Source organism: Geobacter sp. (assembly GCA_009684525.1).
GTDB lineage: Bacteria > Desulfobacterota > Desulfuromonadia > Geobacterales > DSM-12255 > Geoanaerobacter.
In genome coordinates this window covers 575,805-633,475 of record WKKR01000002.1, presented here as the reverse complement: position 1 = coordinate 633,475, position 57,671 = coordinate 575,805, and the positions used below count along the sequence as shown (strand labels likewise).

The following is a 57,671-nucleotide window of genomic DNA, read 5'->3' as shown; positions in this document are numbered from 1 at the left end:
TAAGCCAACGGCAAAAAAGGTGAAATCCCAACAAGCCCCATGGACGCCGACCGCCCGAAAACCTGGGCGGGCGGGTCATGGCCGGCCCCGTTGGTACAACCCAGATGAACTAGAAGGATTCAGAAAGCCTATTTAAGCCACCGCACTGCACAAAACCTGACTTGAGGTGTAAGTTGACCAATGAAATTATCAAGCAAACATTTCTAGACGCAGCGGAAGCGTGGGTCTGCGATGGCTACTCACTAGATATCCGATATCTTGCCGAAGTGGATGGCGAAAGCATTCGTCTATGGGACGCGTCGATTGCCTTGAACCCCTTGCCGGCAAAGCAGGACTTGAGCTTTCGAATCGAGTCCACTAACTTTGTTGTTGGTCAGATCCAGCACCCACATGAGAAAAAGAAGTTGCTGCTCACCATGTTGGATAGAGCAACAAAAGGTGTACTTCAACTTTCCGATAAGAAGCTGATTCTACCAGGAGATCAACCATACAATTTCTACACTGAGATGAGCCAGCGTGAGCGCTGGTTCTCGGAGTTGCATCTACAGGTTAGTGGTGACCGTAGACAACTGCCTTCTCCGAATCTGTTTGCGACTATCGACAACACATTGAGGGCATCGCAACCGCCGTTCGATGGCCTTGCCGACGTAACTTCGTGGCTGGGGCTTTCCGCGCCGGATGCAAGCGTAACCCCACCATCCATAGGCATTCGGGTGGGGCCGCCTGTCGACTTGATTTTCGACAGGTGCGCGTTGGTCGACGATCGTCTCCACCTGACCCTGCATGCTCACCCAAAATTCGATGTCGCCAACGTCGGACTTGCTTTACGCTCGGTACCAGGGAATGGGCTGGACGCACGAAAACAGGTCTCGAGTGAGATCAGGTGGAGCCGTGTTCGGAATGGACGCAGGGAAGGTACGGCTCAAATCGACCTTGTACATGCAGACAACGTTCTTAGCATTTTGATGATTGGAAGTTCGACGGTTCGGAGGCAGTGGTTTCTTGATCCGACAAAGGCACGCAACAACCGACTTCTTGCAATTCAGCACTTTGACAAAGATCTTAGAATGGTCAGAAATGCTGTACTCGAGTCGTCTGATTCTTCGAAGTTTGAGCAAGGTGTGGCTGCGTTACTCTTCCTTCTTGGATTCAACCCCTGCGTTCAGCTAGAGACCGACTCACCGGACTTAATCGTCACGACCCCAGGCGGAAGGCTTGCAATCGTTGAATGCACGACGCGTATTGCAGACTTCGCATCGAAGGTCGGAAAGCTAGTAGATCGGCGTGGTGCACTATCAAAGTCATTGGTTGCTAGCGGACATCCAGCGTTGGTGTCTGCCGTGCTGGTATGCAGGCTCCCACGAGACCAAATCGCTGCATATGCTAACGAAGTTCGTGCACACAATGCAATACTTGTCACTCGCGAAGATCTTGCGGCTGGTTTCGATCGTGTCCGCTTCCCGAGCGACCCAGATCGTATTCTTGAAGAGGTGCATGCTCGCATTACCGCCATTGTGGAAACCTAGAAGGGACTGAAAAGCTAACGAATCGCGCCTGGGGCCGCAAGCCTCCCCTCCTACCAGGTGAGCAGAAAATAAGGACATAGAGAAACAAAATGACATTGCTCGTTTCATGGGTTGGCGTAGACGCTCATGGCACTGCGTCAGCATACATTGCAGCGGATAGTCGAGTGAGTTGGGGCAAAATTGCCAGTTTTGACCATGGGAGGAAGGTGTTTGCTTTTCGCCTCTCACCGGACATTCTTGGTTACTGCGGTGACGTGCTTTTCCCCACGATGGTCCTTTCTCAGATAACAGAAATGGCTGACCAAGGTCTTCTTTTCTCTCCTCAGGCAAACTGCAAAGAACGTTATGAGGCAATCAAGGAAAAACTCGTTCAACAGTTTCAGACCTATCCGAAAATGGTTGAGGAAATCACGGCTCCAGTTCTGCAAGTGCTTCACATTTCAAGAAACCCAATAAAAAACACTGAGTTTTCATGCTGGCTTATTGAATGGACGCGGAAAAAAGGTTGGGCTGGCAAGAAAATCAACATGCCTTCAAGTTCTGGCGTTCTCTTTTCGCTTGGATCAGGAAGCGAGGAATTCAACAAGAATTATGCACGGTACGAGAGCGGGCCAAATCGAGGCACTAGCCGTAATGTGTTTCATTGTTTCTGTGACACATTGTTTAATGTAAAAGATGAAAAATGCGGAGGTTCACCGCAACTTGTTGGAATATATCGAAAACCAAACTCAGCCGCTTTGACATTCGGCATTATCAGAAAGAAAAAAAGATATTTCTTGGGCGCAAGAATTGGCAATGGTGCCGATTTTGAAGGAGTTGAATGGAGAAATGATCTGTTTGAACTTTGTGATGGACTAACGATGAAACTTCGCCCAGATGCTCAACCTCAACCAGACGATTTAAGGAGAAAATAGAAAAGGCAACTCCCTGGACCCCTCACCAGTTATGCTTTACGCCACAGTTTATGAGGGGGGCGAGGTGCTGTCGGAGGTCTCGGTGTTATTCGCCGAGACCTCCTACTCAGGGTTTTGATGTCTGTTGGCCTATGAGAGCAGCCTTACTCCAGGAAATTATAGAAGTTACATGGTTCCAACAAGCCCCATAGACGCCGACCGCCCGAAAAATCTGGGCGGGCGGGTCATGGGGGCACCCCGTTGGTCGCAGAAAGAGAATCAAATATGGAATGTGGTCACTGAAAAAATGGACGAAGAAAGAATTCAGGATATCCGAAGCATAAAGAAGCTGTTGGAAGATCAGAGCAACTTCACAGCGTTAAGAAAAGTAATGCCGTTTATGCGTCCATTTCTTAAGCTTCTGAAAGTTGATGTATCTAAGATGGACGACGCCTTCGAAAAATTGGATGCAATGAAGGATCAATTAAATAGACTCGCTACCGTACCTGATAAGTTCAATGATACCTTTGCGTCCCTTGGATGGATCATGTACGAAATGATGAACCTCGATGTGGCTGAGAAGGCAATATCATTGGCAGAAAATGAAAGTATTGACGCAGGAGAGCAAGAGTTAGCCAATTACTACACGCCAGAGCAAGTTAGGTGGAGGCTCCTGACTATGTACGGAGTTAGTGCTTTCCACTCACGAATGGAGCTTGCTAACAAAGCACTAACTGATTATGAAGCTGACCGCTATCATGCATGTGTGCCAGTTGTATTAGCCTTACTCGACGGAATGATTAATGAAATACACGGCAAACAGAAAGGTTTACGCCGAGGTTTTTCATCAGGAGAAGCAGATCTTGAGGCGTGGGACTCCATAGCGGGACATAGCAAAGGACTCAATGAACTAAAAAAGATATTTAACACCGGAAGATATTCGACCGTGACGGAACCAATAACTGTCCCGTACCGGAACGGTATCATGCATGGGATGGATTTAGGATACGACAATAAGATAGTAGCAGCCAAAGCGTGGGCAGCACTCTTTGCTGCACGCGAGTGGGCAATGAAAGCTGAACAGGGTTTGTTGGAAGAACAGCCAGAGGAACCAAAGAAATCATGGAAGGAAGTTTTTCACGTTATTGATGAGTCGAACAAGGTTAAAAAGTACCAGGATGAGTGGGTTCCACGCGAATGGACACCTGAAGAAGAAACTTTTATTTTGGACAGCAATATATTCGACATCCAGTCGCCTGAGTACAACCTCGCGGAATTTCTTCTTCTTTGGAAACAAAAAAATTATGGAAAGATGGGAAACCATCTTTCTCGATACATGAATGGACATGAGGTAAAGGCATTTCCAGCTCAAATTCGGAGCATTTACAGCAAATTACAATTTACTTCTTTCAAAGTCGAAAGAGTCTTTGAAACTGCACCATCAATCACATTGGTAAATGGCGTTGTGGAGTACATCGATAACGCCTCGTCAGTTTCTAAAAACATAACAGTAAGAATTGTCGCCGAAACCCCTGAAGGTGAAATGGCACTACGCATAACAGATGAAACGATTTGGCGAGTTATGGATATGAACATTCTTGCTGAGCGCTAATTCGGACGTTCGCGGAGCGCCAACAAAGCGCACGACCGGCCTAAAACCATGCCGGCCAGCTCTCAGCCGTTATAGCTAGAGGAAACAGAGGATCAAATAAAGCTCGATGAGGAGTACAATAACCCATTTTCAGAAAAGCTATTCGCGAGAACTCTCAACATGAATCCCCGGAGAAATGCCTGCGCGCTTCAACAGTCTTCCCGCTGAAATCCGACCTGAGCCCGACGTATCCGACAATCCCGAAAAAATCCGCTGACCCAACAGAACCTGTTGACAATTATCCAAATGTTATGGTACACAAACTTGCTTTTCTGCAGCAAACTGGGTTGACATGAGCAATGAAAAACGGGATCTTTTCCGCGCATTGGGCCTGGTCTCCAGCATGGGGATCTCGGTCGTGGTGGCGATCGCCATCGGCGTCTGGGTCGGGCTTTCCCTGGACAAATGGCTCGGCACGGAGCCCTGGTTCTTTTACATCTTTCTCTTTTTCGGGATCGCTGCCGGTTTTCGCAACATTTACATCATAACCAGCAGGGAGATTCACAGAAATGGGAACGGCACGGATAACTGACGATAACCTCCTCACCGTGCTGACGACCGGATGTGCCTGCCTCGTGGCGATCATGTCCATCATTGGGTGGCTGGCGGTCTCGGGGAGATTCGCCGGGGGGATCGCCATAGGCGGCTGCCTGGCTTTGCTGAACTTCTTCTGGCTCAGGGTCGCGCTCGAGAAAATACTGCAGATGCCCGCCGGTCAGGCGACGCGGTCGGCAAACATCCGCTACATCCTTCGCCTTTCGGCACTCGGATTCATCCTCTGGCTGCTGATAACCAAGGCACACATAAGCATCCCCGGCCTGCTGGTCGGACTCTCGGTGCTGGTGATCGGCATCGTGCTCTTGACATTATACAGACTACTCCATCTGGGAGGTTAATGACTCATGGTTCACCCGTTACTCTTTCTCCAGTTCTTCCGCGAGCTTCTTGCCCCGCTCCACATCTCAAGTGCTTCAGCTGATGCCATTGCCTATACCTGGCTGATCATGATCCTGCTGCTGATAGTGTCGAAGCTTGCCACGAGCAGCCTGAAGTCGGTTCCATCTGGCCTGCAGAACTTCATGGAAGTGGTCATCGGCGGCATCGAGAACATGCTGGTCGAGACCATGGGAGAGCACGGCAAGCCGTTCTTTCCGCTGGTTGCAACCCTGGCGATCTTCATCCTGGTCTCGAACCTCATCGGCCTGGTCCCCGGCTTCTTCCCGCCGACCGCAAACATCAACACCACCGCGGCATGTGCGGTCATCGTCTTTCTCATGACCCATATCGTCGGAATCAAGCACCATGGCGTAGGCTATATCAAACATTTCATGGGCCCCATCATCTGGCTGGCGCCGATGATGTTCTTCATCGAGGTGATCGGCCACCTGTCACGCGTGGTCTCCCTGACCCTCCGTCTCTTCGGCAACATGAACGGCCACGAACTGGTCCTGATGATTTTCTTCGGCCTCGCACCGTTCCTGGTACCGATGCCGATGATGCTGATGGGCGTGCTGGTCTCCTTCATCCAGGCGTTCGTCTTCATGCTGCTGGCAATGATCTATATCCAGGGCTCACTTGAGCACGCCCACTAATTTATCAATCCTATACTGTTTAGGATACTAACAACCCCACGAGGAGGTAGTACAATGAGCTTTTTCACCATGTGCGTTCTGGCCGCCGGCATCGGTATGGCACTCGGAACAGTAGGAACCGGCATCGGCCAGGGTATGGCCGTCAGCCGCGCAGTAGAAGGCGTTTCCCGCAACCCCGGCGCTTCCGGCAAGATCCTCACCACCATGATGATCGGTCTCGCCATGATCGAGTCCCTCGCCATCTACGCCCTGGTTGTCTGTCTGATCATCCTCTACGCAAACCCCTACAAGGAAATCGCAACCAAGCTGGCAGAGACCGCAGCCGCTGTTGTGAAGTAATTCATCCCTTCGGGAACAAAAAAGGGTGTGCCGTTGACCGGCACACCCTTTTTTTTGTCCCGCTTATGCGCGTTACCTAGCCAAGCCCCCGCAGGTACTCCACCAGCAGCCGCACACCGACGCCGGTCGCCCCTTTGGGGAGATAGTGCCGTCCCTTCTCCTCCCAGGCCGTGCCGGCAATATCGAGATGCGCCCATCTGGCCTTTCCCACGAACTGCTTGAGAAACCATGCCGCCGTGATGGTACCGGCATGAGGCCCGCCTGCGTTTTTCATGTCAGCAACGTCACTTTTCATGGCCTCGCCATACTCATCCCAGAGTGGCAGTTCCCACAGGCGTTCGCCGGTGCGCTCTCCGGCCTTCTTCAGCGCCCGCTTCAGCCCGTCGTCCGTGCCCAGGAGCCCGGTCGCCACCGTGCCCAGGGCAACCAGACACGCACCGGTAAGCGTTGCCAGGTCGATGATGGCGGCAGGCCTGAACCTGGAGGCATAGTGGAGGGCATCGCACAGGATCATCCTCCCCTCGGCATCGGTATTGTTGATCTCTATGGTCTTACCAGCCATGGTCTTGACGATATCCCCCGGCTTGTAGGCACGGCCATCGGGCATATTTTCCGCAGCCGGTACCAGACCGACGACATTGACCGGCAGCGCCAGGGCGGCAGCTGCCTGCAGGGTGGCAATCACGGCAGCGGCACCGGCCATGTCGTCCTTCATCCGCTCCATCCCTTCGCGCGGCTTCAGAGAGATCCCGCCGGAATCGAAGGTGACCCCTTTCCCGACCAAAGCCACTGGTCTCATGTTTTTCGGACCACCCCGGTACTCAAGGACAATGAACCGGGGCGACTGCGCCGATCCTGCCCCGACAGCCAGCAGCCCCCCCATCCCCTCCCGTTCGATCCCTTCCCGGTCAAGGACCGTACAGCGAATCCCGTAGCGCGCAGCCATGGTCGAGGCCTGCTCAGCAAGAAACGCCGGTGTTGCCACATTGCCCGGATGCCCCACCATGTCCCGCGCATGGCAGGCAGCAGCACAGACCGCCTCCACCTCCCTGCAGACACGTTCAGCCTGCTTCACCTCGCTCTTCTTTGCCACGACAAGGGTGAGCTCTTCCGGGTCGACCTGCTCCTTCGGCGCTGTCCGGTAGTGCAGGAAGGCATACCCCCCCAGCAGGCTCCCTTCCACAACCTCCCGAATGGCCATGTCGGCTGATTCGGCAGCGCAATGCAGCACTGAAACCGACGATGCCACGCCTGCCCCCCGCAAGACTTGGGCAACAGCGCCCGCTGCCTGCCTGAGCCGCTCTCCATCGAGTTCCTTCCGCTTGCCGAGACCGACCAGGACGATGCGTTGCGCAGGAATGCGCTCCAAAGTGTGCAGCAGTTTGACCTTCAGCCGTTTCCCCGTAAACTCCTTCTCCCGGTACAGCGTCGATATGACCCCAGCCAGCGCCTTGTCCAGGCGGGACAAGAGCTGCCCCTCGGGACCATCCTCGAAGCACCCCACGACCAGGGCCGGCGTCGGTATCGTTAACGGATCGGCAGCGACTATCTTCACATGCATGTTCTTCCTCCGGATTGTGGACTATTCAGGATTGTAGCCGGAATCCCCGGATCTGCAAGTGGTGGGCACCTTGACATTCATTAAGCGGTATGGAATAGTGCCCGTATGCAGATCATTGCCGACCTCCATACCCACACCATCGCTTCGGGACACGCCTACTCCACGGTCAACGAGCTGGCCGCAGCAGCCGCAGACAAGGGGTTGCAGGCACTGGCCATTACCGATCACGGCCCAGCACTCCCCGGAGGTCCGCACCTCTACCATTTCGGGGCGATGCGCTTTATCCCCAGCGACATCAAAGGCGTCCGCATACTGCTGGGATGCGAGGCCAATATCCTGAATCTGGACGGCGAGATCGACATCCCCGACCACTACCTCCACCGGCTCGACTTCGTCATGGCGGGCTTCCACGAGGACTGTGGATTCGACAACCAGGGGATGCTTCGCAACACGCAGGCCCTCAAGAACGCCATGGAGAGCAAACGGCTCCACGCTGTTTCCCATCCGGGAAACCCGCTTTTCCCGGTCGACTATGACGAGATCGTGCTGACCGCCGTACGGACCGGAACGGCCCTGGAGATCAATAACTCGTCATTCGGCATGAGCCGGTGCGGCAGCCGGCCCAACTGCGAGAATCTGGCCCGTCTCATTGCCCGCCACGGGGCACTGGTTGCGGTGGGAAGCGACGCACATATCGCCCAGAACGTGGGAATCTTCGACCAGGCATTGGCAGTCATTGCAGAAGCCGGGATCAGCGAAGCGCAGGTCGTCAACAGCTCCCCCGACCGGCTCGAAACATTTCTCAACAGCAGGGGATAAAAACAGAAAGGCCGCCAATCGGCGGCCTTTCACAGTGTATGGTCGAACCAGTGGCCTATTCGACCCTGATCCCCACGTAAAGGACTGTGTCCCCCCGCCGCAGCAGAAGCCGGATCGCACCACCCTTCGTCGTCCCCGCAACCGCCTTTTCATACTCCTGCACGGTCATGACTTTCTGCCCGTTCACCTCAAGGATAACATCTCCGCGAATAACGCCGGCATCATCGGCTGCACCGCCAGGCTTCACATCAACAACGACGACCCCCTTGGTTTCCTTGATCCTGAGGGTCGCTGCCATCTCCTTACTGAGCTCGTGGACGCTCAAACCAAGCTTGTCCGCCGAAATGTCGCCGGATGATGAGGTTTCACCATCATCCGAGCGCTGCTCCAGGGTAACGTCAATCGACTCCTCTTTCCCGTTGCGGAGGATCCTGACCTGCACCTTTTTGCCCGGAGCAGTCACCGCTACAATGCGGGACAATTCACTGGCATCATGTACGGGCTTGCCATCGAAGGTCAGGATGATGTCGCCACTTTTCATGCCGGCCTTCTCCGCAGGGGTATCCTTGACGACCTCGGAGACGAGGGCACCCTTTTCTCCATCAAGACCAAATGATTTTGCCAACTCCGGGGTCACCGACTGCGACTGGACACCGAGCCAGCCGCGGGTGACCCTGCCTTTGTCCCGCAGCTGCGGAATGATCGATTTGGCCATGTTGATGGGAATGGCAAATCCGATCCCCTGTCCGCCGGCAATAATGGCGGTGTTGATGCCGATGACCTTCCCCTCCGCATTAAAAAGAGGCCCCCCGGAATTGCCCGGATTGATCGAGGCATCGGTCTGGATGAAATCGTCATAGGGGCCGCTGCCGATGACACGCCCCTTGGCGCTGACAATCCCGGCAGTTACCGTCTCGGAAAGCCCGAAGGGATTGCCGATGGCCAGGACCCACTCGCCAATCTCGATAGCATCGCTGTTCCCCAACTCGCAGGCGGGCAGCTCATCCTTGGCGGCTATCTTGATCAGGGCCAGGTCGAGCTTCTGGTCCCGCCCCTTGATTTCTGCCTTGAATTCCTTGCCGTTGTTCAGCTTCACCTTGATCTCGTCTGCCCCGTCAACCACATGGTTGTTGGTCAGGATATAACCGTCCTTGCTGATGATGAATCCCGAGCCGAGACTCCGCTGCTTCTGGCTCCGCTGGGGCTGTTCCTCGAAGAAACGGTCGAAGAAATCGTCAAAGGGGCTCTGGTTGGGAGGACGGATAAAGCGTCTCTGGGGGGTAATTACCTTGGATGTGCTGATGTTTACCACAGAAGGGGTCAGTTTCTTTGAAAGCTGGGCGAAATCGGGGCCGATCGCCTTGGCGGTCGCAGGGGTTGCCGGCAGAAAGGCGGACAGGAGAGGGAAGAGAAGGAGACTGACGTAGAAGACGAAACGTCGCGACATACAAACCTCCATGTATTTTAGTATGTGCGTTACTCTAATAATTGGGACGGCAGTTGTCAACTGGTCTTGGAATGGATGGGCTGTGGGACGGGGATTGTGGGGAGTGACACGACAAAAGTGCTCCCGGTTGCAGATGAGCTGGACACTTCAATCCAGCCGCTGTGCGCCTCTGTGAGGGTTTTTACCAGGGAGAGGCCGAGGCCGCTGCCTCCGTCGCTTCTGTTGCGCGCCTTGTCGACACGATAAAACCGTTCGAAAATATGCGGCAGATCGTCCGGTGGGATCCCCGGCCCCTTGTCGATGACAGCCACGCTGACGCTGCCATCCCTCGGGGTCAATTCGACCCTGACGCTGGTATCGGCAGGGGTGAATTTCAAGGCATTGTCCAGAAGATTCATGAAAATCTGGCGAAGCCTGCGCTGATCCCCCTGCACCCAGGCCTGTCCCGCGGGGATAAAGTCGACCACCTTGCCCTGCTCATGGAGCTGTGCCTGCTGGTTGAGTTCATGAACAAGGGTGGCAAGGAACTCACAGAGGTCGAGCTCCTGCATTTCAAGGTGTAACCCCCCTTCCTCGGCCCTGGAGAGTTCGAGAAGCGACTCGACAATGCCGGACATCCACTTGACCTCATCCAGGGTGCTCTGGATGATTTCACGGAACTCCTCCGGCTCCTTTGCCCACTTGAGCCCGACTTCGGCCTCGCCGCGGATGATGGTGAGCGGAGTCCGCAGCTCATGGGAGATGTCGGTGAAAAACCTCCTGGTCCTGTTGAAGGAGGCCTCAAGACGTTCGAGCGTAGAGTTGAAGGTCTCGGCCAGCCGCCCGATCTCATCGTTGGGATTGAGCACGACCAGCCGTTGGCTCAGGTTCTCCGCGGTTATCCGTTGCGCGCTCCTGGTTATGAGATCGACCGGTTTGAGCGCCTGTCCCGCCAGGAACCAGCCTCCGCCGCAGAGAAACAGGATGCCAAGGGGGATGGAAATGCAGAAGACAATCAGCAGCTTGCGCAGGGTTTCGACTTTCTCGTTGAGCGAAGTCCCGACCTGAACGATGGAAACCAGCTTCTGATCGGCAAATACCGGCATGGTAACGATTCGCATCGGCGGCAGACCGTCGATGGTCTGTGTCTCGCGAATGACCTTGCCGTGGGCAACCTTCTGAAAGGTGGGAAGTGAAAGCGGGAGCCGCATCTGGTTGAGGTTCTTCGAAGCAGCCGTTACGGTACCGTGTTGATCGAAAAGCTGGACAAACTTTCCGTCAATCTTCGGGCCGAAGAAATCTTCCAGAACCTGATCGAAAACAGATGGAGCCGCCATACGGAACGGCTCCATGGTGGGACTGGCAAGCGCCTCGGCCAGGGTCTGGATTTCCCGATCAGACTCTTTGTAAATATCAGCCCTGATCGTCAGATAGACGAAACTGCTGAACAGCAGCATCACTACCGCAAGGGTCAACGTATACCAAAGCGTGAGGGAAAAGCGGATCGACGAGGGAAAACGCACCTCAATCTTCCTCTTTCAGGATATAACCTACCCCCCGTACCGTATGGATAAGCTTCTTGTCGGCATCGCGGTCTATCTTCTTGCGCAGGTAATTGACATAGACGTCAATGATGTTGGTGAAGCTGTCAAAGGTGTAATCCCAGACATGATCGGCGATCATGGTTCTGGTAAGAACCTGGTTGGGATTGCGCATGAAATATTCGAGCAGTGCATACTCTTTGGCAGTGAGATCAATCTCCTTCTCGCCACGCCAGACCTTGTGGGTCACCGGGTCGATCCGGAGGTCGGCAAAGCGGAGTTCTGCACCGCGGTCCATTTCGCTGCGACGGAGCAGTGCCCTGACCCTGGCGAGCAGTTCGGCAAAGGCGAACGGCTTGGTCAGGTAGTCGTCGGATCCGGAGTCGAGCCCGGCAACGATATCCTCGACCGTATCTTTCGCCGTGAGCATCAAAACCGGTGTTGTCCGCTTATTGGCGCGAAGCTCCCTGAGGACGCTGAGTCCGTCCTGCTTGGGAAGCATCCAATCGAGGATGAGAGCATCATACTGGCCCGCAAGGGCAAGCTTGAGGCCTTCATCGCCGTCGTATGCCGTGTCCACTTCGTATTTCTCTTCCTCGAGTCCACGCTTGATAAAGCTCGATACCTTTTTTTCGTCTTCGACTACAAGAATTTTCATGTCAGCACCCCTTCCATTAGATACTCAAAATAACTGCATCCTGTCGACGACAGGGAGGTGGATCAGACCGCAAACCCGATGTTCAGTTTGCGCAGTATCTCTGCAGCAGACTCCTCGACCGACTTGTTGGTCACATCGATCACCTGCCACTGAGGATTCCGCCTGAAAATCCTGCGGCACCACTCCAGTTCTTCCTCTATCTCCTCAAAATCTGCATAGCTTGCCCGCGGGTTCTGCCGCAGATTGCGCAGGCGGGCCGAGCGGAGTTCCACCAGCCGTTTGGCGTCGATCAGCAACCCGACGACCCTTTTCTGATCGATCTCGAACAGTTCCGGCGGCGGGTCGATCCCTTTGACCAAGGGAACGTTCGCTATCTTATAACCCTTATGGGCCAGGTAGATCGACAGCGGGGTCTTGGAGGTACGGGAAACACCCACCAGGACCATGTCTGCACGGTAGAGATGCCGAAGTTCCTGGCCATCGTCCTGCTTGACGGTAAAATTCACTGCCTCAACCCGCTTGAAATACTCCGTGTCGACCTGGTGCAGCAGTCCCGGCTCCTCGCGAGGGGCAAGGCCGAGCAGGTCGGAGAGTTTGTAAAGCAGAGGGCTGATCAGGTCAATGGCATCGAGCCCATGATCCTCGACGGCATTCCGCAGGTACTGGGCCAGATGGGGATTGACCAGCGTGTAGATAATCAGGCCCGGCTGATGTATCGGGACGTTCAGGGCCTCATCGATATCTGCACGGGTTCTGAGACCGCTCAAACGGTGGAACTTTACCCCCACGCTCTTGAACTGAGACAGGGCCGCCCGGACCACCCGTTCCACGGTCTCGCCCGTTGCATCCGACAACAGGTACAGGTGGGTGCTGACACCCTCTTTTTCAGGATCACTTATAAGCATGTCTCATTAACAATAGCATTCATTGTGCATGCGGCAACTCATTTGTCAAGATTTGTTGAACGCAGCAACGATCAATGCCCGTAGTTGCGGCTGAAAAACCAGTTCTGCAGCGGTCATGGCCATGGCCTTGGCACCTTCCAGCACCGCCAGTTCGCCCTTGGGCGATACCGTAGCCCGGGCAAAGTCACTACTGTGAATATTGATCCCTTCGCCAATGGGCACATGAGGATGAATGGTCGGCACGATCTGCGAGACATTGCCGATATCCGACGAACCCCGGTTACGGTCGATGGGGACCGTGTCTTCCTCAAGCCCGAGAACCCGGAGCTGTTCGGCGTACAGCTCGGCAAAAGGCTCGATAATACGGAACGGCGCCATGATCCTGGGGTCGGCATGCACCTCCAGGCGACAGCCGGTGGCAATGGCAGCCCCTTCAGCACAGGCAACCACCCGCTCCATGGCATGGTGGACCTCTCCCAGTTCATCAGCACGGACATAAAAGCTGCAGGCGGCACGGGCCGGAATGATATTGGGGGCAACCCCGCCGTCAGTGATGATCCCGTGAATCCGGACATCCTGCCTGCACTGCTGACGCAGGGCGTTGATGCCGTTAAAGGTCTGGATGACGCCGTCAAGAGCGTTGATCCCCTCTTCGGGATAGGCAGCGGCATGGGCTGGTTTGCCGTGGAAGACAAACCTGACCCGGGCCAGCCCCAGATACCCCTTGGTCACGTAACGACGCGACGAGGGATGAACCATCATGGCAAAGTCCACATCGTCAAAGAAACCTGCCTTGATCAGCTCGATCTTGCCGATCCCCTGCTCCTCGGCCGGCGTGCCGAGTACAACGATGCGGGCAACTTCCTCGGGGATGCTGCTGCAGAGGGCAACAGCCGCGCCCATTGCTGCGGCAGCAATGATATTGTGGCCACAGGCATGCCCCAGCTCGGGAAGTGCGTCCATCTCCGCTAGTATCGCTATGGTCGGCCCGGCAGTGCCGCGACGGGCACAAAAGGCGGTCGACAAGCCGGCAACACCGGTCTGTACGCTAAACCCTTCCCGCCCCAACAGGTCGGCGAGCAGTTGCGATGCCCGGTGCTCTTCCAGACCGATCTCCGGATGCGCGAAGAGTTCCGCGGCAATGGCGATGAATTCAGAACGCCGCTGCTCGACAACGGCACAGATGGTATCCTTGACGCTTTCTGCTCTCACCATAACCCCAAGCGCAAAAAGATATTTTAATGAAAAGTACACGGAGCTTCCGGCTTTGTCAAGGTTTTTCATTGTCAATACCGTTTCGTTCTGGTAGGTTAGCCCAGCCGGTGACCCCGGCGCGAGGAGGATACTCATGTCAGCAGCATGGGCCGAAGTGGCCTGCCGGGTTCCCGATGCCCTGATCGACCAAGTGACCGATTTTCTGGTGGAACTCACCGGCACCGGTGTTTGCATCGACAATCAGATACTGGACACCTTCTCGCTCGACACGGTAACGGAATCTTCCGTGAAAACGGTTAAGGCGTATCTGGCAACCGGCATCGACCTGGAGCGTCAGCTTGCCGAAATCACCGTCTACCTCAACTCACTTGCCAGCGCCCAATCCGATTTTGTCCCGTCCCCCCCTGCAGTGACGATCATCAATCAGGAAGACTGGGCAAACAACTGGAAAGAACACTTCCACACCAGCCGCATCGGTCAACACCTTATCATCAAGCCATCGTGGGAGTCCTTCACTGCCGAATCGTCCGACATTGTCATCGAACTCGATCCGGGCATGGCCTTCGGCACGGGCACCCATGCGACCACCCGCCTCTGCCTGGAGGCACTGGAGCGGATATTCAATCGCACTCCCCCCCTTGATGCGCCTCTCCCCCAGACGCCGCCCACAGTCCTCGATGTCGGAACCGGGTCGGGAGTCCTCTCCATTGCTGCACGGAAACTCGGAGCAGGCCGACTGGTGGCCGTCGACATCGACCCAGAAGCGGTCGGGGTGGCACAGGAAAACCTGGCCCAGAATGGAGTGGCAGGGGACCTGGAAATCTCCACGACTCCGTTGTCCCAGATTACGGAAACGTTTGGCATTATTCTGGCCAACATCCTCGCCGAAGACCTGATCCGGCTCTGCCCCGACCTCTGCCCCCGGCTCGTGCCGGGAGGGCTGCTGATTCTGTCGGGAATCCTGACTGAACGTGAAGAAGCGGTAACAGCGGCCTATGCCGATTCCCCCCTGACCCAGGTGGAGGTCACGCGCCAGGACGAGTGGAGTTGCCTCGTTTACCGCCGGGAACAGTGACGTGCGACGTTTCCTGGTGAGCCCCGAGCTTCTCGCCAGCCAGTCATTCGCCATCGAAGGCGAGTTGTACCGCCATATGATCAAGGTTCTCCGCCTCAATGTCGGCGACAGGGTCAGGCTCTTTGATGGAAACGGACAAGAGGGAACCGCCGTCATCCTGGGGATCGGCCCCCGAGACCTGACTGTAACGCTGGAAAGCCCCCCGACGGCACATCTCACGCAGACCCTTGCCATTACCCTGATCCAGGGCCTCCCCAAAGGAGAAAAAGGCGACCTGATCGTCCAGAAAGCAACCGAGCTGGGCGTCAGTTCCATTGTTGCCTTTCCAGCCCAACGTTCCGTGGTGAAGATCGCTGCAGACCAGAGAGCCCAGCGCCAGGCCCGCTGGCAAAGAATTGCCGATGAAGCTGCCCGGCAATCCCGGCGCAGCTCGATTCCCTCGGTAGTGCTGGCGGAAAGCCTCCCTTCGGTGCTTGAGAGGTCAGTCGACACCATGAAACTCCTGCTCTGGGAAGGGGAACAACAGCACCATCTCAAGGAAGCGCTGTCCGCCCCTTTGGCACCGGCATCTATTGCCATCCTGGTCGGACCGGAAGGGGGAATCACCGACAGTGAGGCAGGATTGGCCGTCAGCCATGGTTTCACCGCTGTCTCGCTCGGCCCGCGCATCCTGCGCACCGAAACCGCGGGGTTGGCGATGCTCGCCATTCTTCAGTACCACTGGGGGGATATGGGGTAAAAACCGGCGCTCATCCTGCAATCGCTCTCTCAAATAAAGCTTTGTACTGATCTGCCGAAAAGAGAGATATCTGCCGGCAGGCGCTGGCCAGGATCTGGTTGCAGAGAGCCGTAAGGTTCAGACTAAAGGAGCGCGGTTATGAAATGTCCCAAGTGCGGATACAACAGCTTTGATTATCTCAATACCTGCAGAAAATGCGGTATCGACCTCGCAGGATTCAAAAATACCCTGGGACTGCGCCCCGTTATCCTGCCGCCAGCCGTCTCGGCGCAGCAGGCCACCGAGATCATCCCCGCAGGGGAGACACCGGCTCCGGTCGAAGCGGCTGAGACGGCCAGCTCGGAGATGTTCCACTGGGAGACGCCTGTGGACACGGAAGCGGCAATCCCGCAGCAACCCGAAACCTCTCCGTTTGCATTTGACCTTGACGAGTCGCCGCCCCCCCCTGCTGCCCCGGTAGAACCCTTTGCCTTCATCGACCAGTCATCAACCGACAGCCCCTCTGTACTTACGGAATCCACAGAGAGCCCAGCCGCCGTGACACTCAGTGACTTCTCATTCGATGAACAAGAGCCGACAGAGCCCGAACTACCGGCATCAACGACAGAGATCCCGGCCAGCAGCATTGACAGCTCTTTTGGCGAATTCGTCTTTGGCGAGGAACCGGCAGCACCGGCAGTGGAAACGGCTCCTGCTTCCCCACCGATCAGCGATGAGAGCCCTTTTGGAGAGTTCGCCTTTGGGGAAGAACCGGCCATCCCGGACGCAGAAGCGACTCCTGCCCCCCCGCCGGTCAGCGACGAGAGCCCTTTTGGGGAGTTCACCTTTGGCGAGGAGCCGGCAGTACCGACCGCTGAAACGGCTCCTGCTACCACACCGGTCATCGACGAGAGTCCTTTTGGGGAGTTTGCCTTTGGCGAGGAACCGGCAACGCAGTCTGCCGAGACGGCTCCTTCAGCGCCATCCGCTGCCGAAATGAACCCCTTTGGCGAGTTTGCCTTTGACGAAGAGCCTGCATTAGCGACTGCCCAGACCGCCGCACCGGATTTCAGCCTAGAAACGTTTGGCGACCTGACCGAGGAACAGCTGCAGCAGGATGCGGGGACTGCGCCTGAGGAATTCGAACTGGAGAGTGTTCCGATAAGCGCCGGAGCAACTCCGGCAACAGGGGGACAGGAGAAAAAGACTACTCCCGGTGGGGCACAGTTTACCAAGGACGAGTTCGATGCCCTGTTCGGTGAGCTTGAAGCGTTGGAAAAAAAGAAATAGCGAAGAACCCTGACTCAGTCACCGCTGCCGAGAAGCTCTGCCAATTCTTCCCCAAAGGCAGCGTACTGCCAATTCTTGAGTCCGGATATCCTGGCCGCCCCTGTACCAGGGGTGGCCTTTTCACCCTCCACCAACGACTCCAGCAATGCGTTATTCGCCACCAACCCCGGCGACATGCCCAACTCGGATGCCTTCTTCTCACGCCAGAGCTTGAGACGCTTTAGCTGCGTTTCCTGGGTCTTGGTGCGCCTAATCCGCGCCATATGGGGATAGCCGGGAAGGCGAGAGGAATTCACCGCGACCCCCCGTGCAACCGCTGCCAGCAATCCCTGCCCGTACCGTTCCACCAGCCGCGACGAAAGGCCGCTTATCCCCTGCAGTTCAACCGCACTGGCCGGCTTGCGTTCCGCCAGTTCTCTCAGCGTCTCAGCTCCGAGAACCTTGAACAGCGGCACGTCGCGGCGCTGCGCCTCGACATCGCGGAACCTGAGCAGCTCCTCCAGGACGGCCAGCGTAGCAGGGCTCATCTTTGCCGCCCCCTTGAAGCGGAGAAAGAGCGGCTCGTCGCCGCGTTCGGCCATCCGGACCTGGGTCAGCAGCGCACACTCCTCCCTGACCCACTCCAATCGCCCTTTGTCTGCAAGTTCTGCCGAAAGCTGCCCATACAGCGGGATGAGCAGACTGGTATCCTTTACGGCGTAATCGAGCATCTCCGGAGACAGGGGCCGCCTCGTCCAGTCGGCCTGCTGGTACCGCTTGTCCAGTTCGGCCCCGTACCGCTTCTTCAGTACCGCGGCCAGGCCCACTTCAGGCTCGCCCAGAAACTGGCAGGCGATCATGGTGTCGAAGAGATTGGTCATGGTAATGCCGAAATCCCGGTGCAGCGAGCGCACGTCGTAGTCGGCACCGTGAAAAACCTTGCAGACTCCCGGATCGGCAAAGATCGGCTTGAGCAGCGACAGGTCAGGGCAGGCAAGCGGGTCCACGACATACGTCTGCCCCGGGCAGGCGATCTGCAGAAGGCAGACCTGCTCCCGATAGTGGTGCTGCGAATCCGCTTCCAGATCGCATGCCAGAAAAGGTTCTCCGGTCAGGCGCGTCACCGCCTTCTCCAGGGCGGCAGTGGTCGTTATCATCTCAAAAGTCATTGGTATTCTTTCCCGGCCGATGTGGGCGTATCGAGCGGTTGCCGCACAAACGCCAAGGACACACGGGGCGATACTGCTGCCCGTCCAGTGCGCCTTGGCGGCTCCATGCGGTCAGTCTCAACATTCCCGGATAATGTCATACAGGGTCGTCCGCTGGGCAGCCCTGAAACCTCCTCCATGGATGAGCGCCACCATCTCCGCCATGCTCATCCTGAACCGGCATCCGGCAGCGGCAACCACATTCTCCTCCAGCATGGTACCTCCCAAGTCATTGGCACCGAAAAACAGGGCCACCTGGGCCATCTTCGCCCCCTGGGTCACCCAACTCGCCTGGAGGTTGGGGATGTTGTCCAGGATGATCCGGGAGAGCGCCAGCACCTTCAGGTACTCGACTCCCGTGGCGGTCTTCCCACCCAATTCGGTGTTTCCCGGCTGGTAGGTCCAGGGGATGAAGGCGGTGAAGCTTCCCCCGCCGGCTTGCAGCTCCCGCACCCGGAAGATATGCTCCACGATATCCGCGGCAGTCTCCCTGCTCCCGAACATCATGGTCGCCGTGGTCGGCATGCCGAGCAGGGCAGCCTCCCGCATCACCGCAGCCCATCCCTCCCAGCCGATCTTCTTGGGCGAGATCTCCTGGCGGACCCTGTCCACCAGGATCTCGGCACCGCCGCCGGGGACCGAATCGAGACCGGCCTCCTTCAGCCGCTGCAGCGTCTCCCGGATGCCGAGATGCGATACGCGAGCGATCTGGGTGATCTCCGCCGGCGACAGGGAATGGTTCTGCACCGTCGGGAAGCGGCGCTTGATCTCCCGAAACAGCCGCTCGAACCAGTCGATGCCGAGCTGCGGATGGAGCCCCCCCTGCATCAGGAGCTGCGTCCCCCCCTGGGCAACCAACTCGGCGATCTTTTCGTAGATGACCGCTTCTGCCAGGACAAAGGCATCGCTGGAACCTTCATCCCGGTAGAAGGCGCAGAACGAGCATTTGGACTCACAGATGTTGGTGTAGTTGACATTCCGGTCCACCACGAAAGTAACCAGTCTGTCCGGGTGGAGCCGGCGCCGGATCGCATCGGCCAGTCTGCCGACCTGCAGAAGATCCGCCTCGGTGAGCAGCCAGAGCGCTTCGGCCCGGGTCAGCGGCAGACCTGCAGCAAGATGTTCCGTGATCGCGGCCAGCATCAGCAGGTCCTCAGTTCATTGTACAGGGTATCCCGCTCCACCGGCACCCGGCCGGCTGCGCGGATCATCCGGACGATATCGTCCCTGGTCATGGTCTGGGGAGTGCTGGCGCCGGCCTCGTGACCGATCTTCTCCTCCACCACGGTGCCGTCCAGGTCGTTGACCCCGAAACAGAGGGCGGTCTGGGCGATCTTCTCGCCGAGCATGACCCAGTAGGCCTTGATATTCTGGAAGTTGTCCAGGTAGAGCCGGCTGACCGCCAGGGTCTTCAGGTCGTCCACGCCGCCGCTGGCAGGGTTCTTCAGGTGGCCGAGCGGATTGTTCTCGGACTGGAAGGCAAGCGGGATGAAGACCTGGAACCCGCCGGTCTGATCCTGCAGCTCCCGCAGGCGCGCCATGTGGTCGATCCTGTCGGCAAGGCTTTCTATGTGGCCATAGAGCATGGTGGCATTCGACTTGAGCCCGGCCCGGTGCACCGCAGCCATCACCTCCAGCCAACGCTCGCCGCTGATCTTCTCCGGACAGAGCCGGTCGCGCACCTCCTTGCGCAGGATCTCGGCTCCCCCTCCCGGCAGCGATCCCAGGCCGGCAGCCTTCAGGTCCTGCAGCACCCCGGCCACATCCTGACTGGAGAGCTTAGCCAGGTAGTCTATCTCCACCGCGGTAAACGCCTTGATGTGCAGGTTCGGGGAGACGTCGCGCACCGTCCGCAGCATCGCCAGGTAGAATTCATAGGGGAGCTCGGGGTGGAGCCCCCCCACGATATGGATCTCCGTGGCTCCCTGGGCGAGCGCCTCCTCGGCCCGGCGCCGGATCTCCTCCAGGTCGTAGCAGTACGCGCCTTCCTGGTCGTCGGTCCGGGAAAACGCGCAGAACTTGCAGCGGTTGACGCAGATATTGGTGTGGTTGATATGCCGGTTGACGTTGAAAAAGACCCGTTTCCCGTTCTTCCGCTCGTTGACCAGGGCCGCCAGCTCTCCCACGGCCAGCAGATCGGGCTCGGCAAAGAGAAAGAGTGCCTCCTGGTCGGTGAGCCGTTCTCCGGAGCCGATCTTTCCGGCAATTGAGTTCAGTGTGATCATGCGTCGGCCCACCGGCGCGAGAGCTGATGGGCAATGCCCAGGCCATCCAGAACCTTGCCCGCCACAAAATCGATCAGATCATCCACGTTCTGCGCCCCTCCATAGAAACCGGGCATGGCCGGCACGATGCGAACCCCCATCCGGGCCAGTTTCAGCATGTTCTCCAGGTGGATCACGGAGAGCGGCGTCTCGCGCGGAACCAGGACCAGGGGACGGGCCTCCTTGAGCATGACATCGGCGGCCCGTTCCAGGAGCGTCCCCGAGATGCCGGCGGCAATCCGCGCCAGGCTCCCCATGGAGCAGGGGGCGACAATCATGGCATCCGGGGCTGAAGAACCACTGGCAAGGGGGGAATAGAAATCATCATCAGCGTAATAGCTGAGTTGCCCCTTTGCAACCGAAAAATGCCGCGACATCTCCTCGGTTACCCGTGCCGCATCGCCATGCCAGTCCAGCCCGCATTCCTCCCGGAGCACAATAAAGCCGGGGCGGCTGACGAGGATACTGAGCCGACACCCCGCACGCACCAGTTCCTCGATGATGCGGAGGCCGTAAACGGCACCGGAGGCGCCGGTAATGGCCAGGCCGATATGCCGCTCGCTCATGCTGCCCCCTTCCCCAAAAGGACTTCGGCCAGTGTCGCCAGGAAGATGATGATGCTGATGTAGCCGTTGGTGGTGAAAAAGGCGAGATCGAGCCTGGACAAGTCACCCGTGCGCAATAGCCAGTGCTCATAGCAGAGGAGAAGGGTCGCTGCGAACACCCCACCCAGGAAAAAGCCTCCCAGCGGGAGAAGCGCATGGACGGCCACCAGCAGCCCGACCATGATCAGGGAAAAGAGCCGTGCCAGCCAGAGGGAACCGCTCACCCCCAGCTTCACCGGGATTGAATGCAGCCCGGCAGCCCGGTCGAACTCCAGGTCCTGCAGGGCGTAAAGGATATCGAACCCCGCGACCCAGAAGAGCACCGCCAGCCCCAGCAGGATGACCGGAAGCTCAATAGTGCCGCGCACCGCGATCCAGGCACCCACCGGTGCCGCACCGAGACAGAGACCGAGTACCAGATGGGCAAAGGAGGTGAAACGCTTGCAATATGAATAGAGCACCAGGAAAAAGAGTGCGACCGGTGCCAGAGCCAGGCAGAGCGGATTGAGACGCGACGCTGCATAGAGCAGCAGCAGCACCGAAAGGACGATAAAGGCGATGACGGTCCCCTTGCCGAGCAGCCCGGCAGGGATTGCCCTGTTGGCCGTCCTCGGATTCCGTGCGTCGATCTCCGCGTCTATCACACGATTCAGCCCCATGGCCGCGGTTCTCGCGCCAACCATGGCCATCACGATCCAGAATATCTGTCCCCACGAAGGGATCCCCCTGGCTGCCAGCAGCGCGCCGGTCAGCGCAAACGGCAGGGCGAAGATGGTGTGGGAGAATTTGATCATCTCCAGGAAGGTCTTCAGCCGTCCGTAGAGGCCGCTGTTCGTTTCAAGTGCCATCATCGAAGCCATACTCCCGCCATCGTTTTCCCACCAACGCCTCGACGCCGTCGTCCGGGCGAAGCGGCGTCCGGGTATCGGTATCCTTCCGAGTGGCATCGACGAAAAGCCGCTCTCCGTCTACCCGCAGGTCCCGTTCCCATGCCACGTTGTTCATGATCCGCCAATACACGCCGGCGATGTCAGCCGGCGACTGTTCCGCATCCACAAGCACCAGCAGTCGCGACCGCCCGAGCCATGGCGTTTCGCCCAGCCGGGCCAGCAACTCCCCTCCTCCACCGACGGCATTGCGTACCGCAACAATGGTTCCGCCGTGAAAGATACCGGCATGCGGTTGATACATATCGCACACCTGCGGCACGTCGATCTGCAGCAGGGAGAGGATGAGCCTTTCGGCCGCAGCGGCAAGCCAGCAGTCCTCCATGGGAGGCGGCCCCACCACCGTAGCCGGAAAGAGCATGTCGCGCCTTCGGCTGATCGAGGTCACCCGCACCAGCGGGGCATCCAAAGGCTCCGCATAATACCCGGTATGGTTGCCAAAGGCGCCGTCGCGCGCCGTTTCACCGGGGTGGATAACCCCCTCGATGACCAGCTCCGCGCCGGCAGGGACCTGCAGGCCGCTGGCCAGGCAAGGCGCCAGCTCCACCGGCTCTCCCCGCAGCAGGCCGGCAAAGCGAAACTCGTCGATCCCCTTCGGCAGCGGCAGGGTCGCGGCAAAGGTCACTGCCGGGTCGCCCCCCACGGCAATGGCCACCGGCATCGGCTCCCTGCCTGTCTGCCAGGCACGGGCATGGGCAGCAGCGCCGCTCGATTCGCCCCAATGGATCGCCAGCCGATCAGGGCCGAGCACCGCAACCCGGTACATGCCGCAGTTCGTTTCCCTGCCGGCCGGATCAGCGGTGATCACCAGCGGCAGCGTGATAAAGCGGCCGGCATGGTCAGGAGCACCATCCAGGGGCCAGCTCTTCAGAACGGGAAAACGGGACAGGTCGGGCGGATCTTCCCGCACCTCCCGGCATGGCGCAGCGGAAACAAGCTGCGGCGTCGCCCGCTGCCAGAGATTGCTCGCAGCAAGAGCCGTCAGCCGCTCAAGCGCGCTGCTGCCCGGCTCCCGGTCAAGTATCCCGCGCAGCCAGGAGGTCAGTTCCTCCAGGCGCTCCACCCCGAGCGCCGCAGCCATGCGTTTTTTCGAACCGAACAGATTGGTGACGACCGGGAACGCGCTCCTCAGTGCCTGCTGAAAGAGCAGGGCAGGCCCTCCGGCCGGCAGCCGGCAGGCTCGGCAGGTAATGGCGGCGATCTCGTGCATGGGGTCGACCGTTACCGGCACCCGGTGCAGCTCCCCCAGCTCGTCCAGCCGGGAGAGGAAATCGCGCAGATCGCAAAACGCCATATCGCCTCGCTCTATCGCTCTTGATCAGGGATTTATGTGTATCACTTACGACTGTTGATGACAATAATTTTATACCCCGCAATGGCAGGGAATTTGTTGACAAATCAGCGGCAACCGGCTATAAGAAGGGTTCGTCGGGGCGTAGCGCAGCCTGGTAGCGCACCTGCTTCGGGAGCAGGGGGTCGGAAGTTCGAATCTTCTCGCCCCGACCATAAATTTAGGGGTTACGGCACACGCTGTAACCCCCTTTTCTTATCCCCGCATTTCTGTGACTCTTTTTACAACCTTTATGTAATCCCTAGAAGCTTCAACTTCATAGATCTGCTGTACGACATCATACATTTCGTGGGAAAAGATGGCAGCATTGGAACCTGTAATCAATTTGTTGCGGGCAATATCAATGGTGCTAAATTTGTAGCGCATTCCGTTATTGATTCAGAAGCCAAGGCTCTGATTTTGAATTATCTGATAAATTTAGTTGATACCGTTACAAACGATTATATGATTGTAATAACGTGAAACTCGATGCATGAAGAGATAATTTTCAATATTATTATAGTGATGGATGTCGATGATTCGTTGTTTGCCGCAGACAAGGAGATTGCCGATTTCCTATATAATAACTTGTGACGTCCGAATACCGTGCGCTGTAACTAGATATCACCGACTAGTGTTTTCCTTTGTATAGCAGGCACTTCTCTCTTTTCCATTCCACATCTTCGCTATTAGTTTACCCGCCTCAATCCTTTCGACGTAACTCTTTGAATGTATTTAAAATATTCCTGACCGGGCTATTGTCCTTGGCACCAATTAGCGGTATCTAACTAACCTGGAAGTTGGCTGCTCTCCCTGCCGGACGACGGTGGCCTGGACGGGCACGGCTGTCACAACCCCGGCGCCAGGGAGCCATCATACGTTTTGCCAGATCGATTCGAGAGGCTTCCGGAGTGATCGACACCGCCATCAACCAGCTTGCCGGTCTTCTGAATCAATATCTGAAGCGCACCTTCGAGCTGAGCGAAGATATTGTCGCCGTCTCCAACATCCTGGAACAGGACGGCAGCATTGTGCCGGGCATCAACAACAAGGTTGTCGTCTTTCTCGTCAACATCCAGAAGGATAACGAGGCATACCGCTCGAATCCGGCCCCGGCAGGGCCGATCAGCTCGATAACGAGTTATCCCCCCGTCTATCTGAATCTGTATGTGATGATTGCGGCAAATTTCGGCGGCAGCACCTACCCGGAAGCGTTGAAATTCATTTCCAACACCATCGGTTTCTTCCAGCGCCGGCCGGTGTTCGATCACCAGAACACCCCGGAACTGGATCGAAACATCGACAAGCTGGTGCTCGATATCGAGAGTCTGAACTTCAACGACCTGAGCAATCTCTGGAGTGTATTGAGCGGCAAGTACCTGCCGTCGGTTCTGTACAAAATCAGGATGGTTGCCATCGATACGGGCGATGTCAAAGGGTTGGTCTCATTGGTGCGGAAACCGCAATCCAAAGTCTTCTAGCTCTCCCACACTACAAATTCTAACCGTTGGTGAAGATGTCGATGTCGTCATTCCGGCAGTTATGCTCAATTTCAGTGACTCATACCTACTTTGCCGACGGGCGATGCCGCAGCCTGGTGTTCAACCCGACGCCCGGCACCGTGCATCTCATCAACAAGGCCGGCCTGGTGACGAAACACAGCGACAGCGGCGTGTACATCCTTCTGGAATCGGGCGGCATCGACACACTACGCCAGCGTATCGCCGATCCCGACGAACCGTCTGCGCTCGTCTTCAAGGTGTTTACCAGGGATCGGGATTTCCCGTACTACACGGAGCCTGGCACCTTCAACGAAGAGGCACTGCTCTACTTCGACAGCCGCAAAGGGGTGGCAACGGGCACGACCGGAGCCATCAGACTGCACTCCGGCGACTACGTCTCGGAACTCGATTTCGAGAAACTCGATGCGTCGCTGTTCAGAGACATTGTCGATAAGCGGGACCGGTTGGTCAGGCCCGCGTTCGTCGTGAGCATAGACCTCGCCATGGCGCTCGACGCGTTTGCCGACGCCTCCGTGCCGAACCGGTCCGGCGAATGTATCGTGGCGTTCAAGTCGCGCGAGACGTTCTGGCGCTACTACCTGCTGGGGGAGATGAAGAAAAGGGATGCATTCATCGTTGACCGGAATAACGGCTACGCATTCGACTACGTGGGGGAGGAGTCGCTGCCCGACGGCCGCACGGCCCTGACATTCATTTCGCAGCAGCGGATCCCGGTGAAAGAAAACAGTAACTGCTTTTTTCAACTCAAGGAGAAAGGTGCCAATGGAGGGAAGATGCTTATCAGGCGGTTGCCCGTTGCCACGCCCCATCAGTTCGGCAAGGAGCTGATACACGGTCAGGAAGCGGCAGTCTCCAATATCTATATCAACTGCTGATCATCATGAAAAGGAGGAATGTATGGGCCTGATGAAAACCCCTGGTGTGTATGTGGTGGAAAAGAGTGCGTTCCCGAGTTCGGTTGTGGAAGTGGCAACGGCTGTTCCGGCCTTCATCGGTTATACCGAGAAAGCCGACAACAAGGGCAAACCGCTCCTGAACAAGCCGTGGCGCATCACCTCGATGGCCGAGTATCAGAGCTATTTCGGGTATGCCCCGACCCCCCTGTTCGAGATCAAGGAAAAAGACGCGGCCTCGATCGAAGATGCAACCTTTTCCCAGGGGGGGAAAGATTACATCCTGAGCCAGGAAGCCGGGAAGTTCTTCCTCTATTACAGCATGCTGCTCTTCTTCCAGAACGGCGGCGGACCCTGTTACGTGGTCTCCATCGGCGACTACACCAAGGATATCGAACCGGACAAGCTCTCCGGCGGCATCGAGCTGCTGCTCAAGGAGCAGGAGCCGACCATGGTCGTGATTCCCGATGCCATGCTGCTCAAGAGCCAGGACGACTGCATCGCGGTGCAGCAGGCGGCACTGGCCCACTGCGGCGGCAAGATGAAAAACCGGATCGCCGTTCTCGATATCTATGACGGCTACAAAGATCGCAAGGACCCGGAAGGGGACGTGATCGAAAACTTCCGCGGCGCGCTCGGCATCAATTACCTCGACTATGCCACGGCCTATTACCCCTGGCTCAATACCGCCATCGTGCAGGACAAGGACTTGAGCTACGAGAACTTCACCAACAAGGAGATGCTGCAGACCATCCTGAAAACCGAACTGGGCATTGCGGATGCACCGCCAATCATCGACCCCGCCGACCCGCCGGCAATCAAGGCCCAGAAAGGGAAGCTCATCAAGCAGGCCGAGGCCATCACCTCCATTTCCAGCGATTGGGCGGATCTGGCGCCTGCCGAAGTGCCGGGTCACAAGGCGCTGCTCAACAAGAGCCTGGCCGCCATGAGCCCGCTCTTCAACACCATCGTTTTGGACATGAAACGGAAGCTGAACCTGCTCCCCCCCAGCGGGGCAATGGCCGGCATCTACACCATGGTGGACAACTCGAAAGGGGTCTGGCGCGCACCTGCCAATGTCAGCCTCAGTTCGGTCGTCTCCCCGGCAATAACCATCTCCCACGACGAGCAGGAAGACCTGAACGTCACCACGCAGGGAAAGTCGATCAACGCCATCCGTTCGTTCATCGGCGAAGGGACCCTGGTCTGGGGGGCGCGCACCCTGGACGGCAACAGCCTCGACTGGAAGTACCTCAACGTCCGGCGCACCATGATCATGCTGGAAGAATCGATCAAGCTCGCCAGCAAGGCCTATGTGTTCGAGGGGAACGTCGCCACCACCTGGGTCACCATCAAGAGCATGATCTCCAACTTCCTCACCGGCATCTGGAAACGGGGCGGACTGGCGGGCACCAGCCCGGACGACGCCTTTGGCGTCTTTGTCGGCCTCAACGAGACCATGACCCCGGAAGACATCCTGGAAGGGATCATGCGGGTAACGGTGCTGGTGGCCCTGGTGCGGCCGGCCGAGTTCATCGAGATCACCTTCCAGCAACAGATGCAGAAGTCGTAATTTGCCGGCCGGCAGTCGCACGCTGTCTGCATTCGTGCCTGATGGCAGACCGGCCGTCGCGCGTCGCCGGAATGAGCGTATCAGGGCTCTTTCGTCGTAATTCCTGGCGAAATGGAGTGTCCGCAGCCGATGCTGTCTGAGCCCGAGAGGGCGAGTTCATCGGCTGCAACGGAATGAGCCTGGAATTACAGAAAGAGCACGTAGACACGAATGCAGGCGGCGGGCGGCGGCCGAACCAACATATTCGTTCAATCAATTTCGGAGGTGGGTAATGGCAGATGATGGAAAAACTCAAAGCACAACCGTATGGCCTTTGCCGAAATTCTATTTTCTGGTGAAGTGGGGGGATCAGCAGCTCTCGTTCCGCGAGGTGTCCGGGCTCAATATCGAGACGACCCCCATCGAATACCGGGCCGGCGACAGCAAGGAATTCTCGGTGGTGAAGATGCCCGGTCTCATCAAGTCCGGCAACGTCTCCATGAAAAAGGGGGTTTTCAAGTCGGACAACAAGTTCTGGGACTGGTTCAACCAGATCAAGCTGAACACCATCGAGCGGAAGGCGGTCACCATCAGCCTGCTTGACGAGGGTGGCAATCCGACCATGACCTGGACCCTGAAGAACGCATTCCCGATCAAGATCTCCGGCACCGATCTCAAGGCCGACGGCAACGAGGCGGCCATCGAGTCGATCGATATCGCCCATGAAGGGATCACGATTGCCAATAAATAAGCGTAGCACCACAACGGCCATGGGGGGCGTGTCCCTGTCCCCCGTGGCCCCGGTTTCGAGGATGGCGTGATGAACGATGCCACGGTGCAGCCAACTGCCTTCTATTTCCGTGTCCTCTTCGATGGCGACACGGCCAGCGACACCTCGTTCATGGAGGTGCGGGGGATCGGCACCGAGCTCTCCACCGAGACCTACTCGGAGCTGAACGAAAACAGGTTCGAGTACAAACTCCCCACCAAGGCCAAGAACAACCACCTGGTCCTGAAGCGCGGCATCGCCAAGAACAGTTCGCCGCTGGTCAAATGGTGCCAGAAGGTGCTGGAAGAGTACCAGATACCCATCGTCACCAAGACGATCCAGGTCAGTCTCCTGAATGCCAGTGCCCAACCGGTGCGGACCTGGGTATTCAACAATGCCTATCCGGTCAAGTGGAACGTGGGTGATTTCGAGTCGAAAAAGAACGAAATCGCCATCGAGACCATCGAGTTTGCTTACACCTACAGCCAGCGGTTTTTCTGACCATGACGATTGAAGTGAAACAACTGCTTGTCAAATCGACGGTGACCCAGCGGATCGGGAAGGAAGAACAACGTCCGGCCGGGGAGTGCGACACGGCACAGCTGAAGGCGGAGATCCTGGCGGAGTGCCGGGAGATGCTGGCCGAACTGCTCAAGCGGCAGAAGGAGAGGTAACCGTTGTCTGCGAATCAGCAAAAATCGATGCTGTCGATCACCCGGTGCATCGTGCAGAAAAACGGCCGGATCACGCTGGACGACAGCCTGAAATACGAACTGATGCTGAACCCGAAAAGCATGACCAAGGACAACCGGATCAGCTACAACCAAAACTCCCCCTTCGGGATTACCGGGATCAACCAGAAGTTCGAAGCCATCCAGCCGGAGAATATCAATTTTACGTTCGTGATCGACGGCACCGGCGTGGTGAAGCGGATCACCAGCGTTGCCGACGAGCTGAAAACGCTCTGCAAGGTAGTCTACAACTACGACGGCGACAAGCATGAGCCGAACCATGTCCGTATCGTCTGGGGCGAACTGAAGTTCAACGGCCGGATGACGGACATGGATGTCAAGTACACCCTGTTCCTGCCCAATGGCGACCCGCTCCGGGCCGAAGTCACCCTGGCGTTCAGCTCGTTCATGAGCAGCCAGGAAGAAAAGCTCAAGGCGAACCGGCAGTCGCCGGACCTGTCCCATGTCGTAGAGGTCAAGGCCGGCGACACCCTGCCGCTGCTCTGTTACCGGATCTACAACGACAGTTCCTACTACCCGGAGGTGGCACGGGTCAACAACATCGTCAATTTCCGTGACATCAAGCCCGGCACCAGGCTTCACTTCCCGCCGTTGAGGTAGTCCATGGCCGTTTCTCCCAGCGACAAGGGCAACGATGTTGTCCGGCTGACTCTCTTCAGTGACGGCACCCAGCTTGACGGCGCAGTGCCGGTCATCTCGGTGGCTATTGTCAAGGCGGTCAACAGGATACCCTCTGCCCGGATCGTCATCCTGGACGGCGATATGCCGGGGAAGGATTTCCCGGTCAGCAACACCGACAGCTTCAAGCCGGGAGCGAAAATCAAGATCAACGCCGGATACGGCAGCGAAGAGGAGACCATCTTCCAGGGGGTTGTGGTCAGACATGGCATCAAGATAAGCGGCAACAACTATTCCCGGCTCCTGGTCGAATGCAAGGACCAGGCGGTGAAGTTGACCATCGGCCGCAAGAACGGCAATTTCGTCGATTCCACCGACAGCGACATCATCGGCAAGCTGATCGGCAATGCCGGGCTCGCAAAGGACCTGGACGCCACGACGAAACAGCACAAGGAACTGGTGCAGTACTACTGCACTGACTGGGATTTCATCCTCTCCCGCGCCGAAGCCAATGGCCTGCTGGTCATCGCGGATGACGGGAAGGTCTCGGTAAAGGCGCCCGACACGTCTGCAACCCCGCCGCTGAAGGTGACCTACGGCGAGGACCTGATGGAGTTCCAGGCCGATCTCGATGCCGAGAGCCAGCTCACCTCGGTGAAGGGTGTCTCCTGGGACATGAAAACCCAGGCGGTGGTCGAGGCGGAGCAGGCCCCCCAGACCCTCAACGCCCAGGGCGACCTTGCCTCTGCGGCGCTGGCAGGGGTGGTGGGGCCGGCATCCTATCGCCTGCAGACCTCGGCCCCGGCCGACAAGGATGTGCTGACGGCGTGGGCCAAGGGGTGCCAGATCAAGTCCGGGCTCGCCAGGATTCGCGGACGGATGAAGTTCCAGGGGAGCGCCAAGGCCAAGGCAGGTTCGCTGATCGAACTGGCCGGCGTTGGCAACCGGTTCAACGGCACGGTGTTCGTCACCGCGGTCAACCATGAGATTGCCGGCGGCAACTGGCTGACCGAGGTGGAATTCGGCCTCTCGCCCGACTGGTTCGCCGAACAGAGGGATATCGTCGCCCCCCCGGCAGCCGGCCTGCTGCCGGGGGTCGAGGGGTTGCTCGTCGGGGTTGTCACCAAACTGGACGGAGACCCGGAGGGGGAAAACAAGATCCAGGTGAAGGTGCCGGTGCTCCAGGCCGAGACAGAAGGGGTCTGGGCCAGGCTTGCTCAGTTCTATGCCTCCGACGGCATCGGTGCGTTTTTCGTCCCGGAGATCGGGGATGAGGTGATACTGGGGTATTTCAACAACGACCCGTCCCATCCGGTGATACTCGGCAGTCTCTACAGCAGCAAGCGAAAACCGCCCTATGCCCTGGCCGCAGAAAACAACACGAAGGCCATCGTGACCAGAAGCAAGATGAAGATGGAATTCGAGGAGAAAGACAAGGTCATCACCATCTCCACGCCGGGAAACAACAAGATCGTCATCAGCGACAAGGACAAGTCGATCCTCATCCAGGACCAGAACAGCAACAAGGTGGAACTGAAGCCGGACGGGATCGTCCTGGACAGCCCCAAGGACATCACCATCACTGCCAAAGGGAAGATTACCCTCGATGCCGTACAGAGCATCGGGATAACCGCCAAGCAGGACGTGAAAACGGCGGGGCTGAACATCAGCAGCGAAGCGCAGGTGGGGTTCACCGCCAAGGGAAACGCCACGGCAGAGCTCTCCGCGTCGGGCCAGACCACGGTGAAGGGCGCCATGGTCATGATCAATTAGTTCCCGTCCGGAAAGGGTGCTTTTCCGCCCTGGCGGTGTCAATCTGCGGGATTCCTTGTGCGGCGTAGCGCTGCTACGCCTCCGCGCAATCCCTTGATTTCCTTGCCAGGACGAAAAACCCCTCCTTTCCGGCCAGAGGCCAGCATTATTCGGATGGAAGACGGATAAATCAGGAGAAAAATCATGCCCCCGGCGGCACGACTCACCGACATGCACACCTGCCCGATGCAGACCCCGGCGTTCCCCTCCCCGATCCCCCATGTGGGGGGCCCGGTCTCCGGCCCCGGCGCGCCGACGGTGCTGATCGGCAAACTGCCCGCAGCGGTGCTCGGCGACACCTGCGTCTGTGTCGGCCCGCCCGACACCATCGCCATGGGATCGGCAACCGTCATGATCTGCGGCAAGCCGGCCGCCAGGATGGGGGACGTTACAGCCCACGGCGGCAGCATCGTTGTCGGTTTCCCGACGGTCATGATCGGCGGCTAGGGGGTTTCATGAGCACTCAGGGGGGCAGTAACGGCTTTCTCGGCACCGGGTGGGGATTCCCCCCGGAGTTCGCCGCCATTGGCAAGGGTGTCAGAATGGTCTCCGAGGAGGACGATATCCGCGAGAGTCTCCGGATACTCCTCTCGACGACGCCGGGAGAGCGAATCATGTATCCCGAGTACGGCTGCGGCCTCAAGTCCCTGGCTTTTGCCGGCATCACGTCGAGCGTCATAACCGGGATCAAGGATATGATCGAGAGCGCCGTGCTCTTTTTCGAGCCGCGCATAACACTGGAGACGGTTCTGGTCGATACCGGCGAACTGTACGACGGGGTGGTGAAAATCACCCTCGACTACACCGTCAGAACCACCAACAGCAGAAGCAACATGGTCTATCCGTTCTATCTCCGGGAAGGGACAAACATCGGGGGTTGAGCAGTATGACACCCATGGAAACCTTGCATGCCCTATAGCGACTGGTTGAAGATAACGGACGGCACCGAACAGGGGGAGCGCTTCCCGGCGGCGCTGGAGGCCGGCTATTTCAAGGCGGACGAACTCTCGTTTGCCAATCTGCTTGCCATGGGCGCCATGCTGGCCGCCAGGCTCAACTTCTATAACCTGCAGCATGAACAAGAAGGGCATTGGGGCGAGCTGTTCAGCGACGATACGGCCATTATGGCAGTGATCCTGAGCATGGACCTCAGGCGACAGGAGGCGGAATTCCTGCGCCACCACGCCATGAGCCGCGACAACCTGGCGTTGGCCAGGCACCTGATCCGGTTTGCCGCGATGGTGGATTTCTGGTTCCGCAGGCTTTCCGCCGTCGAGACGGCAGCGGCCCAAGCACTGAGCTGGCAGATTGCCGCGGTCGTCGAGAACAAGCTGGCTGCAGAACTGCATACCCTCGGTGCCTGCTGCCGCCTGCTGCAGCAGGGGGGCGCGGAAAAGGACGATCCCCTGCTCGCCCGGTTTCACCCGATCTGGCAGATCGGCTTGGAAGAAGGGCGCCTTTCGTTCCCCCGGTCAGCCATGGATGGACCCGAAGGCGAAGCGCAGGTCAAGAAACGGCTGCACGCGGCCTTTTATGCCCTGCTCAACGCGGTCTCGTTCCTGAAAAAACAGGCCGACAGGGCCATCGGCGAGACAATTCCCAGCAAGACGCACAGCCCGGCACTGGGGCTCTTCATGGCGTTTCTGACCCTGTACCGGAAAGCCCAGGACAAGATCAACGGTTTCCAGGAACGGCATCTCGATTTCTATTACCGTGACCTGCTCCACCTTGCGCCCCGCCCCCCCGAGGTCGACACCACCTACCTGCTGTTCGACGCCGCCCCCGGCACGGACGATATCCTGATCCCTGCCGGGACCGAATTCCCGGCTGGCCGGGACGATGCCGGCCAGGAGATCCTCTTTCGGGCGGACAACAACCTCCTGGTGACCGATCTGCGGGTGCAGGCGCTGCGCACGCTCTATTTCCGGCGGGACCGCTCCATCTCCCCCGAACGCGAACTCGGCTACGTCACCAGGGTCCATGCCCACGAGATACCGGTGGCCGGTACCGGAGGAGAGCCCGGCAGTACTGCCTGGCCGCTGTTCGGCGCTGCCGGCACGGATGCCGGTCAGCCTCCGGGAGAGAGCGCCCGGCTCGGCTTCGCCCTGGCCACGCCGGTTCTCCTGCTCCGGGAAGGGGTGCGCGACGTCGACATCACCCTTGTCTTTACCAGGCAGTCGACTTCCCGGCAGGCCATCACCCGGGCGGTTGCCGAACTCTGCACCATCAGCACGGAAGAGGCCTTTTTCACCGCCTTCGGCAAGCTGTTCAGCAGCTATCTCCTGGCAGAGAGCGAGCTGTTGAGCGACAGCGACAAAGCGGCGATCCTCGGGAAGGCCGAGAAGACGGTCGCTCCCGGCTCGTACGAATTGCTGGCCGAGCTGTTGCAACAGGATCGGCAGGATCTCTTTTTTACGCTGCTCCCCAGGATCTTTGCCCTGGATCTGACCGGCGAAAAGGGGTGGCTTCCGGTTGCCGGGGTAACGGTCAAGCGGATTCCTGCCGAAATGCACAATACCCGGAACGGGCTGAGCTTTACCTTTACCCTGGGACCGGAGGTCGCGCCGATCGTCCCCTATGCGCCCGACCTCCACGGCGCCGGATTTGCCACCCGGCTGCCGGTTGCCCGCTTCAGGATCAACCCGCAGGCCCATTTCTCACCCCTTTCCCTGTTCGACGAGATCGCTATCAAGGAATTCGTGGTGGAGGTGTCGGTGAAAGGGGCCGGTCAGCTTCTCGCCTACAACAACCACGGCCAGTTGGACCCGACCAAGCCGTTCCAGCCGTTCGGCCCCTTGCCGGGCGGGAACTCCTACCTGGTCGTCGGCGCCTACGAGGCAGCGTTGAAACCGCTGACGGAACTGACGTTCGCCATCGAATGGGGCGATCTGCCCAAGGCCAGGGAGGGGTTTAGCGAGCACTACCGCGAGTACGGCCTGGGGTATACGAACGACAGCTTCACGGCCGAGCTTTCGGTGCTGCGCGACGGCAACTGGTTTCCCGGCGCAGGCGCACCGGGGAACACAACCCTGCTGTTCGACAGGGTTGCCACAAGCGATGCCATTGCCCCGGACAGGAGACTGACCGTCACGTCGCTCAGCTATTGCAAACCGCTGGAGCCCTCCCTGCCTGAGGATGCGTACCGTTTCGACCTCCGGATACGTAGCGGCTTCTTCAAGCTGGCCCTGACCGGACCGGACACCGCCTTCGGACACAAGGAATACCCGGCGCTGCTGACCGCCACCCTGTCGGCAAACGCCCGGAAGAAACCCAAACAGCAGCTTCCGCCCCCCAATGCGCCCTATACACCCCTGATCAACCGGATATCCGTCGATTATACGGCCCGCGCCGTTATCAAGGCGGGTATATCCTCTCTGGCGGATACGGACGACTACGTCGACAAGCCGTTTTACCTCCACCCCTTCGGCATCGAGACGATCCGCGCCCACGGCGACCGCAGGTTCCACCGCCTGCTCCCCCGATACCATCACGACGGCAACCTCTTCATCGGCTTTACCGCCGGCAGGCCGGGCGGGGTGGCGACCCTTTTTTTCCACCTGCGGGATGATTCCCGCAGATCGACCACTGGCGGCCATCCCGGGATCGCCTGGTTTTATCTGGCGGCAAATCGCTGGCAGCGGCTCGGCGAAGCCCGCATCCTGTCCGATACGACGAACGGATTCCTGGCAACGGGGATCGTGACCCTGGATATCCCGGACAGCATCGACACGGAACACAGCGTCATGCCTGGCGGGCTCTATTGGCTCAGGGTGGCGGTCGATGCGGATATCGATTCCTTCTGCAGCCTCTGGTCGGTGCAGTCGCAGGCCGTGAAGGTCTCCCGCAGGATCGGTTCTGCCGGAGAGGGGGCAGTGACCCGGATGATCCCCGCCGGCACGATCAGGGAGCCGAAACGGACCCTTCCGGGCATCACCGCGATCCGTCAGCCCCTGGCGTCGTTCGGCGGCCACGGGGAGGAGCATCTGACGCGGATGAAGACCAGGATCAGTGAGCGGCTCAGACACAAGAACCGGGCAACCATGCCCTGGGATTACGAGCGGCTGGTACTGGAGCGCTTTCCAGAGGTGTTCAAGGTCAAATGCTTTGCCGCCATGCAGAGCGACAGCGACCGTCCCCGGCCGGGGAGCGTGCTGCTGGTGGTGGTGCCGCAGCAGAAGGAGAATGACCGGCCCGGCTTCGATCCGATGCTGAGCGCAGCCGAACTGGACCGCATTCACGACTTCGTGCGCGGGCACACTTCCCCCTACGTCGCCGTGGAGGTCAGGAACCCGGTCTACGAGCGGATCATGGTCCGTTGCAGCGTCGTATTGACCAAACAGGCCGAGACCCAGCGCGGCTACTACCTGGGCCAGCTGAACCAGGCCATTGTCGACTACATCTCACCCTGGCAAGAAACCGGCTACAAGGCCCGTTTCGGCTGGTGCATCCGGCAGACGGACATCGAATCGTACCTGCGGCAGTTGGAGTATGTGGAATTCGTGACGAAATTCTCCATGCTGCACATCACCGGGGAGCATAGCGGCGACTACACCCTGGGCGATACGGCCCGCCTCGTCGCCGGGGAAACGGAGGGCGCCGGGGAGACCATGGACGTTATCTGCCCGCACCACCCCTGGAGCCTGGCGATACCGGTCGACGAACATGCCGTCGAGACCGTTTCCTCGGTCCGGTCCATCGACGCCGAGGCCATCGGCATAGACAAACTTCGTGTCGGACAAACCTTCATCATAGGTACCTGAGAGCCATGGCAAAACGAAACCGAGACACCCTGAAAAACTTTTTCAAAAAAGGGTCATTGCCTTCCGAGGAGCAGTTTAGCGACCTGATCGATTCAACGCTGAACATGGTCGACGAAGGCTTCTCCAAGACCCATGAGAACGGCCTGGAGATCGTCTCCCACGGCGATCACGAAACCGTGGTCAGCTTTTTCAAGGGGAGCGATCCCGATCGGCCGACCTGGTCCATGGGGCATGGCAGAGGCGTCGACTCCCTCCTGTTCCGCGACCGGAGCGGCGACGCAGACAGGCCGCCATCATTGGCGCTCGCCCCGGACGGTCGGGTCGGAGTCAACACCGACTCCCCGGAATGGGATCTGGACGTCAAAGGGGTGATCAGGGCGGAAGGCCGGATCGGCGTCAACCCCACCAGGGAGCCGGCAGTGCCGGCCGATGGCAAATGGCATTCCATCACCGATCCGCTCAACGGCTGTCACGCCTTTGAAGTGATGGCCGGGGTCGGCAAGAAAAAGAGCGGCAAATATGCGCTGATGCACGCCATTGCCGTGAACGTCTTCAACCCGCGGGGTTTTCTCTTCAACCTGTTCAACCTGAAAAAACGGATTCGCTACAGCCAGTCCTACTACTATTCGCTCGGGGACAAGCTGAAACTGCGCTGGTATCAGGATGGCCAGCATTACTATCTCCAGCTCAGGACCAACACCGATTACGGCGAAGGGATCCGTATCAGGTATTACCTCACCAGACTCTGGTTTGACGAAGAGATGCGCGGCTCATGGGAAGATTAGCAGGTTGCTGAAAAACGGCCATCTCGCCGCCGTCCTCGAAAGCCGCCTTGTGCGGCGTGGCGCTGCCACGCCTCCGCGGGGCTTTCTGCGGGTACGACGATCTGACCGTTTTTGAACAACCTGAGTTGTTAGACAATCTAGCGGGTGTCATTGTGTCAGAACGCCTCGGAATCCAGAGAAAAAGCGGCAGCGACGACGAGTTCGGCTTCGAAAGCCTGAAACGCGAAGGGCTGAGGCTCGTCCAGGAGATGTCGGGAAAGCTCTGGACCGATTTCAACGCCCACGATCCGGGGGTGACGATCCTGGATGCGCTCTGTTACGCCCTGACCGACCTGATCTACCGGGCCGATTTCCCCGTGGCGGATTTTCTCACCGCCGACAACGGCCGGATTGATCTTGACAGCCTGGCGCTCCATCCACCCGAGGATATCCTCCCCTGCCGGCCGACCACGTTTGCCGACTATCGCAGGCTGATCCTCGACCGCTTCCCGGAGATCGACAACGCCTGGCTGACCAGGTCGTCCCGAACAGGCGTGGACGGTCTCTGCCGGATCGACCTCCGCCTCGGCCCCGAGGCAATGGTTCGGGAAACCGAGATCGTGGAGGAGGTGAAGCGGCTGTTCTGCCAGACAAGAAACCTGTGCGAGGACATCGACGGGATCACGGTGGTCGCCGAACAGGAGTGCGAACTACACGCCCTGATCGAGATCGGCAGCGGGGTCGAACCGGCAGAGATCCTGGCCGGGGTATACCACGCATGTGCGCGGCATATTGCCGGCAACGCCGGACTCAACCATCCGGACGACGCCCTGGCATCCGGGAAGGGGCTGGACGAGCTGCTCGACGGGCCGGCAGCCGGGTTTGAGGCCGGCCATGCCGTGGCTCCGGACAACGATGCCGAAGAGGTGCTCGTTGCCAATCTGTTCGCCATCGCCAAAGGGGTCGCCGGCGTATGCAACATCAAACGGCTTTGGCTGCGCAAAGAGGGGCGGGATTATTTCGACGCCATTGACAACCGGCGCGACACGGCGCTGCTCCGCCTCCGCATCCCCGAAAAAGCGGACGAGATCGGCATACAGCTGGAAAGCTCCTCGGGCAGGGGGGTGCCGATCCGGTTCCAGGAGTTCAGGACGCGTTTTAACGATCTGGATTACCTACATCGCTCGTCACGCCGCGCCGGGATGGATCTGTCGTCGGTTTTTCCCCGGCCCCAGGGGACCTGGCGCAATTTTCAGGAGTACTCTTCCGTGCAGCACCTGCTACCGGCCATCTACGGGATCAACGAGTACGGCGTGCCCGAATCGGCGGAACCCGAGGTCAAGGGGCGGGCAGCGCAACTGAAGGGATACCTGCTCCTGTTCGATCAGATCATGGCCAACTACGCCGCCAACCTCCAGAACCTGCGCCATCTGTTCGCCATCGATCCCGCTGTTCGCCGGAGCTACGCGACACAGACGGTTGAAAACAAGGGCTACCCGCCACTGGAGGGGATCTACCCGGAGCATCCCGACCAGGCCCTTACCGCCCTGCTCCGCCGGTTCGATCCGTATCCGGAGCGGAAAAACCGGGTGCTGGATTACCTCCTGGCGCTTCATGGCGAGACGTTTCCGCACAATACCCTGCGCAGCTTCGTCGGCCATGCCCTCCCCCACGAAAACGATGCCGAGCTGCTGAAGGCCAAGGCAGCATACCTGCGCGCACTGCCGGAGGTCGGCCGGGACCGGGGCGGGGCATTCGACTATACCGCCAGTCCGGGCGACATGGAGAATCTGGCCGGATTCCAGAAGCGGGTCTGCCTGCTCCTGGGATTTGGCGATGTCCGGAACAAACGCCTGACCATGGCCTTTGCCCGTCTCGGCCTGGAGTTCGGCTCCTTCCCGGCCGCCGGGGAGAAAAGCGGCAGCGATGCCCCCTTTGCCGCGGTGTCGGAGCCGGGCAACCTGGAGAAGGAGTACCGGAGCATCCCCGTTGCCCCTGTTGCCGGATCGGCAGACCAACTGCTGGACTTCTGCCGCCAGACGATCCCCTATCTCGGCACGCGGTTCCCGTCTCCGCTCCTGCGGGGCGGAGTCAGGCAGGACAATTTCCGGATGGCCGAACAACGCCAGCCAGCCGGGTTCCAGGTCCTGTTCCGGGACGAAGAGTCGGGCGAATGGCGCAACCTGGGCCTGTTTGCCGACGAAGAAACCGCCATCGAAACGGTCAATGCGCTCCGAGTCCTCTGCATCAGGCTCAACCGGGAAAGCGAAGGGATGCATGTCGTAGAACATATCCTGCTCCGCCCCCTGGCATCGGAACAACATGACACGACGCGGGTCGACGAAGGCTTCTACCGGTTCCGCATGACCCTGCTCTTCCCGGCCTGGAGCGCCCTCTGCCACGACGCGCATTTCCGGGAGATGGCCGACAACCTGGTCCGGATGAACGTCCCGGCCCATATTTATCTCCATATCCTCTGGCTCGATTTCCCGGAGATGCTCCGTTTCGAGCTGGTGTTCAGGAAGTGGCTGAAGAAAAAGAGCGCGGCAGGCACGGACCCGGCAGAGCTGGATGCGGCCTCTGAAAGGGTTGTCGGTTTCCTCTGCCAACACCGGGATCGATCATGACAGACCAGCACGTCATAGAGCAGGCGGTCTTCGATTTCCGCTTCGATTCTGAGGAACAGGCCCTGGCAGAGCAGGCCGGACTGGGTGCGTTCATCAGGGATGACCTGCTGCCAGTGATCGACGAGGTCTTTTCGGCCCATGCGGAGCCGGGGGTGGTGTTCCGCTTCGATTCCCTAGAGATCGATCTGGGGGCCGTAGGGTATGATTCTTTTCGGAATGAACTGAAGGACCGGCTACGGGACCGCCTCCGGGGGGCGCTGACAACGCACCTCTTCAGCGACGGACCCGCTGCCGGCAGCCCGCTCCCGGAAAGGATCGCCAGGGAAGACTGGGAATGGCGGCAGGTCCGCTTCTTCCTGGAGCGCGGCTATCTCCCCTGGAACGCCGCGCCGCCCGATGCCCGCAAGCTCGAAGAGATGCTGTTGCGGCTGCTGCGCAAGAACGGCCCCGGCTTTGTCCGGGCGATCCGGGGCCTGGGACAGCGCGACGATGTGCTGTGCAGGATCGTCAACCAGTTTTCCGACGCCGTCCTGGTCGAGCTGGCGCAGATTATCCGGCCGGCCCGGCACGACCTTGGCTCCTTCCCGGCCGGCATCTCGGGACGCACGGCCCGGCAGGAGTTTCTGACAGAGCTCTTGCAGGACGTGGCTGCCGACAGTGGCGCATCGGCTCTGCCGACAGCACTGCGCCGGCGTATCGGCGACGCCCTGCAGCAGGGAGACACCGGCTGGCTGAACGCTGCATGGCCCGGCCTCTGCCGCGACTATGCCCGGCCCCTGCTGGAAGAGCTGCTTGCGCACGGCCGCCTGGCTGCGGTGCGCAAGCGGATAGCCGGCCAGTTCCCGGAGACGGTGGTCAAGGGGATACTGCTCCTGCTGGAACCCCGGGAATCCGCCTTCATCGAGGTGGTGACGGAGAAGCCCGAGCTGTTCCGCCGGGCGCTCGGGGCCGGCCGGAACAACGTGGCCAGGAGCAGGCGGCCACTCTGGGAATTCACCCTCGGCTACCTGATTGCTGAGCGGGGGAGCGTGTTCAACCGCAAGGCGTACCTGGGGAGCCTGGTCCGGCAGATGGCAGCCCACGCCAACCTCGATTTCAGGGAACTGCTCGTATCGATGCACCAGATGCTGGTGCAGTCGATGGTTGCGACACCGCTGCAGGCCGAACTGCTGGAACTGCTTAACGAGATCGCCGCGGAGTCGGGCGTGGCGTTGCCGGGCACCAAGGGGAAAGCTCCGGAAAAAGCAGAGCCGGTGGCACTGGTCAACCTGCGGCAAAAGGTCCGCGAGGCGCTGCTGCTGGGGACGTTTGAGGAGCTGGCGCCCATCTGGCCGGGCCTGGTGAGGGATTACCCCTATCTGTTGCGGCAGGAACTGCACCGGCTGGCGAATAGGGAAACAGTGCGCCGGCGGATCGCCGAACGTTTTCCCGAAGCGATGATCAGGGAGATCCTGCTGCTGGAACCGGCCGAAGCCGGTTTCGTCACCCAGGTAGTCGGTCGGCGTGAACTGTTCCGCAAGGCCGGCGCCTTTATCCGGGACGGCTCGGAGGAGGTCGGCAGGCGGCTCTGGGAGTTCACCCTCGCCTACCAGTTGGAGGAGCGGGGAAGCAGCTTCAACAAAAAATCGTACATGGGGAGCCTTTTGCGCCAGATGGCAGCCCACGACAACCTCGATCCACTGGCGCTGATGAAGGCGCTGCACGGAGTTTTGGAGGGGATCGGCCCAAACTCCCCCCTCCATGCCGAACTGCTCCTGCTGGTGGGGGAGCTGATGACGGAGACGGAAATGGGCACGTCGCTCTTCTCAGAGGCAGAGAGGGAGCCGTCAACGGACGTAGAAAGCGCGTCCGTCGACAGGAGTGCCGCGCAGCCACTACAGCAGCCCGGCAGCAATGACAAGTCCGGGGTGGACGAGATGCCGGCAGAGCAGCCGGCAATACCGGCGCAACCGGCGCTGCATGCTGCTCAGGAGGCGGCCGGCGCCCCAGTGCCGGCCACCGGGCCTGGCAGCGAGACCGGGGAAGCGGAGAAGGTCTCCTCCCCCCTTGCCTGGAGGCCGGACAACGAACCAGAAGAGCTCTCCGGGGAGATCTACATCGCCAATGCCGGACTGGTCCTGACGGCACCCTATCTGCCACAGCTCTTCGGCATGTTCGGGCTGCTGGCGCACCCGGCGTTTGTCGACGCTGCCGCCGCCGAGCACGGGGTCCACCTGCTGCAGTATCTGGCCGACAAGGGGACCCGGACCGCAGAGCCGCTCCTGGTGCTGAACAAGATCCTCTGCGGCGTGGCGCCGGAGACGCCGGTGGCCCTGGAAGGCGACCTGAGCACGCACGAAATGGAGATCGCAGACGGGATGATCAACGGGATGATCCAGAACTGGCACGCCCTTGGCGCCACCACGCCGGACGGCTTCCGCGAAACCTTCCTGCAACGCGAAGGGGTACTCCGGATGAAGGAAGACGGCTGGCATCTGCTGGTGGAACCGCGGGCCTACGACCTGCTGCTGGATCAGATCCCCTGGAGTTTCTCCATCATCAGATATTCATGGATGCCGCAGGCAGTCCATGTGGATTGGCGGCACGGCCTATGACCATCGACCGGGCAAATGCCGCAGCTCTGGAAAAGGAACTGGACTGGTTCAACCGGGTGCTGGAGACGCGGATCTCGCTCTATTTCGAGCAGCCGGGCACAGATGGCGACATCCGCGCCATCGCACCGCCGGAGCTGCAGAACGACCCTTCCGAATACGCCCGTCTGGTGCGTGAGCAGGGCATGGGCTTCGACGAGCGGATCGTGCTGATCCTGGCGCTGGTCCCCCATGTCCGGCCCCAACTGCTCGACACCTTTTTCATACGCAACAAGAATTTCGACCGGGGGTTCACCGAGTTCGGCGGCTGGAAAGGGAGCGCCCATGGCGGCTTTCTCCCCACCGGCGAGACCGCCTCGTTCATCCTGGCCGGCAGCGATCTGGCCAGGCGGTTCGAACTGGTCAGGCTGTTCGATACGGAGCATTTCTTTGCCCGGAAGGGGATCGTCCGACTGGAGAACCATCCGGGCAGCGAGCCGTTTCTCAGCGGCGCCCTGGTCATTGCCGGGGAATATCTGCAACGGCTCACCACCGGGGTCTGCCATAAGCCGGATTTCACCATGAACTTCCCGGCCAAGCTGATCACTACCGGGCTCGGCTGGGACGACCTGGTGCTCTCCCAGGATCTCTTGGAGGATATCGGGGTCATCAAGACCTGGATGAGCGATGCCCGGACCATCATGGAGGAGTGGGGGTTGCAGAAGAGCATCAAGCCCGGTTACCGCAGCCTCTTCTACGGCCCGCCGGGCACGGGCAAGACGCTGACTGCCACCCTGATCGGCGCTTCGGCCGGGGTGGACGTCTACCGGATCGACCTCTCCATGGTTGTCTCCAAGTTCATCGGCGAGACGGAGAAGAACCTGGCCAGCGTCTTCGATCAGGCAGAGCACAAGAACTGGATCCTCTTTTTCGACGAGGCAGATGCCCTGTTCGGGAAAAGGACCCAGACCTCAAGCTCCAACGACCGCTACGCCAACCAGGAGATCTCCTACCTGCTGCAGCGGGTGGAGGATTTTCCCGGCGTGGTCATCCTGGCCACCAACCTGAAGGCGAACATCGACGAAGCCTTTGCCCGCCGGTTCCAATCGGTCGTCTATTTTCCCATGCCCGATGCCGAGCAGCGTCTGAAGCTCTGGGAGGGGGCACTGCGCTGCAATTGCGCCCTGGCCGACGACGTGAAGCTGGACAAGCTGGCAGACGACTTTGAGCTGGCCGGCGGCGCCATCGTCAACGTGGTCCGCTACGCGGCGATCAAGGCGCTGCAGAGCGGGGAGCGGCTGATCCGCCAGGCCGACCTGCTGAAAGGGATCTCCCGGGAGTTACTGAAAGAAGGAAGGACGAGCTAGTGACGTGACCATGCCAGCCATGACGACATATCGATTCCGCAGGTTCGTGGCCACACTGCTGGCCGGGGGGACCATTCTCCTGTCCGCCGTCTGCGGGGGGGGCCCCCGGCCTGCCCTTGCCGCTGCACAAGCGACGCAGGCGGTCGATTGCAGCCGGTTGCCGAGCAAAGAGACCTTTGTTCGCGAACGGTACGACCGCGAAACCATCCGCAAGATCCAGATGTGCCTGGCGGTCAAGGGGTACTACACCTGCAAGCTCGATGGCATCAGGGGTCCGCAGACCATCGCCGCCCTGGCAAAGGTCACAACAGGGAATCCGGACTCCACCCCTCCCCTGCAAAAGGACGGCCCTATTACGGTCTATGACCTGACAAGCCAGGACCTGGAAGAGCTGAAGGCGCTGAACGCGATGATTGCCCAGTTGCAGGAGCTGCAGGGGGTGGAGTTCGCAGACGGCTTCGAGCTGATAACCGCGGTGAAGACGGCCATCAAGGAGGTAACGGATCGCTACGCCGGCTACCAGGCCATTGTCATGAAACAGCTGGACCAGCTGAAGAGCTATGTCCTGACGGAGAAGCAGTTTGATGCCCTGGAGCAGGCACAGGTGCCGGAGAACATCGTCGACGCGCTGCGCGATCTCCAGGACGAGCCGTTTGCCGACAAGGAGACGCTCACCAAGGCGGTCACGGCAAAACTGCAGGAAATCGGCGACCCGACCGGGTACTACCGGGGGCAGATCCTCCGGGATGTCGACGAGATGGCCGTATTCAGCCTGCCGGACAGTTTATTCCTGAAGCTGGAGGAGATGCGGGTTCCCGACGGGGTCCTCAAGCGGCTGCAGAAGCTCGGCGACGTTGAATTCCCCACCAGGGAGCTGTTTCTCAATGCCCTGGAGACGGAGATCTTCACGCCGATGAAGGCAGAGGAGGAAGCCGACTGCGAAGACTGCCGGCTCTATCGGACCGTGCTCCTGACAAAGGCGGAGAAGAAACCCCGGTTCGACGCGAAGAAAAAGATGCAGTGGAGCGGCTGGTCGTGCGGCTGCTATCTCGACAATCTGTCCGGCGTCCTCTACGGCTTTTACCCGTTCTGGAAGGGGGGGAACAGACAGAAGATCGATTTCAGCTCCTTCAGCCGGATCGGCTACTTCGCGCTCACCTTCGACGAGAAAGGGGAGATCCCCGAGCGGCGCCACTGGCAGCAGAAATCACCCGACCTGGCCGACTTCATCAACCAGGCGCGCCGCTACCGGACCGCCGTCGATCTGGTCTTCTACAAGAGCAACTGGGAGAACTGGGCGCAGTTCGTCTCCGTGAAACGGACCTCGTTCATCGACACGCTGACCACCAACATGGTGGAGCTGATCGACCAGAAGCTGGAAAACAGCATGCTGAACCGGATGAAACCGCTCATCTCGCTCGGGACCGCCCCGAAGCCGGCCATGGGAGACGGCATCACTCTCTTTTTCGAGGGATACCCGAATGATGCTGCATCCAACGAATTCCTCAAGCTGTTTATCAAGGAGCTGCGCAAGAAGCTCACGGCCGCCTCCGGCAGCTTCAAGCTGAACCTGGTGCTGCCGTACCGGGAGATCGGCAGGCTGAAAGATCTGATAGCGGAAGGCAAGGACAAGAAAGAAGCAGTCAGTGACGTCGACCTGTTCCTGGTCCTTATCGACAGGCCGATCACCACGTCCAAGAAGGATCTGCGGCTGGAAGTGGAAAAGATGTTCACTGGCATCGTGCGACGCGACGCTTTGCGCAAGATTGTACCGGTCATCACCTGGGGGACGGCCGCAAGCCCGGCAGAGAAGCAGCAGTTTTTCGACGACATGGTCTATTTCGAGGACAACTTCGGCGGGGCCGGCTTCTGGCCGGTTCCGACCAACAGCGACAACGGGGCGGCCGAGATCGGCGACACCATCAAGGAAGTCTTTCCCATGACGGACAACCAGGACTATTTCCAGGCCATGTTCAGCGAGAGATTCCCCTGGTTCGGCAAATTTGTCGGCCCCCATCGCTGGGAACTCCGGATCGTGCTGGATATCCTGCTGGCGGTAATTCTCCTTGCGGCCGGTCTCTCCTGCTGGATCTTCGAGCTGCAGGACTTTTTCCGCAAGCATTCTCTCTGGCTCCTGGGGGTTGTCCTGGCGGCAACCCTGATCCAGATGTGCCTGTTCGTCGGCGACCCTTACTGGAGAAACCGGACAACCGAGATCCTGCTGCTCGCCGTGGCAGCCGGCGCCGGGGTGGGGATCTGGTTCTACATCCGCCGGATCAAGCGGGTCGATCTGCCGTAGCAGGTCGTTGAAAAACCTGAGTTTTCAACATCTGCTAGCGGAAACGGGCACGGAACATACCAACGTTGTTGCGACTGGAGGTCATCATGAAACGGACAAGGGACGGACACAACGGGTCAGTGTCGGCAACAGTCCATGCTGCGGCTCATAACGGGTTGTCCGGAGTGGCGGTCAGAGCCGCGCAATCGCCGGCGCAACGGTCAATCGCCGGAAGGATCGATACCAGCCCCTTGATGGTTATGCAACGGCAAGAGCTGCACGGTCTGTTCGGCAACATAGCCCAGTTGCAGGGAGTGGAGGAAGAAGAACCGTTACAGGGTAAGTTTGCGGCGTTGCAACGGGTCGAGGAAGAAGAACCGCTGCAAGGCAGGTTTGCACCGGTACAGCGGATCGAGGAAGAAGAGCCGTTACAGGGGAAATTCGCCTCTCAAGCCACTGTCCAGCGGGAAGAGCAGCCCGCCGCCAGGACCAACGACACCGGCCTGCCGGACACGCTCAAGACCGGCATCGAATCGCTCTCCGGCGTATCCATGGATAGCGTCAAGGTCCATTACAACTCTCCCCAGCCCGCCCAGTTGAACGCACTCGCCTATGCCCAGGGAAGCGACATCCATGTGGCGCCGGGCCAGGAGCAACACCTCCCCCATGAGGCGTGGCACGTGGTGCAGCAGGCCCAGGGGCGGGTGCAGCCAACCATGCAGCTGAAGGAAGGTGTGCCGGTGAACGACGATGCAGGGCTGGAGCGCGAGGCGGATCAGATGGGGGAGAAAGCGGTGCAGGGGAAGTTCGGCCCGGATGAGGCGCGTGCACATATCATCACCGGCAACACCGTGCAATGCATGACCTACACCTGCCCGCGCATCCCCAAAATTGCCGGATGGGACCCGTACAACGACAAATGGCCCGGATCACAAGGGGCAAGTAGACTTTGGGGCGCTTATGCCAGCCGCGGCTCCGATGTGAAAGGTACCGCCCAGACATTGTGCGACGATGTGACCAAGCTGACGAAGGCTCTATCCGACGGCCAGGACATGGGGCATCCGCACATGGTACCGCAGAGGATGGGAGGAAAAGGGGTGATCGGCAACGTCAGACCCTGGTCCCAGACATTCGAGACCAACGACTGGCACGGAGTGCTCGACAACAAGATCAAGGATCATTTCCGGGACAACGTGGCCACGGGCGGCAATCTGTATGAGGATGTGGAGACCGTCGATTCGCACATCTATACGGAGTCATGGCTGACCCCTCTGCGCAGACGCTACGATGAAGCAGCCGACAATGCCGACCGCGCGAAACTGGGACTCTATCTCGCCCAGATAAGGACCATCCTGGACCCGGTCCCCGACGACGCCAAAGTCATCGCCTCGGGCGCGACCTTCCAACCCGCAGGTATCACCTTCACCCCGCCTCCCCTGAGAATGGACAAGGCGAAAACGGCGCTCAATACCTTCAACGGCGGCAACCTGGACAATGTCCAGCAGGACCCGCTCAATGCCAAACCTACTTTGAAACATGTGCAGAAGCTGTGCGACACCGACAACATGGCAGAGATCAAGAAACTGTCCTCGAATGTCGGTGATTGGGAGCCGGAGGCATGGAATTATTACCTGGACTGGCAAACGACCCCGAAAAAGAAGAACTGACCGTCACTGGCCTGCGCCTTCGCCCACTCAGGCTGGCGGAGTCGCCAGATACTGCTCGAACTGCTTCTTGTCCGATGCGCAGCGGTAGGCCTCCTCGGGATTGACCCGCTTGGTCTTGAGCAGGTCGAGCAGGTGCTGGTCCATCAGCTGCATGCCGTCCTTGCGGGCGGTCTGGATGATGGAGGGGATCTGGAAGGTCTTTCCCTCGCGGATCAGGTTGCCGATGGCCGGGGTGCCGACCATGATCTCCAACGCCGCCACCCGCCCCTTGCCGTCGGCGGTCTTCAGGAGCTGTTGGCAGACCACCCCCTTGAGCGATTCGGAGAGCATGGCGCGGACCTGCTCCTGCGAATCCTTGGGAAAGACGTCGATGATCCGGTCGATGGTCTTGGCTGCCGAGTTGGTATGCAGGGTGCCGAAGACCAAGTGCCCGGTCTCGGCAGCGCTCATGGCCAGGCTGATGGTCTCCAGGTCGCGCATCTCGCCGACGAGGATGACATCCGGGTCCTCGCGCAGCGCAGCACGCAGCGAAGCGGTGAAGCTCTCGGAATGGTCGCCGATCTGCCGCTGGTTGAGGAGCGACTGCTTGTTCTCGTGGATGAATTCCAGCGGGTCCTCCAGGGTGAGGATATGTTCGCGCCGGGTCGAGTTGATCAGGTCGATCATGGCCGCCAGGGTGGTCGACTTGCCGGAACCGGTGGGACCGGTCACCAGCACCAGCCCCTTCTTCAGCATGGTGAGTTTGCGCACCCCTTCGGGGAGACCGAGATCGTCGGCCGAGAGGATCTTGGTCGGGATGATGCGGAAGACCGCGGCGATCCCGCGGTGCGTCATCAGCATGTTGCCGCGGAACCGGGCCAGGTCCGGCACGGAGTAGGCAAAATCCAGGTCGCGTCGTGTCTCGAATTCTTCCCGCTGTTTATCGTTGAGGATCTCGAACAGGATGACCTTCAGCTCATCGTTGGTCAGCACCTTGAAATTGAGCCGCTCCATCTCGCCATGCAGGCGGAAGATGGGCGGCGAACCGGTGGAGAGATGCAGGTCGGAAGCTCCCTGTTCCTTCATCATCCTGAACAATGCGTCGATACGTGCCATGGAAAAACTCCGTTACAACAGTATGGAGGTTACATATTCCTCCGGCGAGATGTCGCCGGAGCGCAGCAGTTCGTCCCCTTGCTCGGCACTGCCGCGGTACCCCCGGTCAGCCAGGAAGCGGAGCAGGTCTCTGCTGTCGGAGACGGTCTCGAACGCCTCGACAACGGCGGAATCGAAGCTGATCACGTCCAGCAGAAAGCGGCTGCCGCGATAACCGCTCTGTTCACATTCCGGGCAACCGGAGGAGCGGAAATAACTGCCGGAGGGGAGTGCAGTCCCTAGTGCCGCGCTCTCGTCGGGGCTCAGGTGGTAAGGCTGGCGGCAGGCGGGGCAGAGCAGCGAAACCCGTCGACACGAAACGATCCCGCGGATATAGGTGGGGATGATGTAGTGCTTGTTCCAGAAATAGAGCAGGTGCCTGATCGCCGCCCCGATCTCCTTGAGGGAGACGCCGACGATGACCAGTTTTCCCCGCATGACAGCCTTGCTGGCAGCGATGAATGACTGGCTTTCCGTGGCATCCTCAACGGCAACGATATCCGGGTCATGCTCCAGAACAGCACTGATCAGGCTGTGGGTCTCGCCGGGGGATATCCCGTGAGCCGGGACACGGGGGAATCGCTTGGTTCCCTGCCCCAGCCCCTCACCCAGAAGGATCACGCTCTTGCCCGCCGTATCAGCCTCGCTGAGCAGCAGATCGATGAGACGGCACCTCTCCTCGCTCTCCCGGTGGGCGACAACCACCATGCCCGCACCGGCAGGGAGCTTCCGCAGCTGTTCCTCAGTTGCAGGGGCAAGGTGCAGGTCTGCCAGCCAGGCGGGAAATGCATCGGCATGGCTCTTCTTGAAGGTGACAAAGTCCCCTCCCAGCCCCCTTAAGAGCAGGACCTGGAAGTTGTGGCGCTGTCCGCGCAGGGTAAAGGAGAGCCCACTCTTGGTACTCGTCTCGCTGATCCCTTCCAGTTTGCAGCCACGGCGTAGATGGATCATGAACTCCTGGTAGTGGGTAATGGCAAGGGTCCCGATCTCACGAGTGGCACCACCACGGCGCGCAGTGACGCTGACCATGTCCCCCAGCGGCTGCAGGGAGATGACCGTCAGGCGGTTCTGAATAAAATAGGCCAGCAGATAATCGAGAAACGTGGCACCCGTGATGTCGCCGTTGATGATTTCCAGGACCCTGGGTGAGAACGCCGACGACGTCAGGCCAAAGGATACCGGTGAGGTGGGAACACCGTAAAATTGGTCCTGCATTTCGCGGATTTCCCGGATAAGGGCGACCGAAACTATAACCTGGTATCCGGTTGACCGTTCCACCGCCTCGATCGCCACCCGGTTGAGCGGATCTGCCATGGCCACGTTCAGTTCGTCTCCGGCCCGGATCAGGGGGATGAGGTTGTACTGCCGCGCCGTCTGTGCCGGCAGCAGGGCAACGGCAGCAGCATCGATCATATCCTTTTTCAGGCGGACATAGGGGATGTCGAGCTGGTTGGAGAGGGCCCAGTCGATATCCTCCTGGGTCACTACCCCCAGCGTAACCAGTGCCTCACCGAACCTGCAGTGGGAAGCCTGCTGCGCCTCCAGGGCAGCCCGGATGTCATCCTCTGAAATAATGTGCGATTTCATCAGGATATAGCCGAGGGAGCCTTCCTTGATCAGTCCTTCCATCTCTCCTCCATGTCAGATGCCCCATTTATAGTTGAGGAATTTCATGGTCTGTTCATACCCCTGTGCCAGCAGGTACTCCTTTTCCTCGTTCGTGAGACTGAATCGCGCCGGCTCGATGTCTGCACAGTAGAGCAGGATGGTATCCTTCCAGCGCCCCCCCTTGATGAACTCCTTCTCCATGGCATGGAGCGAGAAGTTGAGTGTCTCGCGAAAGTACCGAGCCAGCGACAGCTTCCCATCCTGATGCCTGAGGGTCCGCTTGGAGACCACCTTGAGGATCAGCACCCGTTCGTGTCGACCGAAGGATTCCTCCACCGATCCCGCCATCAGAGAACCGTCGACAAAGACGTGGTCTTTGCCGTTATGCCGGTGGCGGCGACAGGCATAGATCCAGGGGATGCCGTTGGAAAAACGGGCTGCCGTGGCAACCTTGAGTTCGGGATGGCTGGCTGCGGAAAAGACCACGGCCCGGTAATTGAGGATATCGGTGGCAATCACCTGGATAGGGATACGAAAGTCGCCGGAAAACGATCTCCCCCCCAGCTTCCCGTCGACCCAGGCCTCAAGGGCATCGCCGCTACAGAGGCCGTAGCCAGAAAACATGCTCTTGAGGCTTATGTCCTTGAACCGTGCGGAATCAAGCGCCATGGCCTCTCGTCGCAGATCCTCAGGGGACATGCCGGAGGCGAACAGGGCGCCGACAATGCTGCCTGCTGAGGAACCGACGATCTTCCCGATCCGGAGCCCCTTTTCCTCAACTGCCCGCAACGCTCCCACCAGTGCCGGATAACGGATCCCGCCTCCCAGGAGGAGCAGGGTAATCGGTTCATTCTTGTGGAAAGGGATAGAGGCGTTAACGATACTCATTGGACGGCTCGACAGACCTGGCAGGAATATTGACGGCTGAGACCAAAGTATAGAATGGGAACGGGCAAAGTCAACACTACCGGGAGAACGGGAGATCACAAACCTTTACTTTTTGAACTTCAATGTGTTAGGCTGACAAATTCCGGCGGGGCACCCCTCCGCCGCAACCAATCGACTGGTCCCGTACCGGGCACACTTTCCACCGGAACCCGGGGATGGAACCACAGGAGACAGCATGAAAAGAAAAGCGCTCGCCCTTCTCTCCGGGGGGCTCGACTCCACCCTTGCGGTCAAGGTGATGCTTGAACAGGGGATCGAGGTCGAGGCCCTCAATTTCACCTCCCCCTTCTGCACCTGTACCGGCAAGAACGCCGGCTGCAAATCCGAGGCGGTCCGGGTCGCCGAAGAGTTCGGCATCCCCATCAAGGTCATGAACAAGGGGATCGAATACCTGGAGGTTGTCAGGAACCCTCGCCACGGCTACGGCAAGGCGATCAACCCCTGTATCGACTGCCGGATCTTCCTGCTGAAAAAGGCAAAGGAATATATGGCCGGATCAGGCGCCGATTTCGTCATTACCGGCGAGGTTCTCGGGCAGCGCCCCATGAGCCAGCGCCGCGACACGCTGCGGGTGATCGAGCGGGAGAGCGGCCTGGAAGGCCTGCTGCTGCGGCCGTTGTCGGCAAAGCACTTCCCCCCGACAATCCCTGAGCAGGAAGGGTGGGTCGACCGGGAGAAACTCCTGGCGATCCAGGGACGTTCCCGCAAGGAACAGATGCAGCTGGCCGAGGAACTGGACGTGACGAATTACCCCTGCCCGGCCGGCGGCTGCATGCTGACCGAGGTCTCCTTCGCTCCCAAGGTCAGGGATATCTTCGACCATAGCGACGAGCTGCAGATGCGGGATTTCCGGCTGCTCAAGCTTGGCCGCCATTTCCGCATCGGACCGCGGACCAAATTCCTGGTGGGGAGAAACGAAGCGGAAAACGCCACACTGACCGCCCATGTCCAACCGGGAGAAGCGAGCCTCCGCTGGCTCGAAGGGGGGAGCCCCCTCGGCGTCGTGATGGGGCCGGTGACCCCGGAATCCCTCGACATCGCTGCCCGGATCATCCTTCGCTACACCAAGGCCGCACCCGGCCAGCCCTGCAGCATGAAGGTCGTGCGCGACAACGGCGAGGAGCGGCTCTCTGCCACGAATGACTTTACCGATACGGATGTAGAACGCTTTCGCATCTGATCTTCGCTTAGCCGCAACCATAAAAAAAGCCGGGGCATGTCATGTCCCGGCTTTTTTCATCCCCTGCCCCTGCAACTCAATCGTGGTCGTCCCCATAAATCCGGGCAAAATCATCGGCCGTATCCCGGAATGCCTGCAGAACCAGGGGATCGAAGTGGGTCGGCAAGGTTCGCCCATCACCTTCGATAATGATCCGGCAGGTCTCCTCATGGGAAAATGCCGACTTGTAGACCCGCACGCTCCGGAGCGCATCATACTGGTCGACCAACATGACGATCCGTCCTTCCACCGGGATGTCATCACCGCTCAACCCCCGGGGATATCCGCTTCCATCCCAGCGTTCATGATGATTGAGCGCGATTGACGCAGCCATCTTGAGCATGGCGAAGGATGAGCCGGCAAGTATCCGCTCGCCGATGGTGGTATGGGTCTTGATGATTCTGAACTCTTCCGGGGTCAACGCCCCCGGTTTCAGCAGGATGGAGTCGGGGATGCCGATCTTCCCCACGTCATGCATGGCACTGGCGATGCGGATCGTTTCCATGAACTCATCGCCCATGCCGATCTCGCGGGCAAGACGCTTCGCATACCTGCCGATGCGCACGATGTGCCGTCCCGTATCCTCGTCGCGCAATTCCGCGGCGGCAGTGAGTCGGGAGATGGTCTCGATGCTCAAGGTTTTCAGCTGGCTCAAGGCATCGGCTAGTTCCAGGGTCCGCTGGGCAACGGTTCGCTCCAACTCCTCCTTGTAATTGCGTTCAATCTGGCGCAACCGCTTGTAGTTGATCGCCTTCTCCACGGCATGGATCAGGTAGGCGGGATTGTACGGCTTGATAATGAAATCGGTCGCCCCCTTCTGGATGGCCAAAACCGCCATCTCCAGTTCGGCATAGCCGGTCATGAGGATCACCGGCGTTTCAGGATCGGCCTCATGGATCCGTTCCAGCAGTTCGATACCGGTCATGAATGGCATATTCACGTCGGTGAGAACAAGGTCAACCTTTTCTCCGGGAAAGTCAACCAGCACATCATGACCATTCTGGAACGGACGGACCATGAACCCGGTCATCTGCAGCAACGCTGCGACACTTTCCAGTACGAACCGGTCATCATCAACTACGATGATTGTCCCTTTGACTTCATTCGACACGAATCGCGACCTCCAAATGTCTTCAACTGCTGAACAGCCCAACGGAAAGCTCAAAATTGCCGGTGCGACCCACTATTCTATCAACTAGAACCTCGTGTGCAAAACAGTATACCCGAATTCTCCGCAGAGGCGACCGGTTCCGCTGCACACATGCATATTTCGCCGAATTTTTTACCCCTCCTCTGCCGAATAGCCGATCCGGACCCCTCCCCAATGCCGACCTGCAATGATGATCGGCGTTGACATGTCGTTCATGATCTCCCCCGTATCGCGCATGTACGTCTGCAACAGAAAGGACGAGGTGTTCTGCGCAGCTCGAATGCCGGTGCGATCATCGAAAATCCGCTTCGTACGGTTTCTCACCTTGTCATTCTCGGGGTCGCCCGTCAGAGGCTGGGCAAATTTGAGATTGTGGCTGGGGCAGTACCCATGATCGTCAACGCAGATGGCAAAGACCAGATTGCTGCCTTTGCGCAGAACCTCTTCCTGGATCGGCGAGATCCACTGATCGAAGAAGCTGTCGAATTGGGTGGAATACTTTTGTGGCACGGTATTGGGAATCGGCCGGTACTGCCGTGAGAAGAGGGCGTCCGTGGTGATCTTGCCGTCGGCGACGGCCTTCTGCAGGGCTGTCGTTACTCTGTCCCTCAGTTCACAGGCAACCTCTTTCATAGCGTCATGGTAGTTCCCCACCTTGAACCGGCCAACCGTCGCATAGATCTGTTCCGCAACCCCTGACAGGTGGTGCAGGGTCTGGTCGTTGACCGTCATGAGGCCATTAACGTCCTGGGCAACCGTCGAGATCCTCTGGATCTTTTGCGTAATCTCGCTGGTGGTGGCACTCTGCTCTTCGGTCGCCGTGGCAATCTGGCTGATCATGTCCGTGGATTCGTTACTCAGCCGCCTGATGTTTTCCAGGGCATCCCGTGCGGTCTGGGCCGTGGCAACCCCTTCTGCAACGCGAGCCTGCTCTTCTTCCATAGATGCTGCTGCCGCCTGCCCCTCCTCCCGGATCGCCAGGATGATCCGGGCAATCTCCTTGGTCGAGGCAGCAGTCTTTCCGGAGAGATTTTTCACCTCATCGGCAACCACGGCAAAACCACGGCCGTGCTCACCTGCCCGGGCCGCCTCGATGGCGGCGTTGAGAGCCAGCAGGTTGGTCTGGTCGGCGATCTCCTCGATCAGGCAGACGATTTCGCCAATGGTAGCCGACGATGCGGCCAACCGCTGCACCGTGGCAAGCGTCTTGTCGACGCTCTCCTTGATTGCCTCCATGCAGTGCCATGTCTCTTCAACCGCGCTCATCCCGTCGCCGGCCGCTCGATTGACGGCAGAGGCCAGTTCGGCTGCCTGATGGGTGGTATCGGCGACACCGTTCAGCGTTGCAGCCATCTCCTCTGCGGCAACGGCAACCGCAACCGCCTCTTCTTTCTGGGTTCCTGCGGCATTGACGGTTTTTCCCGTCGTCTGCGTCAGTTCACAGACCTTCAGCGCCACCCGTCCACCCTGATCATACAGGGCACCGATAATCTCCCGCAATTTTGCCGTAAGCTGGTTGATATCCATGGCCAGACTGCCGATTTCGTCCTTGGAGCGGACGTCGATCTCCCGGGTCAGGTCGCCTTCCCCTTTGGCCAGGGCCTCCACATTACCGGAGAGCATCAGTATTTCTCGGACAATAGTTCTACGGAAAAAGAGATAGAGCCCTCCCAGCATGATGACAAATGCGGTAATCCCTGCCACGGTCAGCACCTTCGAGAGCCTGATTGCAGCCTGATACCCCTGGTCGAGCGGCGTTGTCAGCACAACCGCCCCTAGGTGCGCCGGATCGTTGGGATGACAGGACTTGCAGCGCTCCTCGTTTTTCAACGGGATGACCGTTGTCAGAGTTCGTTTTCCCTCGCGCTCTTCACGCATCTCAAAGTGTTCGCCATTCTTGAGTGCTGCATCTACCTCTTTCTGATATGTCGCCCCCCCACCCGACTTGAGCTTTCCTTCCTTGTCGAAAATACCCAGCTCTGTCACATGGCGCCTCTCCTTCATCTGCCTCACATAGCGGTCTACTTGCGCCACTTCGCCACGGAGCAGATAGTCATCCACGTCGCGAATGATGATCCCGGCCAGCGACCTGCTGTTGCTTATCTGCAGTGCAACAGTGGATTTGAACTGCAGCCAGAGGGCAGTAACCCCCATGATGGCAAATCCCAGCCCCAGGGTAAGGCCGATGATGACGAGCACCTTGTACATGAGTCTCTTCTGCATGCATCCTCCAGGTGACACCGTTGCGGTGCGACATCCAACACATTCAGACTTCAAGATATTGTTTCGGATGCATACCCCTTTTCTTAAACGCATCGGCCAGGGATCATCATTAATTTTTCCATATGTTATCTGGCATTGTGTCGCAAATGAAACAGGGGGGCTCTCAAGCCCCCCTGCGGTTGTCCATCGCGGACACTTTATCGTCTATCGGTGCGTCACTGTTTTGTAGGTTGTTCCGCACCCGTCTCACCCTGCGGAGGAGTTTCCGCCGGGCTTTCCTGTTTTTCCGCCGGCGCGCTCTCCCCAGTGCTCTCTTTTTCCTCTTCTACAGCAGGAGCCGTGCCCGGAGCGGTTGCACTACTCATGGGCTGAAACACCTCCTGCTTCTGGATGCTGGCATCGACCTTGCGCTGCAGCCTTACCACGTTCGGCACTTCGGCCAATGCCTGCCGGTACTCACCCTCGCTCAGGACCCCCTTTTTCCGCAGCAGTTGCAGAATCATGTCCGAGCGCCGCAACACCTTACCAAGGTTTTTGTAAGGGTTGTAGGCAACTCTGGGGCCGGGCAGCATGGCGGCAAGAAATGCTGATTCCCGTGGGGTAAGGGTTGATGCCGGTTTGCCGAAATAATACTGTGACCCGTGGCCGATACCGTAGACCATCGGGCCAAGTTCCACCACGTTCAGGTAGAGTTCGACGATACGCCCCTTGGTCAGTTCCTGTTCCATCCGCACGGCGAGATACAGCTCCTTGAATTTGCGCGTGATGGTCTTTTCCCGGGAAAGGAAGAGGTTCTTCGCGACCTGCTGGGTTATGGTCGACGCACCACGGGCGAAGCTCTTCTGCTCAAGGTCGTATTTTATGGCATTCTTGATCGCCTTGACGTCGATCCCTTCGTGCTTGTAGAAGTTGGCATCCTCTGCCAGGATAACCGACCACTTCATTTCCGCAGGGATGTTCCCGCCCGAAACCCAAGACCGGTTCTTCGGACCGACAACGAACGGGTGATACTTCCCCTGCCAGTCCTTGACCTGGATGGTCATGGAAGACTTCCGGTTCTTCAGTTCCGCAACTGGGGGGAGCAGGGCAAGGGAGACGATGATGTAGCCGGCATACAGGACCAGGCAGCCGATGCCGACCAGAATGATGGATTTCAGACGCACGAGAACCTCATGAGTTGTCTAGCAGTTTCTCTTCAATCGCTACCGGCACCGCAGAGGGCAGCAACGCCGACTCCGTTGCGCGATGCCTCTTTTATCGCGTACATCGCCTTGTCGGCGGCACCCAGCAGTTGCTGGGCCGTTTCCGCATCGTCGGGGTAGGTTGCCACGCCGAAACTTGCGGTTACCACCAGCGGAGTCCCGTCATCAGCAACAAAATCCGTGCTGCTGAGCAGGGAACAGAGCCGCTTGGCAAGCATAACCCCATGCTCCTTGAAGGTGTTGGGGAACATCAGGACAAACTCATCCCCCCCGAAGCGCGATCCGCTGTCGATCTTGCGGATGCTGTTCCCTAGGAGACGGCCAACCTCGCTGAGCAACCGGCTTCCCACCAAGTGTCCATGGGTGTCGTTGACCCGCTTGAAATGATCGAGATCGAGAAAGATCAGCGACAAGGCGCCGCCGTAGCGCCAGGTCCTTTCGACCTCGTATTCCAGGAGCTCGTTGAATCGCCGGGCATTCCAGAGTCCGGTCAGTTCATCGGTAACCGCGAGTTGGTTGACCCTTTCGTGTGCCCGCGCATTCTCGATGGCAATGGCGGCAAAATCGGCAATGGTCGTGAGGATGGCGAGGTCTGCCTCGCTGAAGCTTCCATCCTCCAGACTGTTCTCCAGCTGGATGACCCCGAGTATCCGCTCGCGGCTCTTGACCGGGATGCAGACGATGGAGCGGGTC

At 59.0% G+C, this 57,671-nt stretch carries 48 protein-coding genes and 1 tRNA gene (1 of these 49 only partly in view); 30 read left to right on the top strand and 19 right to left on the bottom strand.

All coding sequences use genetic code 11. The annotated features are described in order from the left end of the window. Nucleotides 1–173: 173 nt before the first annotated feature. From GJT30_09015 to atpE, 7 genes are all read left to right on the top strand, one after another. Complete coding sequence (locus GJT30_09015; GenBank protein MSM39741.1) at nucleotides 174–1,526, top strand: hypothetical protein; 1,353 nt, start codon at nucleotides 174–176, stop codon at nucleotides 1,524–1,526. A gap of 89 nt (nucleotides 1,527–1,615) precedes the next feature. Next, nucleotides 1,616–2,440, top strand: coding sequence for a hypothetical protein (locus GJT30_09010; protein MSM39740.1), 825 nt, complete (start codon nucleotides 1,616–1,618; stop codon nucleotides 2,438–2,440). A 169-nt stretch (nucleotides 2,441–2,609) separates the two neighbouring features. Further along, complete coding sequence (locus tag GJT30_09005; GenBank protein ID MSM39739.1) at nucleotides 2,610–4,031, top strand: hypothetical protein; 1,422 nt, start codon at nucleotides 2,610–2,612, stop codon at nucleotides 4,029–4,031. Nucleotides 4,032–4,362: 331 nt separating this feature from the next. Further along, nucleotides 4,363–4,602: a hypothetical protein gene (locus GJT30_09000; protein ID MSM39738.1), complete on the top strand. Its 240-nt coding sequence runs from the start codon at nucleotides 4,363–4,365 to the stop codon at nucleotides 4,600–4,602. Further along, nucleotides 4,580–4,966, top strand: coding sequence for an ATP synthase subunit I (locus GJT30_08995; GenBank protein MSM39737.1), 387 nt, complete (start codon nucleotides 4,580–4,582; stop codon nucleotides 4,964–4,966). The genes GJT30_09000 and GJT30_08995 overlap by 23 nt, the downstream gene beginning before the upstream one ends. Before the next feature lie 6 nt (nucleotides 4,967–4,972). Next, entirely contained in the window at nucleotides 4,973–5,662 is a 690-nt protein-coding gene (gene atpB, locus GJT30_08990; protein ID MSM39736.1) for a F0F1 ATP synthase subunit A, read from the top strand. 54 nt (nucleotides 5,663–5,716) lie between these two features. Next, the gene (gene atpE / locus GJT30_08985) at nucleotides 5,717–6,001 is read left to right on the top strand and encodes an ATP synthase F0 subunit C (protein MSM39735.1); all 285 of its coding nucleotides are present in this window, start codon (nucleotides 5,717–5,719) and stop codon (nucleotides 5,999–6,001) included. Between the two features lie 76 nt (nucleotides 6,002–6,077). Here atpE and GJT30_08980 read toward each other — a convergent pair whose 3' ends face one another. Continuing rightward, nucleotides 6,078–7,562: a leucyl aminopeptidase gene (locus GJT30_08980; GenBank protein ID MSM39734.1), complete on the bottom strand. Its 1,485-nt coding sequence runs from the start codon at nucleotides 7,560–7,562 to the stop codon at nucleotides 6,078–6,080. 105 nt (nucleotides 7,563–7,667) lie between these two features. On the opposite strand from GJT30_08980, the gene GJT30_08975 reads away from it, so the two are divergent. Continuing rightward, entirely contained in the window at nucleotides 7,668–8,381 is a 714-nt protein-coding gene (locus GJT30_08975; protein MSM39733.1) for a PHP domain-containing protein, read from the top strand. A 55-nt stretch (nucleotides 8,382–8,436) separates the two neighbouring features. Here GJT30_08975 and GJT30_08970 read toward each other — a convergent pair whose 3' ends face one another. The 5 genes from GJT30_08970 to GJT30_08950 form a co-directional block, all read right to left on the bottom strand. Beyond that, entirely contained in the window at nucleotides 8,437–9,828 is a 1,392-nt protein-coding gene (locus GJT30_08970; GenBank protein MSM39732.1) for a Do family serine endopeptidase, read from the bottom strand. 56 nt (nucleotides 9,829–9,884) lie between these two features. After that, nucleotides 9,885–11,264 carry a HAMP domain-containing protein gene (locus GJT30_08965; GenBank protein ID MSM39731.1) on the bottom strand — a complete coding sequence of 460 codons (1,380 nt, stop codon included), beginning with the start codon at nucleotides 11,262–11,264 and terminating at the stop codon, nucleotides 9,885–9,887. Between the two features lie 67 nt (nucleotides 11,265–11,331). Further along, on the bottom strand, nucleotides 11,332–12,006 hold the full coding sequence (locus tag GJT30_08960) for a response regulator (GenBank protein MSM39730.1): 675 nt from the start codon (nucleotides 12,004–12,006) through the stop codon (nucleotides 11,332–11,334). 62 nt (nucleotides 12,007–12,068) lie between these two features. Further along, nucleotides 12,069–12,911 (bottom strand): pyruvate, phosphate dikinase/phosphoenolpyruvate synthase regulator, encoded by an 843-nt coding sequence (ppsR, locus tag GJT30_08955; GenBank protein ID MSM39729.1) that lies wholly within the window; start codon nucleotides 12,909–12,911, stop codon nucleotides 12,069–12,071. 45 nt (nucleotides 12,912–12,956) lie between these two features. Further along, nucleotides 12,957–14,123 (bottom strand): amidohydrolase, encoded by a 1,167-nt coding sequence (locus tag GJT30_08950; protein ID MSM39728.1) that lies wholly within the window; start codon nucleotides 14,121–14,123, stop codon nucleotides 12,957–12,959. A gap of 136 nt (nucleotides 14,124–14,259) precedes the next feature. Here GJT30_08950 and prmA point away from each other — a divergent pair, with 136 nt between their 5' ends. From prmA to GJT30_08935, 3 genes are all read left to right on the top strand, one after another. After that, nucleotides 14,260–15,201 (top strand): 50S ribosomal protein L11 methyltransferase, encoded by a 942-nt coding sequence (prmA, locus tag GJT30_08945; GenBank protein MSM39727.1) that lies wholly within the window; start codon nucleotides 14,260–14,262, stop codon nucleotides 15,199–15,201. A 1-nt stretch (nucleotide 15,202) separates the two neighbouring features. Beyond that, nucleotides 15,203–15,940: a 16S rRNA (uracil(1498)-N(3))-methyltransferase gene (locus tag GJT30_08940; GenBank protein MSM39726.1), complete on the top strand. Its 738-nt coding sequence runs from the start codon at nucleotides 15,203–15,205 to the stop codon at nucleotides 15,938–15,940. Nucleotides 15,941–16,078: 138 nt separating this feature from the next. Further along, entirely contained in the window at nucleotides 16,079–17,209 is a 1,131-nt protein-coding gene (locus GJT30_08935) for a hypothetical protein (protein MSM39725.1), read from the top strand. Nucleotides 17,210–17,223: 14 nt separating this feature from the next. Here the strand turns inward: GJT30_08935 and GJT30_08930 are convergent, their stop codons facing one another. The 6 genes from GJT30_08930 to GJT30_08905 form a co-directional block, all read right to left on the bottom strand. Then, nucleotides 17,224–18,357, bottom strand: a complete 1,134-nt coding sequence (locus tag GJT30_08930) for a ribonuclease D (GenBank protein MSM39724.1) — start codon at nucleotides 18,355–18,357, stop codon at nucleotides 17,224–17,226. Between the two features lie 117 nt (nucleotides 18,358–18,474). Continuing rightward, nucleotides 18,475–19,539 carry a dehypoxanthine futalosine cyclase gene (gene mqnC, locus GJT30_08925; GenBank protein MSM39723.1) on the bottom strand — a complete coding sequence of 355 codons (1,065 nt, stop codon included), beginning with the start codon at nucleotides 19,537–19,539 and terminating at the stop codon, nucleotides 18,475–18,477. Next, the gene (mqnE, locus tag GJT30_08920; protein MSM39722.1) at nucleotides 19,539–20,621 is read right to left on the bottom strand and encodes an aminofutalosine synthase MqnE; all 1,083 of its coding nucleotides are present in this window, start codon (nucleotides 20,619–20,621) and stop codon (nucleotides 19,539–19,541) included. The genes mqnC and mqnE overlap by 1 nt, the downstream gene beginning before the upstream one ends. Next, nucleotides 20,618–21,226 carry a UbiX family flavin prenyltransferase gene (locus tag GJT30_08915; protein ID MSM39721.1) on the bottom strand — a complete coding sequence of 203 codons (609 nt, stop codon included), beginning with the start codon at nucleotides 21,224–21,226 and terminating at the stop codon, nucleotides 20,618–20,620. Before GJT30_08915 ends, mqnE begins: the two co-directional genes overlap by 4 nt. After that, complete coding sequence (locus GJT30_08910) at nucleotides 21,223–22,116, bottom strand: 4-hydroxybenzoate octaprenyltransferase (protein MSM39720.1); 894 nt, start codon at nucleotides 22,114–22,116, stop codon at nucleotides 21,223–21,225. Before GJT30_08910 ends, GJT30_08915 begins: the two co-directional genes overlap by 4 nt. Next, nucleotides 22,103–23,506, bottom strand: a complete 1,404-nt coding sequence (locus GJT30_08905; protein ID MSM39719.1) for a UbiD family decarboxylase — start codon at nucleotides 23,504–23,506, stop codon at nucleotides 22,103–22,105. The genes GJT30_08910 and GJT30_08905 overlap by 14 nt, the downstream gene beginning before the upstream one ends. A gap of 135 nt (nucleotides 23,507–23,641) precedes the next feature. On the opposite strand from GJT30_08905, the gene GJT30_08900 reads away from it, so the two are divergent. The 18 genes from GJT30_08900 to GJT30_08815 all read left to right on the top strand — a co-directional run bounded on the left by GJT30_08900 (nucleotide 23,642) and on the right by GJT30_08815 (nucleotide 47,494). Beyond that, nucleotides 23,642–23,718 (top strand) — tRNA-Pro (locus GJT30_08900). 735 nt (nucleotides 23,719–24,453) lie between these two features. Continuing rightward, nucleotides 24,454–25,023 (top strand): DUF4255 domain-containing protein, encoded by a 570-nt coding sequence (locus GJT30_08895; GenBank protein MSM39718.1) that lies wholly within the window; start codon nucleotides 24,454–24,456, stop codon nucleotides 25,021–25,023. Nucleotides 25,024–25,097: 74 nt separating this feature from the next. Further along, a complete protein-coding gene (locus tag GJT30_08890; GenBank protein MSM39717.1) occupies nucleotides 25,098–25,940 on the top strand; it encodes a hypothetical protein in 843 nt (280 codons plus the stop codon). A gap of 22 nt (nucleotides 25,941–25,962) precedes the next feature. Continuing rightward, a complete protein-coding gene (locus GJT30_08885; GenBank protein MSM39716.1) occupies nucleotides 25,963–27,531 on the top strand; it encodes a phage tail sheath family protein in 1,569 nt (522 codons plus the stop codon). 271 nt (nucleotides 27,532–27,802) lie between these two features. Next, the gene (locus GJT30_08880; GenBank protein MSM39715.1) at nucleotides 27,803–28,261 is read left to right on the top strand and encodes a phage tail protein; all 459 of its coding nucleotides are present in this window, start codon (nucleotides 27,803–27,805) and stop codon (nucleotides 28,259–28,261) included. 69 nt (nucleotides 28,262–28,330) lie between these two features. Further along, the gene (locus GJT30_08875) at nucleotides 28,331–28,780 is read left to right on the top strand and encodes a phage tail protein (protein ID MSM39714.1); all 450 of its coding nucleotides are present in this window, start codon (nucleotides 28,331–28,333) and stop codon (nucleotides 28,778–28,780) included. Between the two features lie 14 nt (nucleotides 28,781–28,794). Next, nucleotides 28,795–28,953: a hypothetical protein gene (locus GJT30_08870; GenBank protein ID MSM39713.1), complete on the top strand. Its 159-nt coding sequence runs from the start codon at nucleotides 28,795–28,797 to the stop codon at nucleotides 28,951–28,953. Nucleotides 28,954–28,980: 27 nt separating this feature from the next. Then, complete coding sequence (locus tag GJT30_08865) at nucleotides 28,981–29,631, top strand: peptidoglycan-binding protein (GenBank protein MSM39712.1); 651 nt, start codon at nucleotides 28,981–28,983, stop codon at nucleotides 29,629–29,631. A gap of 3 nt (nucleotides 29,632–29,634) precedes the next feature. Further along, nucleotides 29,635–31,422, top strand: a complete 1,788-nt coding sequence (gene vgrG / locus GJT30_08860; GenBank protein MSM39711.1) for a type VI secretion system tip protein VgrG — start codon at nucleotides 29,635–29,637, stop codon at nucleotides 31,420–31,422. Between the two features lie 183 nt (nucleotides 31,423–31,605). Next, complete coding sequence (locus GJT30_08855; protein MSM39710.1) at nucleotides 31,606–31,908, top strand: type VI secretion protein; 303 nt, start codon at nucleotides 31,606–31,608, stop codon at nucleotides 31,906–31,908. An 8-nt stretch (nucleotides 31,909–31,916) separates the two neighbouring features. After that, nucleotides 31,917–32,342, top strand: a complete 426-nt coding sequence (locus tag GJT30_08850) for a hypothetical protein (protein ID MSM39709.1) — start codon at nucleotides 31,917–31,919, stop codon at nucleotides 32,340–32,342. A 27-nt stretch (nucleotides 32,343–32,369) separates the two neighbouring features. Continuing rightward, complete coding sequence (locus GJT30_08845; GenBank protein ID MSM39708.1) at nucleotides 32,370–36,221, top strand: hypothetical protein; 3,852 nt, start codon at nucleotides 32,370–32,372, stop codon at nucleotides 36,219–36,221. Between the two features lie 5 nt (nucleotides 36,222–36,226). Then, nucleotides 36,227–37,006 (top strand): hypothetical protein, encoded by a 780-nt coding sequence (locus GJT30_08840; protein ID MSM39707.1) that lies wholly within the window; start codon nucleotides 36,227–36,229, stop codon nucleotides 37,004–37,006. A gap of 152 nt (nucleotides 37,007–37,158) precedes the next feature. After that, nucleotides 37,159–39,612 (top strand): hypothetical protein, encoded by a 2,454-nt coding sequence (locus tag GJT30_08835; protein ID MSM39706.1) that lies wholly within the window; start codon nucleotides 37,159–37,161, stop codon nucleotides 39,610–39,612. Beyond that, the gene (locus GJT30_08830; GenBank protein ID MSM39705.1) at nucleotides 39,609–42,206 is read left to right on the top strand and encodes a hypothetical protein; all 2,598 of its coding nucleotides are present in this window, start codon (nucleotides 39,609–39,611) and stop codon (nucleotides 42,204–42,206) included. The genes GJT30_08835 and GJT30_08830 overlap by 4 nt, the downstream gene beginning before the upstream one ends. Further along, the gene (locus GJT30_08825; protein ID MSM39704.1) at nucleotides 42,203–43,549 is read left to right on the top strand and encodes an AAA family ATPase; all 1,347 of its coding nucleotides are present in this window, start codon (nucleotides 42,203–42,205) and stop codon (nucleotides 43,547–43,549) included. Before GJT30_08830 ends, GJT30_08825 begins: the two co-directional genes overlap by 4 nt. Nucleotides 43,550–43,553: 4 nt before the next feature. Then, nucleotides 43,554–45,848, top strand: coding sequence for a hypothetical protein (locus tag GJT30_08820; protein MSM39703.1), 2,295 nt, complete (start codon nucleotides 43,554–43,556; stop codon nucleotides 45,846–45,848). Between the two features lie 239 nt (nucleotides 45,849–46,087). Beyond that, nucleotides 46,088–47,494: a DUF4157 domain-containing protein gene (locus GJT30_08815; GenBank protein MSM39702.1), complete on the top strand. Its 1,407-nt coding sequence runs from the start codon at nucleotides 46,088–46,090 to the stop codon at nucleotides 47,492–47,494. 27 nt (nucleotides 47,495–47,521) lie between these two features. Here the strand turns inward: GJT30_08815 and GJT30_08810 are convergent, their stop codons facing one another. From GJT30_08810 to GJT30_08800, 3 genes are read right to left on the bottom strand one after another with little or no spacing between them, the layout of a single operon-like run. Then, entirely contained in the window at nucleotides 47,522–48,589 is a 1,068-nt protein-coding gene (locus GJT30_08810) for a PilT/PilU family type 4a pilus ATPase (protein ID MSM39701.1), read from the bottom strand. Between the two features lie 12 nt (nucleotides 48,590–48,601). Next, a complete protein-coding gene (locus tag GJT30_08805) occupies nucleotides 48,602–50,257 on the bottom strand; it encodes a pilus assembly protein PilB (GenBank protein MSM39700.1) in 1,656 nt (551 codons plus the stop codon). Nucleotides 50,258–50,269: 12 nt separating this feature from the next. Further along, nucleotides 50,270–51,124, bottom strand: coding sequence for a phospholipase (locus GJT30_08800; GenBank protein ID MSM39699.1), 855 nt, complete (start codon nucleotides 51,122–51,124; stop codon nucleotides 50,270–50,272). 235 nt (nucleotides 51,125–51,359) lie between these two features. On the opposite strand from GJT30_08800, the gene GJT30_08795 reads away from it, so the two are divergent. Next, nucleotides 51,360–52,364 (top strand): hypothetical protein, encoded by a 1,005-nt coding sequence (locus GJT30_08795; GenBank protein MSM39698.1) that lies wholly within the window; start codon nucleotides 51,360–51,362, stop codon nucleotides 52,362–52,364. A 76-nt stretch (nucleotides 52,365–52,440) separates the two neighbouring features. Here the strand turns inward: GJT30_08795 and GJT30_08790 are convergent, their stop codons facing one another. The 4 genes from GJT30_08790 to GJT30_08775 all read right to left on the bottom strand — a co-directional run. Next, nucleotides 52,441–53,514 carry a response regulator gene (locus tag GJT30_08790; protein ID MSM39697.1) on the bottom strand — a complete coding sequence of 358 codons (1,074 nt, stop codon included), beginning with the start codon at nucleotides 53,512–53,514 and terminating at the stop codon, nucleotides 52,441–52,443. 171 nt (nucleotides 53,515–53,685) lie between these two features. Next, nucleotides 53,686–55,776 carry a HAMP domain-containing protein gene (locus tag GJT30_08785; GenBank protein MSM39696.1) on the bottom strand — a complete coding sequence of 697 codons (2,091 nt, stop codon included), beginning with the start codon at nucleotides 55,774–55,776 and terminating at the stop codon, nucleotides 53,686–53,688. A 215-nt stretch (nucleotides 55,777–55,991) separates the two neighbouring features. Beyond that, entirely contained in the window at nucleotides 55,992–56,939 is a 948-nt protein-coding gene (locus tag GJT30_08780) for a transglycosylase (protein ID MSM39695.1), read from the bottom strand. A 32-nt stretch (nucleotides 56,940–56,971) separates the two neighbouring features. Continuing rightward, on the bottom strand, nucleotides 56,972–57,671 hold the 3' portion of the coding sequence (locus GJT30_08775; protein ID MSM39694.1) for a diguanylate cyclase. It continues 377 nt past the right edge of the window; 700 of the gene's 1,077 nt are visible here — the last part of the coding sequence; its start codon lies off the right edge, out of view; it ends in the stop codon at nucleotides 56,972–56,974.

Coding starts and splice junctions, on each gene's coding strand:
- mqnE (MSM39722.1), bottom strand. CDS start 20,621: ATGATCACACTGAACTCAATTGCCGGAAAGATCGGCTCCGGAGAACGG.
- ppsR (MSM39729.1), bottom strand. CDS start 12,911: ATGCTTATAAGTGATCCTGAAAAAGAGGGTGTCAGCACCCACCTGTAC.
- GJT30_08930 (MSM39724.1), bottom strand. CDS start 18,357: ATGACTTTTGAGATGATAACGACCACTGCCGCCCTGGAGAAGGCGGTG.
- GJT30_08840 (MSM39707.1), top strand. CDS start 36,227: ATGGCAAAACGAAACCGAGACACCCTGAAAAACTTTTTCAAAAAAGGG.
- GJT30_08905 (MSM39719.1), bottom strand. CDS start 23,506: ATGGCGTTTTGCGATCTGCGCGATTTCCTCTCCCGGCTGGACGAGCTG.
- GJT30_08810 (MSM39701.1), bottom strand. CDS start 48,589: ATGGCACGTATCGACGCATTGTTCAGGATGATGAAGGAACAGGGAGCT.
- GJT30_08970 (MSM39732.1), bottom strand. CDS start 9,828: ATGTCGCGACGTTTCGTCTTCTACGTCAGTCTCCTTCTCTTCCCTCTC.
- mqnC (MSM39723.1), bottom strand. CDS start 19,539: ATGCTGGCCGCGATCACGGAACATCTTGCTGCAGGTCTGCCGCTGACC.
- prmA (MSM39727.1), top strand. CDS start 14,260: ATGTCAGCAGCATGGGCCGAAGTGGCCTGCCGGGTTCCCGATGCCCTG.
- GJT30_08795 (MSM39698.1), top strand. CDS start 51,360: ATGAAAAGAAAAGCGCTCGCCCTTCTCTCCGGGGGGCTCGACTCCACC.
- GJT30_08960 (MSM39730.1), bottom strand. CDS start 12,006: ATGAAAATTCTTGTAGTCGAAGACGAAAAAAAGGTATCGAGCTTTATC.
- GJT30_09000 (MSM39738.1), top strand. CDS start 4,363: ATGAGCAATGAAAAACGGGATCTTTTCCGCGCATTGGGCCTGGTCTCC.
- GJT30_08885 (MSM39716.1), top strand. CDS start 25,963: ATGGGCCTGATGAAAACCCCTGGTGTGTATGTGGTGGAAAAGAGTGCG.
- GJT30_08845 (MSM39708.1), top strand. CDS start 32,370: ATGCCCTATAGCGACTGGTTGAAGATAACGGACGGCACCGAACAGGGG.
- GJT30_08980 (MSM39734.1), bottom strand. CDS start 7,562: ATGCATGTGAAGATAGTCGCTGCCGATCCGTTAACGATACCGACGCCG.
- GJT30_08935 (MSM39725.1), top strand. CDS start 16,079: ATGAAATGTCCCAAGTGCGGATACAACAGCTTTGATTATCTCAATACC.
- GJT30_08850 (MSM39709.1), top strand. CDS start 31,917: ATGAGCACTCAGGGGGGCAGTAACGGCTTTCTCGGCACCGGGTGGGGA.
- GJT30_08875 (MSM39714.1), top strand. CDS start 28,331: ATGAACGATGCCACGGTGCAGCCAACTGCCTTCTATTTCCGTGTCCTC.
- GJT30_08815 (MSM39702.1), top strand. CDS start 46,088: ATGCAACGGCAAGAGCTGCACGGTCTGTTCGGCAACATAGCCCAGTTG.
- GJT30_08825 (MSM39704.1), top strand. CDS start 42,203: ATGACCATCGACCGGGCAAATGCCGCAGCTCTGGAAAAGGAACTGGAC.
- GJT30_08865 (MSM39712.1), top strand. CDS start 28,981: ATGCTGTCGATCACCCGGTGCATCGTGCAGAAAAACGGCCGGATCACG.
- GJT30_09010 (MSM39740.1), top strand. CDS start 1,616: ATGACATTGCTCGTTTCATGGGTTGGCGTAGACGCTCATGGCACTGCG.
- GJT30_08830 (MSM39705.1), top strand. CDS start 39,609: ATGACAGACCAGCACGTCATAGAGCAGGCGGTCTTCGATTTCCGCTTC.
- GJT30_08785 (MSM39696.1), bottom strand. CDS start 55,776: ATGCAGAAGAGACTCATGTACAAGGTGCTCGTCATCATCGGCCTTACC.
- GJT30_08880 (MSM39715.1), top strand. CDS start 27,803: ATGGCAGATGATGGAAAAACTCAAAGCACAACCGTATGGCCTTTGCCG.
- atpB (MSM39736.1), top strand. CDS start 4,973: ATGGTTCACCCGTTACTCTTTCTCCAGTTCTTCCGCGAGCTTCTTGCC.
- GJT30_09005 (MSM39739.1), top strand. CDS start 2,610: ATGGTTCCAACAAGCCCCATAGACGCCGACCGCCCGAAAAATCTGGGC.
- GJT30_08805 (MSM39700.1), bottom strand. CDS start 50,257: ATGGAAGGACTGATCAAGGAAGGCTCCCTCGGCTATATCCTGATGAAA.
- GJT30_08915 (MSM39721.1), bottom strand. CDS start 21,226: ATGAGCGAGCGGCATATCGGCCTGGCCATTACCGGCGCCTCCGGTGCC.
- GJT30_08910 (MSM39720.1), bottom strand. CDS start 22,116: ATGATGGCACTTGAAACGAACAGCGGCCTCTACGGACGGCTGAAGACC.
- GJT30_08965 (MSM39731.1), bottom strand. CDS start 11,264: ATGCTGCTGTTCAGCAGTTTCGTCTATCTGACGATCAGGGCTGATATT.
- GJT30_08800 (MSM39699.1), bottom strand. CDS start 51,124: ATGAGTATCGTTAACGCCTCTATCCCTTTCCACAAGAATGAACCGATT.
- atpE (MSM39735.1), top strand. CDS start 5,717: ATGAGCTTTTTCACCATGTGCGTTCTGGCCGCCGGCATCGGTATGGCA.
- GJT30_08995 (MSM39737.1), top strand. CDS start 4,580: ATGGGAACGGCACGGATAACTGACGATAACCTCCTCACCGTGCTGACG.
- vgrG (MSM39711.1), top strand. CDS start 29,635: ATGGCCGTTTCTCCCAGCGACAAGGGCAACGATGTTGTCCGGCTGACT.
- GJT30_08975 (MSM39733.1), top strand. CDS start 7,668: ATGCAGATCATTGCCGACCTCCATACCCACACCATCGCTTCGGGACAC.
- GJT30_08855 (MSM39710.1), top strand. CDS start 31,606: ATGCCCCCGGCGGCACGACTCACCGACATGCACACCTGCCCGATGCAG.